Source organism: Gordonia sp. Swx-4 (assembly GCF_030316175.1).
Lineage (GTDB): Bacteria > Actinomycetota > Actinomycetes > Mycobacteriales > Mycobacteriaceae > Gordonia > Gordonia alkanivorans.
In genome coordinates this window covers 459,409-515,583 of the sequence record NZ_CP128197.1, presented here as the reverse complement: position 1 = coordinate 515,583, position 56,175 = coordinate 459,409, and the positions used below count along the sequence as shown (strand labels likewise).

Genomic DNA, 56,175 nt, shown 5'->3' with positions numbered 1-56,175 from the left:
CCAGCAGTGCACCTACGGATTCCCCTCCCTCCTGCCACACCAGGATTCCGAGAACGATGCCACCCATGCCGATCACCGAGAGCAGGGCGCCGACGAGGTCGACGCCGCGCGGTCCGGTGAACTCGACATCGCGGACGAGTCCGATGCCGCACAACACGATCGCGATGATGACGACCTCGCTCAGGAACGCGAGTCGCCAGGAGAGGTAGGTCGTGACGAATCCGCCGAGCAGCGGGCCGACCGCCGCCGCGATCGCCGCAGCCGCGCCGACGAGGGCGTAGACCCGCTTCTGGTCGTCCCCGGCAAAGTTCCCGTGAACAAGGGACTGCATCGCGGGCAACAGGAGAGACGCCCCGATTCCGCCGATGATGGCCCAGAAGACGATGACGGTCGTCAGTCCCTGGGCGAACACCATCGCCATCGCGCCGACGGCGTAGCCGAGCAGACCGAGGACGTACGCGCGGCGCCGGCCGATGAGATCGCCGATCTTGCCGCCGATCAGGATGAACGCCGCTGACACCAGGGCTTCGAGCGCGATCGCCGACTGCACCCCGCTGACGGTCGTCCCCAGGTCTCGGACGACGGCCGAGATCGAGACGTTCATGACCGACGTGTCGACGACCAGCACGAACATCGCCATCGCGAGCAGGAGCGCGAGGACCCGTTGCTTTCCCGACAGCGGCGCGGCGGTACCGGGAACCGTGGCATCGGTCATTCCGCACCGCCTCGCCGGCCGGCCGGCGAAGCATCGGGTGACGCATGCGACCGACCCGATACCGAGGATAGGTCCGCGGGCGGCCCCCGGGTCGGCGTTCGGTCGTCCGGTCGGCGGATCAGTCCGTGATCAGGTCGTACCCGAGCTTCCCGACCATCACCACGACGACGGCGAGCAGGACCCACCGGACGAAGGAACTGCCGCGTCCGATGGCCATGTGCGAGCCGATCTGGGCGCCGACGATGTTGGCCGCCGCGAGCCCGAGGCCCAAGAGCCACAGCACATTCCCCTGGAGTCCGAACACCGTCAGCGCGCCGAGGTTGGTGCCGGTGTTGATCACCTTGGCCATGGCCGAACTCTCCAGGAACGACGTCCCGACCAGCGCGGTGAGGCTGATGATGAGGAAGGTCCCGGTACCGGGCCCCATGACCCCGTCGTAGAACGCGATGACGACACCGGCGAGCACCAGACCGGCGAGCGTGGACAGCCGCGAACGCGGTCCCGCAGACGCGTCACCCCCGAAACCGGGGTTCAGCGCGACGAACAACCCGACGCCGACGAGCATCACCAGCACGATCGGCGTGAAGATCTCCGTCGGCAGCGAGATCGCCACCAGCGCGCCGAGAGCCGAGAACACGAGCGCGGCGACGAACACCGGCACGAGCCTGTGCAGGTCGATGCGTACATGCCGCACGTAGCGCCACGCGGCCGACGCGGTACCGAAGACGGCGGCGAGTTTGTTGGTGCCGAGAGCCGTCGCCGTCGGCAGGCCGGGTTGCGCGATCAGCATCGCGGGGATCAACACAAGTCCCCCGCCGCCGACCACGGCGTCGACCCAGCCGGCAGCGGCGGCCGCGACGATCAGTAGCGCGACGTCCAAGGAGACGTCAGGCCACTTCGACGATCAGTTCCACCTCGACGGGTGCACCCAGCGGCAACTCGGCGACCCCGACGGCCGAACGGGCGTGCACGCCCGCGTCCCCGAAGATCTCGCCCAGCACGTCCGACGCACCGTTGATGACCTTCGGCTGCCCGGTGAAGCCCGGGGCGGACGCCACGAAGCCGACCACCTTGACGATGCGCACGACCGAGTCGATGCCGACCAGCGCGTGCACCGCGGCGAGCGCGTTCAGTGCGCAGACCCGTGCCGCGTCGGTGGCCTCATCCGGCCGGACGACGCCCTCGGCACCTTCGTGCACCTTGCCGTGTACCGAGAGTTCGCCGTCGACGATCGGGAGCTGGCCCGACGTGTAGACGAGGTTTCCGGTCCGCACGGCCGGCGTGTAGCTGGCCACCGGCGGCACCACGTCGGGCAGCGCGATGCCGAGTTCGGCGAGTCGATCTGTCCAGGTCGCAGCCATGCTCAGCCCTTCGGTCGCTTCAGGTAGGCGACGTGCTGCTCCCCGGTCGGGCCGGGCAGCACCGACACCAGTTCCCAGCCGTCGGCACCCCACTGATCGAGGATCTGTTTGGTTGCGTGCGTCAGCAGCGGCACCGTCACGTATTCCCACGCAGTCACTTCACTCATGGACTCACCCTAACTGCCGACGATCAATGGATAAGGTGTTGCGGTGGCCAATGAACAGGGCGCACGTTCCGGGGCGGGGGAAGGTCTCGATTCCGGCGTGACAGACAAGTCTTCAGTCACTGTCGACAACGAGTGGCCGGACGCGGCATCGCGCGCCCGGTTGCACTTCGTGTCGGGCAAGGGCGGAACAGGTAAGACGACGATCGCGGCGGCGCTGGCACTCGCGCTGGCCGCCGACGGCAAAAAGGTCCTCCTCGTGGAGACCGAGGGTCGGCAGGGCATCGCGCAGCTCTTCGACATCCCGCCGCTGCCGCCGACCGACACCAAGATCGCGACCGCCGAGGGCGGCGGCGAGGTGTCGGCGCTCGCCATCGACATCGAACATGCACTGCTCGAATACCTCGACATGTTCTACAACCTCGGCTTCGCGGGCCGGGCGATGAAGCGCATCGGCGCCATCGACTTCGTGACCACGGTGGCACCGGGTCTGCGCGATGTGCTGCTCACCGGCAAGATCAAAGAGCGCATCATCCACACCGACAAGCAGGGTGACCGCGTGTACGACGCGGTGGTCGTCGACGCACCGCCGACCGGCCGGATCGGCAACTTCCTCGACGTCACCCAGGCGATGGCCGACCTCGCCAAGACCGGTCCGATCCGCAATCAGAGCGAGGGCGTCGTCCGCCTGCTGCATTCGGAGGAGACCGTCGTCCATCTGGTGACGCTGCTCGAGGCGATGCCGATCCAGGAGACCATCGAGGCGATCGACGAGCTGCGCGGCAAGAACCTCAACCTCGGCAGCCTCATCATCAACCGGGTCAGTGCCCCGCACCTGCCCGCCGACGCGATCGACGAGATCGCCGAGGGCCAGATCGATGCCGGGCGCATCGAGGAGAACCTGAAGGCCGCCGGTGTGAAGCTCGCCGACGGCGATCTGTCCGGCCTGCTCACCGAGACGATCGAACACGCGACCCGCCTGCAGGCGCAGCAGATCGCGAAGGCGCAGCTCGACGAGGTTGAACTGCCGACGCTCGAAATGCCGTCCCTCGGCGACGGCGTCGATCTCGGTTCCATCTACGAGCTGGCCAACCTTCTCCAGAAAGCGGGTGCGTGATGCCACTCGATCTAAAGATGGGGGCGGTGCTGACCGACCCCGCGACCCGCGTCGTCATCTGCTGTGGCGCCGGCGGCGTCGGCAAGACCACGACCGCGGCCGCCATGGCGATGTACGCAGCCGAGCAGGGGCGCACGGTCGCGGTCCTCACCATCGACCCGGCCAAGCGGCTCGCCCAGTCGCTCGGGATGTCCGAGCTCACCAACGAGCCGCAGCCCGTGCCGATCGAGGGCAAGGGCACGCTCGACGCGATGATGCTGGACATGCGCCGCACCTTCGACGAGATGGTGCTCGAGTACTCCACTCCGGAACGCGCCGAGGCGATCATGGAGAACGCCTTCTATCAGACGGTCGCGTCGTCGTTCTCCGGCACGCAGGAGTACATGGCGATGGAGAAACTCGGCAAGTTGCTCGAGCGGGACCACTGGGACCTCATCGTCGTCGACACCCCGCCGTCCCGGAACGCACTGGACTTCCTCGACGCCCCGCAGCGCCTCGGCTCGTTCCTGTCGGGCCGTCTGATGAAGGTGCTGGTCGGCGGCGGACGCGGCGTGGGCCGCATGGTCACCGGCGCGATGAGCCTGGCGATGCGCGGCGTCTCCACCATCATCGGCGGCGACATGCTGCGCGACGTCGCGATGTTCGTGCAGTCCCTCGACTCGATGTTCGGCGGCTTCCAGGATCGGGCGCTGAAGACCTACGAACTGCTGAAGCAGCCGGGCACCCAGTTCGCTGTGGTGGCGGCGGCCGAGGCCGACGCCCTGCGTGAGGCCGCGTTCTTCGTCGACCGGCTGTCGGAGGAGACGATGCCGCTCGCGGGTCTGATCCTCAACCGGACCCACCCGAATCTCACCTCTATCCACGAGGAGGCCGCACTGGTGGCGCTCGAGTCGGTCACCGACGACCTGACTCGCGGGGTGTTGCAGATCCACGCCGATCGCGCCGCCACCGGAAAGCGCGAACTCCATCTGCTGCAGCGGTTCACGGCTGCGCATCCGCGGGTGCCGATCGTCGGGGTCCCGGCACTGCCGTTCGAGGTCGCGGATGTGACCGCCCTCCGCGCCGTGGCGGAGCAGATCACCGGACGGGGCTGAATTCCCTCATCATCGACCAACGACAATTCGGCTCGGCCGGCATCTGCCGGTCGAGCCGAATTGCCTTGGCTGAAGAGGTCTCGGTGATCAGACCGCGTCGGCGCGCTGGCGACGTCGCTGGGCTTCGAAGAACGCCGACCACGAGGTCACCTCGGGGTGCTGGCGCAGGAGAGCGCGACGCTGACGCTCGGTCAGGCCACCCCACACACCGAATTCGACGCGGTTGTCGAGGGCGTCTGCACCGCATTCGAGCTGTACCGGGCAGTGCCGACAGATGGTCGCGGCCTTGCGCTGAGCTGCTCCTCTCACGAACAGATCGTCCGGGTCTCCGCCTCGGCATCGTGCCTTGGCCACCCAGGCCAAGCGATCTTCTCCGGTAGAAACTGCCGCTGTCGCCATCCGCCACCCCTACTTGTCGTGTTCCGCATAGCCCCGAGCTCGGGACTCAACTCGCTGCTCAGACCACATTTACAACTCACTGTTAAGTGAGTCACATTCTGCACTCAATCTAGGGATCTGTGCTTGTGTGCGCAACCCCTGGAGCGCAACAAAGTGGGACCACCGTGCAAACTCATCCGATCGGAGGGTTGCGCTGACGCGCGGTCGGGGTAGCGCCGACGCGCGGTCGGGGTCGCGCCGACCCGGTGTCGGATCGTGTCCAGGCACAACGGTCCCCCACGGATCCCGAGGGCGAGGCTGGGCGATGTTCCGGCCGATCGCACGTATCCTGTCGGGGTGATGTCGAAGAAGCTGTGGTCACTGGCCTGGGCGAGCCTGCTGGCCGGCATTCTCGTCGCGGGCCTTCTCTACCCGGTGGCCAGTGGGGTCGGCGTCGTCTCCAACCGGGCGGCAGCGGCAGTCGAGAACGTCTCCTCCGAACTCCTGAACGGCACGTTGCCGGAGGTCACCACCATGACCGACGTCAACGGGAAGCCGATCGCGGTGCTGTTCGACCAGTACCGCTACCAGGTCGGATACAACGACATCTCGCCCGACATGATCCGCGCGATCATCTCCGTCGAGGACCGGCGCTTCCTTGAGCACGACGGCGTCGACTGGAAGGGCACGATCCGCGCCGCGCTGAAGAACTCGTCGTCGGGCGAGGTCCAGCAGGGCGCGTCGACGCTCGACCAGCAGTACATCAAGAACTATCAACTGCTCGTCCTGGCCCGCACCGAGGCCGATCGCCAGGCCGCGGTCGAGACGACCCCCGCACGCAAGCTGCGCGAGGTGCGCATGGCGCTCACGCTCGAGCAGACCCTCATCGACCAGGCCAAGCGCGACAAGGGCCTCGACGACGCCGCCGCCAAGCAGGAGGCGAAGAAGCAGATCGTCACCCGCTACCTGAACGTCGTCCCCTTCGGCAACAACGCCTACGGCATCGAAGCCGCCGCGCAGACCTACTTCGGCATCCCGGCAAAGGATCTCCAGGTCGAGCAGGCCGCCATGCTGGCGGGCATGGTCCAGTCCAGTTCGGCGCTCAACCCCTACAGCAACGCCGAGGGCACGCTGACCCGCCGGAACCTCGTGCTGGACACGATGATCGACAACTTCCCGGAACGACGCGCCGAGCTGGTCGCGGCCAAGGAGAAGCCGCTGGGCGTGCTGCCGCGTCCGCGAACGCCGACGCAGGGCTGCATCGCCGCCGACAGCGAAGGCTTCTTCTGCGACTACGCGTTGCAGTTCCTCGCCGAGAACGGGATGTCGCGCAACTCCGTGCTGCGGGGCGGCTACGTCATCCAGACCACCCTCGATCCCGAGGTACAACGCTCGACGGATCGCGCGGCCAAGGCCCAGGCCAGCCCCACCGCCGACGGCGTCGCCGACGTGATGAGCACGATCCGGCCCGGGGACAAGTCCCATGACGTGCTGTCGATGGCGTCGAGCCGCCGCTACGGTCTGAACCTCGCCGCCGGCGAGACGATGCAGCCGCAGCCGTTCTCCATGGTCGGCGACGGCGCGGGCTCGGTGTTCAAGATCTTCACCGTGGCCGCAGCGCTGGAGAAGGGCCTCGGCGCCGGGTCGACGATCCCGGTGCCCGGGTTCGTCGCAGTGGAGGGCATGGGAAACAGCGCGGGCGCCAACGGGTGTCCGGAGAACTCCTACTGCGTCAAGAACGCCGGGCGCTACCCGGCGGCGATGTCGGTGACCGATGCGCTCGCGCAGTCGCCGAACACCGCCTTCGTCAAGCTGCTGCAGCAGGTAGGCGTGAAGCCGGCCGTCGACATGGCCGTCCGCCTCGGCCTGCGTTCCTACACCGTGCCCGGCTCGTCGGGTTACGGCGACAAGAGCATGGCCCAGTACGTCAAGGACGGGAACTTCGGCTCGTTCACCCTGGGGCCGCTGCCCATCAACGCGCTCGAGCTCGCCAACGTGGCCGCGACGATCGCCTCCGGCGGTGTCTGGTGCCCGCCCAACCCGATCAAGTCGATCAGCCGGGTGAAGCGCGATCAGTACGGCAACCCGGTGATCGGACCCGACGGGCGGCGTGCCCTCACCTCGGTCCCCTTCAACTCGCCGGGCTGTGAACAGGTCGTCGACAAGGGACTCGCCGACACCCTCGCAATCACCATGAGCAAGGACGACGTGGGCGCGGGTACCGCTGCGGGTGCTGCGGGTTCGGCCGGCTGGACGCTGCCGATGTCGGGCAAGACCGGCACCACCGAGGCCTACCGGTCGTCGGCGTTCGTCGGGTTCACCAACCAGATCGCGGGTGCCGCCTACGTCTACAGCGACGGCCCCAACCCGCAGGGTGTGTGCACCAGCCCGCTGCGGTCCTGTTACGACGGCAACGTGTTCGGCGGTATGGAACCCGCACGCACGTGGTTCCAGGCGGTCAAGCCGGTGGCCACGAAGTTCGGTCCGGTCCGGCTGCCCCCGGTCGACCGCGAATACTGGCGCGGCAGCGATCGCGGCCGAATTCCGCAGGTCAGCGGCCTGACCGCCAGTGAGGCCACCTCGCGGCTCCAGCGAGACGGTTTCAAGGTCAACGAGCTCGAGGTCGACAGCGGCCGCCCGAAGGGCACGGTCGTCTTCACCGCGCCGTCGGATTCCGCGATGCCCGGCAGCACCGTGACGATCTACGTGAGCAACGGTCGACGGGCAGGCGGCGACAGCGGCAACGGTCCCACCGAGACCACCGTGGTGGTTCCGGGCGTCGGGCCTGTCGTCATCCAGCTGCCCGGCTGAGCGCCTCCATCTCTGAGGTGGGTCGCCCGTGCGGCCCACCGAAGGGGGTGGGCATGCGCTCGGAGGTGCGTATTCTGAACAGATGCAGCACTCCGAACTCGACTTCCGCTCACGCCTCGGTTCGGCCGGTTCCGGGGTCGGTTCGCGCGCACTCGTCGGCGCCGCGGGGCTGGCCGCCGCCGGCCTCGTCTACTCGACCGTCATCGAGCGCAACGCCTTCGCCCTGCGGCACACGACGCTGTCGGTCCTCGAGCCCGGCGCCTCTCCCCTGCGGGTCCTGCACATCAGCGACCTGCACATGATGCCGGGCCAGAGACTCAAGCAGGCGTGGATCTCCGAGCTCGAGGCGCTGGAACCCGACCTGGTGGTCAACACCGGGGACAACCTCGCGCACCCGCAGGCGGTGCCCGCGGTGATCCAGTCGCTCGGCGGTCTCCTGTCACGGCCGGGTCTGTTCGTCTTCGGCTCCAACGACTACTTCGGCCCCAAGCCGAAGAACCCGTTCAAGTACTTCCGGAAAGACCACCAGCGCACGCACGGCGAACCCCTCCCCTGGCAGGACCTGCGGGCGGCGTTCACCGAGCGCGGCTGGCTCGATGCCACGCACACCGTGCGGGAGCTCGAGGTCAGCGGCGTGCGCGTGGTCGCGGCCGGTGTCGACGATCCGCACATCGAACGGGATCGCTACGAGACCGTCGCCGGACGCCCCAACCCGCTCGCACACCTGCGCCTGGGCCTCACGCATTCACCCGAGCCCCGGGTTCTCGACCGCTTCGCCGCCGACGGCTACGACCTCGTGATGGCCGGCCACACCCACGGCGGGCAGCTGTGCCTACCGTTCTTCGGCGCGCTCGTCACGAATTGCCACATCGACCGTTCCCGGGTGAAGGGGCCGTCGAACTGGGGGTCGTCGATGAAGCTGCACGTCAGTGCCGGTCTGGGTACCTCCCCGTATGCGCCCGCACGTTTCTGCTGCCGTCCGGAGGCCAGCCTGCTGACCCTCACCCCGGTCTCGCACGGCGACGCCGACTACGACGCCGACCAGTCGCTGCCGCAGCTGGCCCGCGAAACCCTGTGACGGGCAAGCGAACACGCCGGGAGCGCGCCGACTCGTGAACTCCCTCGGGGTGAAGGTCCTTGCGTTCGACACCTTCGGGACGGTCACCGACTGGTTCACCGGGATCTCCGGTGCCGTCGCACACACCGTGCCTGACGTCGCCGCCGCCGACTTCGCCCGCGAGTGGCGTCGTCGCTACTCACCTATCCTCGCGCGCGTCGAGGCCGGAGAGCTCCCCTGGCGCCGTCTGGACGATCTACAGACCGACACCCTCCACGAGGTCGCGGCGGCCTTCGACGTGACGCTGGACGCCGATCAGAGCCGCGCGCTCGTACGTGCGTGGCGGGTCATCCCGGGTTGGCCCGACGCCGCCGAGGGGATTCGTCGACTCAAGCGGGACTTCATCGTGTGCGCGCTGAGCAACGGCACCGTGGCGTTGCTGACCGACATGGCCCGGCACGACGACTTCGCGTGGGACGTCATCGGCGGTTCCGACCTCTGGCGGCATTACAAACCCGCGCGCGAGACCTACTGCGGCCTGGCCGAACTCCTCGAGGTCGAACCGAACGAGGTGATGATGGTCGCGACGCACCAAGCCGACCTCGACGCCGCACGATCCTTCGGCCTGCGCACCGCGTTCATCGAGCGTCCGGACGAGTGGGGCGGCGAACCCAAGGACGATTCCGGGTCACCCGACAACGATTTCCACGCGTCGGATCTGCTGGACCTCGCCCGACAGCTGGGTTGCTGAGCGGCACCGACATGACCCTCGACGATCTGCGGCGCTGGGAGGACTCCGGGGCCGGCTGGCGGGTCGTCCACCGCGGCCCGGAGGGCATCACGGTGAGTCTGCTGCGCTGCGACGGCGGTGAAGAGGTCGACCGGTTCGTCAGCGACGACCCGACGATCGTCGCGCACGTCGGCGGTCGCACCTCCTCCGAGCAGGACGCCTGAGGACCCGGAAAACGAGGAAACCCCGGCCGCATCTCTGCGGACCGGGGTCTCACTGCTTGTGTCTCAACCAACACATCTTGGTGACCGACCGTGGTCGATCTCTGTCGGGGTGGCGGGATTCGAACCCACGACCTCTTCGTCCCGAACGAAGCGCGCTACCAAGCTGCGCCACACCCCGTGTGTAGCCTGCGATAGCTTATACCGGCCCCCCGCCGAGTACTAAATCGCCTGGTCAAAGATGTGCCCGAAGTGAGCAAAACGCTGTGGTATCCGGGTCGGACGTCCCATTCTTGGTTAAGGTCCACCCGCAACAACCCCCCGCGCCGTCGCTCAGGATCACTGGGCGCCGGCGTTCACCCCACACGAAAGGACGCCATCATGAGCGCCTCCCCCGATCAGCAGGCGAACTCGTCCGCCAAGCAGGGCTTCGCCCTCGGGATCTCGATCGTCGCCGCGGCCCTGCTGTTCGTCGCCGGCCTGGTCTCGGTCTTCCAGGGCATCTCGGCGATCGCCAACGACGAGCTCTTCGTCGTCGGCCGCAACTACGTCTTCGAGTTCGACCTCACCGCGTGGGGCTGGATCCACCTGATCCTCGGCATAATCGGCATCCTCATCGCCGGTGGTCTCGCGGTCGGCGCTGACTGGGCGCGCATCGCGGCCATCGTGATCGCCTCGCTGTCGATCATCGCCCAGTTCCTGTGGCTGCCCTACTACCCGGCGTGGGCGATCCTGATCATCGTCCTCGACCTCATCGTCATCTGGGCGGTCTCCACCTGGAACCCGAACAACGCCTACAACCTGTAATCTCCCGCTCAACCAGCGACGACGCCGGCCGACGAGGCCTGCAGGATGCCCACGACCCATCCGTGACCCGCTGTGGTCCGAACCCCTGGTCAACAGCCCGTTGGGGCTCGACGGAGATGATCGGGCCACGAAAGGAAACAGCATGCGCGTCACACGCACCCTCGCAGCCCTCGTGGCCGGCATCGTCGTCGGTCTCGGGTTCGTCATCGGAACCGGTTCGGCACAGGCCGCACCCCTCGCCCCGGTGGAGAAGGTCGACATCGACCGCTACCTCGGCAAGTGGTGGCAGCTCGCCACAGTTCCCTCGTTCTGGGGAGTCACCTGCGCCAAGGACACCAACGCCTTCTACACCCGGATCGACGAGAAGACCATCGGCGTCGACAACCAGTGCACCGGACCGACGGGCATGAAGGGCGGAGTGCTCGGCCGCGCCACCGTCGTCGACACGAAGTCGAACGCCCAGCTGAGTGTTCGGTTCCCGCAGACGCCGGCGAGCATCAACCCCAACGGGGCGCCGAACTACATCATCGCCCACATCGAGGACGGCGAGAACCCGAACGGCCCCTACAAGTACTCGATCGTCGGCGATCCCAGTCGCGCCTCGGGATTCCTGCTCTCCCGCGACAAGGTCGTCACCGACGCCGAACTGCGTCGCCTGACGAAGGAGATCGAGAAGGTCGGATTCAACCCGTGCACGTTCCTCGTCTCACCGACCACCGGCGGCCGCAGCGACTACTCCCCGCTCTGCACGATCTGAGGATCTGTCCCATAGGCCGTCGGCGGGCCCCTCACCGTGCTGGTGGTGTGTCCGCCGGGGTGTTGTAGATGTGCTGTAGCAGTCTCGCCATCACGGTGAACGCATTGTCGACGTCCTGTGTGACTGAGAGATTGGTCCAGACGACCATGCTGACGTCGTTCGCCTCGTCATGGACCGCCATCGTGTTGAAACCGGGGAGCTGGCCCTCGTGATAGGTGAGGCGGTTCTCCCCGAACCGGACCTCGGTGATCCCGTAGCCGTAGAACACCCGGGGATCCTCGTCGTGCTGGATCCGAATGCTGTCCCACCACAGCTGCTGGTTGGCGTCGTCGAGAAGATCTCCGCCGACGAACGCCTTGATCCAGGTCATCAGGTCGTCGGCGGTCGAGACGACGCCACCGGCCGCCCAGGCCCACGAGGGGCTCATCACCGTCACATCGTTGGGTAGCAGGGACCCGGCTCTCGCCGCCGCGGTCTCCTCGGGCGTCATCGGCTTGTCCGAGACCTGCAGCGGGCCATACTGATATCCGTGCGAGAACGGCGCCGAGAGGGTCGTGTCGGTCGCGGCGGGAAGCGAGGTACGGGTCAGGCCGAGAGGCCCGAAGAACCGGTCGGCGAACACCTGCGCGAGGGACTTGTCCTCCGCCTTCTCCACGACCAGGCCCAGCAGGACGGTGTTGGTGTTGGAGTAGTCGAACTGCGTGCCCGGCGCGAAGCCCGAGGGCTGGGAAAAGCCGAGGGCCAGGAGCTCGGACGGGGCCCACACCTTCGTCGGATCCGATCCGAAGGCAGCACGGAATCCGTCTGTGTCGAGGTAGTTGTGCAATCCACTGCGCATGCTCATCAACTGCGCGATGGTGATCTCGGAACCCTCGGGAACGCCGAGGACGGATTTGTCGATCGGGTCGTTGACGCCGATCTTCTCTTCCTGGATCAGCTGTAGAACTGCGGCGACGGTCATCGTCTTGGTGACCGATCCGATCCGGAACTGGTCGGCGGCCGCGGGCGCGATGTCATCGCCCATTGTCGTGGTGCCGGCCGAGACGGTGTAGGTGCCTGCCGGGGTCTGGATCAGCGCGAGGGCACCGGGTACCAGGAGTTCCTCGATCGTGTCGTCGAGGGTTGCGCTCATCGCTGCGACATCGACCTGTTTGAGTTCGGGATTCGATTCCGTTGCCGAGCCATCGAAGGAGCACCCGGACAGGACCAGGCCACACGTGACGATGGAGACGAGCGGTGCACGGCCGCGCGTCCGTCCCGGCGGCCGACATCGGAAGCTCTTCACGCTGTACGCCTTCCATCGGCCCGTTCCATGACGGACGTGCGATGTAGTCGTATCACGCGAGAGACGTCACCGTGCCCAATCCCGACAATTCCGGCACCAGGTAGCCGGGATGCATTGACTCACGATGGGCCCCGAATGCCGCTACGCAATTTCGGCGCAAGCACCAAAGTGCTTGCGCCGAAATCAATTAACTGGCTTCTGCGTCGGCTGCCAGTGCGGTGCGCCGGAATTCGTCGGGCGTGAGACCGAACTTGGCGCGGAAGCGGTTGCGCATCGTCGCCGTCGAGGCGAAGCCCGAAGCATGCGCCACCGCTTCGAGTTTCAGGTTCCCCGGACCCGTCAGCAGGCGACGCGCCCACTCCAGACGACGGTCGGCGATCATCTCGGCCAGCGACGTCGGGCTGCCGGCGAGGACCCGGTAGAGGTGCCGTCGACTCACGTGAAGGTGCCGTGCGACCACCTCGACACTGAAATCGGGGTCGCGGAAATTACGCTCGATGAGGTCGGTGACTGCGGCGCGTAGATACCGCTCACTGGTACGCAAGTCAGACACTCCGACACGAGAAACCTGCTCGCTAGGCGAAACACGTTCCGGCGCAATGTCCATCACTTGCCCGTCACCACCATTGGGACCTGGGCCCACCTGATTCCTTTCACGAAAGTCTCCTCCAACCCACATCAGAGGTTACCGACGGGCCGATCCCCGGTCTTGGGCCTTTGGTCCCAAATCGACAGGTCCTTGTCACGGGATTGTGCTGCGGGACGCGGACTTTCCCTATCCACTTCGCTCAGGGAGTGGGTCAGACGTCCACTTCTCCTGCGACGTAATGTGGACGCCGTGAGCAACCAGGACCCGGTTATGCGCCGGAGCACCCTGCGAGCAGCGGCGCTTCGCGTCGCCGACGACGTCCTGTTCCCGGCCGCCGCCGAGGTCGACCGGACCGGCGTCGTACCCCCATCCCATTGGCGGGCGCTCGCCGACGCCGGCCTCTACGGAATCGCCGCCCCGGTCGAGGCCGGCGGACCCGGGCTCGAGTTTGGTGAGGTCACGGAGATCCTGGAGGTACTGGTCAGCGGTTGCCTGTCAACCGCGTTCACCTGGCTCCAGCACCACGGTGTCGTCATCTCGCTGTCGCGAACCGCGAACCCGTCGCTACGTGACGAACTGCTCGAGCCGACCGTCTCCGGCCGACTGCGGGCGGGGGTCGCCTACGCCGGCGTCGTGCCGACTCCGCCCCGGATGACCGCCACCCGCACCGACGACGGCTGGATCTTCAGCGGGCATGCCCCGTTCGTCAGCGGCTGGGGTGTCGTCGACCTCCTGCAGATCTCCGCCCGCGACACGGCGACCGACGACGTCATCGCCGCGATCCTGCCCACCGCAGACCTTTCGACCGACGTCCGGGCATCCCCGGTCGAGCTGACGGCCGCGGCGGCGACGGCGACTGTGTCACTGCAGGTCGGCGGCCTCGCGGTTCCCGACGCCCGGGTAGTCAGCCGGGTCACGCTCGACGAGTTCTTCGCCAATCAGAACGTCGGCGTACGCCTCAACGGCACGCTGCCGTTCGGACTCGTCCGACGCTGCACGGCACTCCTCGACGTCGCGGGACAGGCGCCGGCCGCACGACGACTCCGCGAGCGCGCTGACGAGGCACGGGTGACCCTCGACTCGGCGATGAACGACGCCGCGGCGTTGCTGGCGGCCCGCGCCGACGCCGCCCGACTCGCCCTGGACGCGGTCGCCGCCCTGGTCGCGGCGCGCGGCGGCGAGGCACTGCGCCGCAGCAACGACGCGGAGCGCCTGTTCCGTGAGGCCTCGTTCATCCTCGTCGCGGCGAGCCGGCCCGAGCTGAAGGACCTCCTCGTCCGACGGTTCGCCGACGCACCCGACCCCCGCTAGACCTCGCCGGTAGTGGCGTCCGACTTCTGCGCCTGCGCCGTGCGCGTCGCGTAATCACGCAGGAAGAGAGCCTCGGCGAGCGCGATCCGCTCGATCTCGGTCGGGTCGACGCTCTCGTTCGGCGCGTGGATGAGGCACTGCGGCTCCTCGACGCCGAACAGCATGATCTCGGCGTCCGGGAAGGTGCTCTGCAGGACGTTGCACAGGGGGATCGAGCCGCCCTGCCCCTGGATCAGCACCTCGCTGCCGTAGGCGGTCGCCAGCGCGTCGGTGAGCGCCTCGTAGGCCGGGCCGGAGGTCGAGCCGACGAACGGCGAACCCACCGCCTCGCGTTCGAAGGACACCCGCGCATTCCACGGGGTGACCGCCTTGAGGTGTTCGATGAGCGCGTCCTGGGCGTAGGTCGGGTCCATTCCCGGGGGCACGCGGAGGTTGATGCGCGCCCGTGCCCGCGGCTGGACGGCCGCGGAGGACCCGACCACCGGTGGGCAGTCGATACCGAGCACCGTCGCCGCCGGCCGCGCCCACACCATGTCCGACACCGACCCGGACCCCACGAGTTCGACGCCGTCGAGAACCGTTGCATCCGAACGGAACTGCTCGGGTGGATAGGACACGCCGGGCCACTCGGCGTCGGCTTCGAGGCCGGTGATCGTGGTGTTGCCGTGCTCGTCGCGCAGGGTGGCGAGCATCGAGATGAGGGCGGCGAGCGCATCGGGTGCGGCTCCGCCGAACATCCCGGAATGCATTGCCGATTCCAGGGTTTCGACCGACACGTCGATGTTGGCGATGCCGCGCAGCGTCGTGGTGAGGCTCGGTCTGCCGACGGCGAAGTTGCCGGAGTCGGCGATCAGGATGGCGTCGGCGCGCAACAGGTCGGGGTTCTCGACCGCGAAGTGCTCGAGTCCGCCGGTCCCCTGTTCCTCGGACCCCTCGCCGATGATCTTCACGGTGACGCCGAGGTCGCCGGCGAGCGCACGCAACGCGGTGAGGTGTACGGCGATGTTGCCCTTGCAGTCGGCGGCTCCGCGTCCGAACCAGCGACCGTCGCGCTCGGTCAGCTCCCAAACCGGGGAATCCCATTCGTCGTCACCCAGCGGAGGTTGCACGTCGTGGTGGAAGTACAGCAGGACCGTCGGCGCGCCTTCGGGGCCCGGGATCTGTCCGGTGACCGCCTTGGAACCATCACTGGTCACATGCGCGGCGACATCGTCGACGCCCAGCTCACGGAAGGCCGTCAGCAGCCAGTCGACCATCCCGTCGCATTCCTCCGGCGGGAACTGCTGCGGGTCGTGGACCGACCGGAACCGCACCATCTCCGCCAGATCCGACTTCGCGCGAGCCATCAACTCCCGCACCCGATCCCGCAATGTCGCGTCGTCCATGCACACGTCTCCCTGTCGGCTCTCACTGTCGGTTCGCCCTGCGGTCTGTGTACCACAGCCGGGCACGCGTCAGCTCTTTCCCTCCGCGGCGAGGTCGTGCACACTCAGCTCGCCACGGTTGATCGCCGCCGTCATCTGGACGTGGTCGGCGTCGTTGAGATCAGCGTAGGAGATCGAGAACTCCGCCATCGCGTCGGCGAAACCCGCTGTCTCGGACAGATACCGCGCGATGTCGAACCGCGTCGACGTGCGGGCGTGCGCCTGACCGAGTGCCATCCCGCACAGGCGCGCATAGAGTTTCATCGCATCGGGTCCGAGCGCTTCGACGACGACCGACCCCTTGCCGTCGCGGAGCTGGCGCACGTAGAAGTCACGGCGATCGCCGTTCTCGTCGAGTCCCGTCGACCAGCCGAGGAAGAGATCGCTGGCTGCCTGCAGGAGCCGCTGGCCCTCGACGACGCGCTGTCCCTGGTTGTCGAAACCCGATGACGGCACATGATCGGCAAGGACCGACCGCTGTGCCTCCTTGACCTGCAGGAAGAGCGGGTCCTCCAAATTTCTGCCCATCATCAGCACGATCCACGCGCGGGTTCCGACACTGCCCACACCGACGACCTTGAACGCAATGTCGACGAGCGAGAACTGGGCAAGCAGGGTCTGCACATGCAACGGCAGTGTCGCCCGGTAACTGTCGACGCGCTCACGGACCCGTTCCTCGACCACGGCGGCGTCCTCGTCGGTGAAGCGTTCCGTCAGGGGGACCAACAAGGGCGGTTCACTGCGGATGTGCGCGTTGCCATCCGGGTCGATCTCGCAGAGTTTGGCCAGGGCCTGCGCGCTGTTGCGGTGCCGGGCCTTGCGTAATGCCTTCTGCGTCCGCTCGGTCATCGAGGTGTCCAGGCGATCGCCCAGATCCGCGAACATGGACTCGACATCGATTCCGGCGTACCAGCACTCGAGGGTCGTCATCGAGACGCTCCGTCTGATGGTCCGGCGGTACGCCTTCGCCACCGTCTTGGCGATCTTGCGGTTGGTCGTGTCGTCGAACCCGTTGTCACGTCCCGCGATCGCGAAACTCGCGGCCAGTCGTTTCACGTCCCATTCGAAGGGACCGATGTGGGTCTCGTCGAAGTCGTTGAGGTCGAACACCATTCGACGCTCCGGACTGAAGAACAGGCCGAGGTTGCTGAGGTGGGCATCCCCGCACAGCTGGGTGATGATGCCGGTGTCGGGGGTCCGGGACAGGTCGTCGGCCATGACCGCGGCGGCGCCGCGATAGAAGGTGAACGGTGTCGCCGCCATCCGCGCGTGCCGGACGGGGATGAGTTCGGGCACGCGGTTGCGCGCCTGTGCGGCGAGGATCGTCAGCGGGTCGGCACGTTCGCCGCGCGTCGGACAGGCGGCCAGGTCGGCGGGGGTGGTGGTCACCGGGGCTCCTCCCTGTGGAGCGTGTCCCGGGCACCGGTCGGAGCCCGGAGGTGGGCCTCCCGGCGCTACTGGTACGAGACGAACCAGGGTGTCGGCGCGACCGCCATGGTCGTCGCCGGCGAGAACGTCGGCTTGTCCTCCGTGTAGAAATTCTTCCAGCCCATCCACACTCCCGCGGGGAGATCGTGTAGCAATCTGCGCCAGGTCTCCATCTTCACCGGCGGCGTCCCGTGCCCGTCGGCGTGCAGGACCACCTGCAGTTCGGGTCGATCGGTGACGATGTTCTTCCGCTGGGCGAGCATGCCGGCGTCGAACTGGTGGAGCACGAACAGCTTCTGCGGCAGTCCCCGATCGCGTACCAGCCCCGCGAGCCAATCCGACGTGCGGTTGACCTCGTCGGCCTCGACGGACCCGATCTGCGTGAGGTGCACCTGATCCGGCTTGAGACGCCACTCCGGGTCGAGCGCCAACCCGACGTGCGGCAGCGCCAGGAGGTCCGCATACCGCTGGGCTTGCGCCAGGAAGTCCATGCGTCCGGGCTGGAGGTCGAGGGTCACATAGACCCCGGCGCGGCCGGCGGCCTCGACCCAGGGCCGCAGCACTTCCGGGTCGATCATGTTCGTATACCGGGACCCCTCGCCCGGCTCCGACGACGCGACGGTCGCGATGATCTCGAACGCCGGGACCACCGGTTCGGCGCTGACCTGCTGATAGTCGGCGGCCAGTCGCCGGACGCGGTCGATCGACGCCTCGATGCCCTGCCGGCCGAGCGGACCCAACGCCGGCGCATCGGGCGAACCGTACAGCGCGACCATTCGACGGCCCGGGAACACGATCTGCCCACCGCCGGGGAGCTCCGGCGTCCGACGCGCCTGATCGACACGGGCCGCGAACGTCTCGTCGTCGCCGAAGCCGGGACCGACCGCGCGGATCGGGGTCGCCGACGACGCGCCGCTCACCGCAGCGACGGCGTCGGCACCTGCCCTGGGGTCGGGGACGGGCACCTCGACGACGCGCCCCGCAGAACGGGCGGTCAGCATCGCGTCCATCGGGATACCGCGGGCGACCATCACGATCGGCTCGTCCGCGCTCGGGCGCAGGTTGCCGCGCAGGTCCTCGAGGTCGATCGACCTGCGGTTGTCGAGCCCGTCGATCTCGCCGACGCGGACCGCCCGCTGGACACCGAGCCGCCGCAACTCCTCATCGACGCTGTGCGCGGTCTCCGGGCGCACGGTGAGCACCGGGACGTGCTTTTCACCGGCGGCCGTTGCGACGCGCTGCCGGGTTTCGGGATCGTCGAGGGCACCCGGCCCGAGGAGGATCGCCTCGTCGGATCGGGAGTAGAACTCGCGGCTGACGAGGACCGAATCCGGTTCCGCGCCGGTCAGAACGGCGGCACCCGGCCGTGGGTCGGCGAACGCCAGGACCCGGTCGGTTTCGGCCTGCCCCGCCGATGCGCTGATGAAGAGCCCAACCATCACGCAGACGATCGACGCCCCGATCATCCGAATCGTCACCAGTGCATTCCTCCCGTCCTCGGCTCCGCTCGACCAGGGGTCGGATGGGTCTCGACCAGCGTTGGCGCAGACGGTCGCCCAACGTATCAGCGGCAGCACGTCCCTACGACCTCCGGCAAGCACCCGTCCTCGGCCCACACCGTCGTGACCGGCACCGACCGGCGGGCATGTGACCTGGTTCACGAGCGGTGTCGGACCGCGTTGTAGCGTGTGTGCCGTGGACTATTGGGGTGTGATGGTCGGGTTGGGTCTTCTCGCGTCGGCGTTCGGTGCGGCTGCATTCGTGCGCTACCGCGAACGGGAGTCCACAACCCTGCAACGACAAACAGCACTGGCGCGCGAGCTGCGCGAGCTCGCAGGCGATGACGAGGTCCGACTGGCAGCGGTGGACGAGTTCTCGCTCACCATCTATCAGCGTCTCTTCTACGCATCGGTGGTGGCGCCGTGGATTCGCTCGGCGGCCTGGGCCCTGCTGGGTGCAGTCCTCGCCGCCGCGGGAGCAGTCGCGGTCGGGCCGCTGGACGGCGTGTACGCCACCGTGGTCCACATCGTCACGATCGCGGCCTCGGCGATCTTCATCCTGGCCGCACTCGTCTTCACCGGCATCGCGCTGTACCACTCGGCGTCGACCCCGCGTGTCTCCTTCCGCGATTCCTACGCCGACGACGACGCGGGCGTGTCCACGCCCGCTGCCGAGGTGGCCGACAAGAAGACCGGCGAGCCGGCGGGCGACTGACGCCTTCGTCGAAGAGCCACCGAGACAGTCGAATACAACGGACCCCGCCGGTGGCGGGGTCCGTTGCTGTGAGAGGCCCCGATTGAGGGCTCATCCGGTTGATCAGGCGGACTGCGCCTGCCACATCCAGTGCAGCTGTTCGAGTTTCGACGCGAACGAGATGAGCAGATCCTGCGTCACCGGGTCGGCTTCCTCGGTCACCTCGATGCGCTCGCGGAGACCGGCGATGACCGCCTTCAGGTTCGCCACGACGGCGTCGACGACCTCGGTGTCCTTGGTCCAGCCTTCGCCGAAGCCCTTGGTGTTGGCGGTCTTGGCCACGGTCTCGGCACGGCCGTCCGGACTGACGCCGATGGCGGTCGCGCGCTCGGCGGCGGCGTCGGTGAACTCACGGGCCACGGTGACGAGCTCGTCGAGGTCGAGATGCACCGACCGGAACTGCTTGCCGACGACGTTCCAGTGGGCCTGCTTGGCGATCAGGGTGAGGTCGATGAGGTCGACCAGGGTGTCCTGCAGGGCCTTACCGGCCACGGACTGCTGCTCGTCGGTGAGGGTGCTGGTGATGGGGGTGGTCATGATCAAGAGCGTCCTTTCTTGTCATATCTGGGGTGCTACCGCAGGGCTGTGTCGGACAGAGTTCTACGCCCCGTCGGATGGAAGAAACGACTGGTTCTGGTGGGCGACGCGTCAGACGGTGACGGTGACCTTCTGCTCGATGTTGCCGCGGGTGGCCTTGGAGTACGGGCAGAACTCATGCGCCTTGTTCGCAAGCTCCTGTGCCTTCGCCTCGTCGACGCCGGGGATCGAGACATCGATCGCCACGGTCAGTCCGAAGCCACCGTCGGCGGGGTCTTTGCCGATGCCGACAGTCACGTTGACGGTGGAGTCGTCGGGCACCGGGCTTCCTGCCGCCTTCGACGTCGCTCGGAGTGCTCCGAGGAAGCACGCCGCGTAGCCGGCCGAGAAGAGCTCCTCCGGGTTGGAACCGTCGCCGCTGCCACCCATCTCCTTCGGCGGTTGGAGGTCGAGGTCGATCTGGCCCGAGGCCGAGACCACCTCACCGTCGCGTCCTCCGCCGGATGCCTTGGACGAAATGGTGTACACGGGTTCGATTGCCATCGGAGATCCTCCTGGGTTCAGGTGGGTGGATGTTCAGCTGCGTAGAACCAACGTTCTTTCCAACCGGCCTGTACCCGTATTCATTCCGACCAAACCGCCTGGTGGCGGGCGTTACAAACCGGCCGTGGAGTGTCGGCAGCGATACGACACTCCACGGTGTCAGCGACCGCGCAGCATGCGGGTCGGCTTCATCCGGGTCGACTCCGGCAGCCAGATGTTGACCGACCGGCGCGCGGTGAGCAGGGCGGCGATCACCAGCAGTACGAACTGCACCCAGCTGATGACGACCATCGTCGACGAGATGTCGGGATAGCGGAAGAGGAGGTCGACGCCCACCGGGATGCAGAGGAGGTGGACCACCACGGCAGCGAGGAAGAAGTTGCGGCAGTGGCGGCTGTGGTGGGTCACCGCGGCCACGAGGAGGAGGTACTCGATCACCAGCACCACAACGATCATGACCAGCATGAACGGCGGGAAGAATCCGGCGAGCGTCTCGACCTGGTCCTCCGGTGCGGAGTTGGCCGGGTCGGTCACGACCCCCTCGAGGAGGCGCTGCCGCAGGTCGTCGGTGATGGTGCTCAGGTTGAAGAAGCCGTATACCGCCAGGACCAGTCCGATGACCGCCGCACCCCACCAGACGACGCGGGCGTGGAGTGCCAGGGCCGCGGGCGGGCTGCCCGGGTCGGCCGGCCGCGGCGGGTAGAGCGCCGCCTGGTCGCGGTCGCGCGACGATCGTTCCAACTCGGCGAGATCTTCGGCGTCGAGTTCTGCCTGAGTCGGGATGCGTTCGGGGTCCCGATCGTGGGGGTCCCCCGGCCCGTGCGGATCGGTCATCCTTCGATCCTGCCATCCGGGCCACCGGTACGAACAGGGCCCGCCGGAGCGATGCCGGCGGACCCTGTCTGCGGTTCGGGTGGTCCTGCGTCGAGTGGATCCGCGTCGAGTGGTTCTGCGCTTCGACTACTTCCGGAACTCGCCGAGGACGAACTCCATGCCGGGCAGGAAGGTGCCGAGCATCGGGACCACGTGGTTGACGATCGACTTGGTCAGGATCGGCGGCGTCGGGTTCGTGACGAACCGGACGTCGGCGCCCTGGGCCCGCCAGTCCGCGGCGAGCTGCGCAACCTGGCCATACGGGATCACGTCGTCGTGGAGGCCACCTTCGAGGAAGACGGGAGCGTTCGGCTTCAGCCGACCGATGCGCTGTTCGCCGACGACCTTCTGCACCACCGGCGACCGTGCGATCACCGAGGAGAGCGTCTCGCCGGTGCGGGTCCAGTTCTTCGTCTGCTGGAAACCGAAGGCGGGGATGATGTCGCCGATGCAGCTGGTCGAGATGTGCTTCAGCGCAGCCTTTCCGGAGGAGTTGGTCTCCCGCTGCACGACGTCGGCGACCAGCGGGTACCGCTGGGTGAGGCCGTTGATGGCGAAGCCGATGGCCCCGGCAATGGTGCTCCCGTCGATGGCCGGGATGACCTTCGCCAGGTCGGCTGGCGGCGCACCGGCGTAACTGGCACGGACGTTCAGTTCCGGTGCGTAGGTCGCGGCGAGTTCGGCCGCCGAAGCGGCCGCGCCACCGCCCTGCGAGTAGCCGGCGAATCCCACCGGCGCGTCGGCCGGGGCTCCCGACGCGCGCAACGCCGCCCGGGCGCCGTCGAGCATGGCGTGGCCGGTCTCCGAGCGGTTGACGTAGGTGTGGATTCCCGGGGTGCCCATGCCGATGTAGTCGGTGACGAACACCCGAACACCGTTGAGCAGCATGTAGAACATCTCCGGCGCGGTGTAGTTGACGCCGATGCTGGGCTTGGTGATGTCGATCGACATCGGCAGGCTCATCAGCTTCGACGCCGCGCACTGGTCACCCTGACCGATGGTGCCCGGGCCGACGACGACGGTCGGGCGCGGACCCTTCCCGGCCCACGGCGCGGTCGGCTCGACGACGGTGCCGGTGACCGCCGCGGGCTTTCCGTCCTGGTAGGTCGAGGTGTACATGACCTTGCGGGCCGTACCCGGCCACTGTCCGGGAGCACCTGGGATCTGCAGGAGCAGCGGGATCTGCTGACTCCGGATCACCGAGCCGGGCTCGGTGGCGAAGGATGCCGGCGGTGTGTAGAAATCGGCCGCAGTCGCGTCCGGCGCCGGACTCATCACGGCAGCCGCACAAGCAGCTGCCACCGCACCCGCAATCGTGGTCTTTCGCAGGCGTGACCTGCGGCGCCACCCCACGCTCATTCCCGACTTCAGCTTCATGGGCGAGTAACCTACCCCACAGTAAGTTGAGTCAGGTGACTGGGTCGGCAGCGGCCGGTGCCTTGTGATCAGGGATGGGTGCAGCCAGGCCGCGCGGTGGCACCTCATCGCCCGGGCCGGGTGCGACGATCGGCGAAACAAGAACTAACAACGCCTTTTTGTCATCCATTAGGGAATAACGTTACAAATCCGTTATAGAGGGATTTGAGTGTGACGTGATAGTGCGAAATTTAGCGTCGTTTACCTTCTCTGACGCACCGTTGACCAATACCATTGGCTGCAGATTCAGCCCGCATTGCGGTGATTCCGACAATCGAGCACAGGTTGCCTCTCGGAATCGATGAACCAATCGACCAGAGGTGTGACATGAACAAGAAAGCTCGTAACGGGATAATTGCCGCCGTCGCGGCCGTCCTGCTCTTACTCGGCGGCCTCGGAACTTTTGCGCTCTGGAGCGACACTGAGACCACCGACTCCGGTGACGTCCAGACCGGCACACTGGATCTGGAAGCAGTGAATGCCGGTCAGTGGCAGGATATCTCGAATCCCACCACTCCGGTCACCATTGATCCGGTCACGTTCCGGATGGTGCCGGGCGATGTTCTCCAGTACACCGCCAGCTACCTCGTGTCCGCCGACGGAGACAATCTGGCGGCGCGGATCACGACGACCAATCAGGGTCAGAATGTGATACCTGCGGCCCTGATTCCGCACGTCACAATCACGAACATCGCCACCTTCGACGGCGAGGCCATCCCCTCCAATCTGATCACCGAAGAAGACAACGGCAAGACCGTCGACGTCACGGTCACCGTCAACTTCAGCCGGGACACACCGGGTCAGGTCGGCATCAACGAGACCATCAACCTCTCTCAACTGCAGGTGACACTGCAGCAGGAACGCGCCTAGGCCTCGATTCGCCGACCTCACGCCCGAAATGAGGCGTCACCTTCTCGGTCCCGTTGCCGGGTCAGCCGTTCTCGTCGCAGTGGTGATTCTCATCGCCGCATCGGTGCGGTCGACCGGCGCCTACTGGACCGACACGGCATCCGCGGCCCCCGGTCAAGTCACCACCGGCCGACTGTCGTTGTCGACGGGGTCGGGTTCCGGTAGCACGTACACGTTCCCCGAACTCACCGGCGCGCGACTGATCCCAGGCCAGTTCAAACAGGCGCCACTCGTCATAGTGAACACCGGGACGACCCGCCTGCAGTATCGGCTCACCTCTGCCGGGCCCCAACCGTCGACGGCGTCGACGGTTGGGGTGACACTCGCCGGGGCGGTCGGCGGAACCTGCACCGCCACATCAGCGCTCGGGTCGGTCAGTGCATTCGCCACGCTGTCCGCGATCACCGGACCGACCGCGGTGACGTCGACGTTCCGAACGCTGAACCCCGGCGCTCAGGAGACCTGGTGCATCCGGAGCACGTTGAACACGGTGACCGGCACCCAGCCGGCGACCTACACCCACACCTTCGTCTTCCGAGCGGAACAGTTATGAGCGCCAACCCAACCCGTATGAGGGACACCCACACGGCCGGCCGGTCCACCGACGAATCCGAGCGCACCGGCCCCTGGTGGTGGGTCTCGACGATCGTGACGTGGATGCTCCTGATCATCACCACGGCCTTCGTCCTCGCGCTCATCGTCGTACCGTTCCTCGGTAGTGCGCAGCCGTATACCGTGCTGACCGAATCCATGCGCCCGACCTACCCGCCCGGAACCCTGGTGGTCGCCCGCGACGGGGATATGAACCGGCTGGCCACCGGAGAGGTCGTCACTTACCAACTCCGGTCGGGCGAACCGGAGGTCGTGACGCATCGGATCATCGCGTCGGGAATGAACAGCGACGGTACGCGCACCTATATCACCAAGGGGGACAACAATCCTCGGGCCGACGCCGCACCGGTCAAACCCGAACAGATCCGCGGCACCGTGTGGTATTCGATCCCCTATCTCGGATACGTCAACAACTGGCTGACCGGTGACACCCGGGTTCTGGTCGTGTCCGTTCTCGCCGGCGCCCTCGGGGTGTACGCCTTGTTCCAACTCATCGGCGCGGTGGTCGAGGTCAGGCGTGCACGTGCGAGGCCTAATCCATGACCGACGTGGTGCGCCGGGTCTCCACCGTCCTGCGGTCGACGCGGGTTCGAGCGGTGCTCGCCTGCGGCATCGTCTTCGGGCTCGGAACCGTCGGCACGATGGCCGCGTGGTCGGCCACCAACACCACCACATCGGGCACGTTCACCACGGGTTCGGTCGATCTGTGGCTCAACAACGTCAATGCGACGACAACTGCACCGCTGGCGCTGAATCTCGGAACAGGCGTTCTCCCCGGGCAATCGCGAGCGGTGATGATCAATGTCCAGAACCGCGGGCCGTCGGCGGCGATGTACACGACGACGATCCGGGGGGCCACCGAGGGCGCACGGGCAATGACCCTGTCGGTGGCCGTCGGGGGTTCGGTGAGCGGTAACACCTGCACGGCGTCACCGGTCCTGACCGGACAGGCCATCACCGCCTCGGCCACACCGATCCTCGGGAACCGCGGGGAACTGGCCGCCACCACCGGCACCGACCCCCTGTGCATGCAGCTCACGCTGCCGACCGCAGCCGCCAATACCCTGCAGAGCGCACCGGTCACCGTGGTCGTGACGTTCACCGGAACGGCGGTGGCAGGTGTCTGACCATGAGACGCCACGGAGCCGGGCGACGCGGATCGCCGACGTCGCGCTCAGTGTGTCCGCCGTGGCCGGAGTCGTCTGCATCCTGGTCGCCCTGGCGGCGTTGATCTTCGGCGTCACACCGCTCGTGTTCCGCTCCGGTTCGATGGCCCCGGCGATACCGACCGGTTCCCTGGCGGTGGCCCGCACGGTACCGGCGACGGAGATCGTGCCCGGCGACGTCGTGAGTGTGTTCGCGGACAACGGGAATCGGATCACACATCGCGTGGAATCGGTCGGTGAACCCACCGGCAACTCCGTGCCGCTCGTTCTGAAGGGCGACGCCAACGACGTCGCCGACGCGGCCCCTTACGTGGTCACCGACGTCGAACGTGTACTCCTCGACGCACCCTACCTCGGCTATCTCATCGCGTGGTCGTCGACGCCCACTGCTCTGGCAGCCGGGATCATCTTGGCTGCAACGCTTCTCGTGGTGACATTCCGGCCGCGGCGCCGCGTGCCGCGAGGCGACACGCCCGATGGTCCCGACCCGGCGAACACTCCGATCGGCCCCGCCCGACCCGACGGGCCACGGCACGCGCTCGGTGAATGGCGGACGGGCGCACCGGTTGTCGCCCTCACACTCGCGGCCGTCCTCACTTTCGCGGAACCGTCACCCGCGCGCGCCGCGTTCACCGACACGACCGCAGGTCAGGTCACCCTGACGATGGGCACGGCCCCGAGGATCGCGTCGCTCACATGCACCACTGAGGGCAACATCTTCGAGATCAATACCGCGATTCTCACGTGGCCCGTCGTGGGAGCGGACTATCGCTACCGCCTCGCCTATCGCGGGTTGACAGGAATCAACCTCGGAACATACGAGGTCCCCGCTCAGGCTTCCGGAACTCTCACGCTTCGCCTCACTCCTGCTGTGCTCACCGGGCTGCCGCCGATCCTCATCTTCAACGTCGTCGTGTACACCCTCGTCGGCACCAACTGGATCTCGGTGGATGGCTTGACCCGGCGTATCGACAAGACCGCAGCTCAGTCACGCTGCGACACCTCCGGAACCGTGACCACCGCGGGGACGGCCGCCACGGCGCGGGGCGCTCAATCGACTAGTCCGACTCCTTCGTTCGCCGGCCCCTCCGTATCCGACTCGACCACACCGGACGACCCATCCAGCTCGACTCGTGAATCCCCCCAAGTCGGGCCATCGACAAGTACGACGCCCGGTAGACCGGAAGTCACCGAATCGCCCAGCGAGCACGAACAACCATCCACGACAACCGAACCCACGACCGCGGCCCCGGCCGCCGCCGAGCCCGAACCCGATGCATCGGCGTCCAGCTCGACGTCTGCCTCCCCTCGCGGTTATGACGTGCCGGAGAGCTGACCGTCACCGACCGCCCGGAGCGATCTTGAGCATCCGCCCGACGGTCGCCTGCCACAGGGTCCCATCCGCGGTGATGGTGCCGGTGAGTTCGAGAGGTTCGTCGATCGGCGCGTGCCCGAGATGGCGGGTCTCGACGCGGCGTCCGGTCGTGAAATCCGTTGCGATGTAGTCCACGGGCCCCAACTGCTGCGGTAGCCCCGCCATCAGCGGGCCGTATCCGAGGGCATGGATCAGGCCGTCCGCGCGCGAGAGCTTGGGCAGCGTCGCGATCCGGTCGGAGTTCTCCCAGACCCGCTCGCACCCGCCGTCGTCGACGTCGATGCGGGTCATGCCGCCGACGAACGGGGCGTCCGCGGGCACCGCGGGGCCGTTGACCGCCATCGGCGGATACTGGTAACCGTACGTGCTGGGGATGACGAGCGAATTCCCCCAGGCCATCGGCGAGTTCTCCGTACCCGGCCCCGATCGGCCGAAGGCGCGGATGCGGCACACCTCGGACCCGTCGTCACTGCGGAAGACCCGAAGGTCCGGCCGGTCGGCGTTGTCGACGATCCCGACCCACCCATCCCCACCGGGTCCGAAATACGTTGGCGTGGTGCCCGATCCCCAGGTTAGCTGACCGGGTTTGCGCCCCGGACCACGGTCATATCCGCGGCGCCAGACGACCTTCGGCGCGGCTCCGGGTTCGGCGCGCATCTCGTAGAGCGCATGGGTCGTGAGGATCGACGCGCCCGATCGTCTGATGGAGAGGCCGTTGCCGAGCGCCTCCCCTGTCGGCAGTCGCGTCGATCGGACCCGCTTGTCCCCGTCCACCGTCCCCACCACCCCGCGCGTCGTTGCGAACCAGATCCGGCCGTCGAAATCCGGAGCGAGACCGGTGATCGCATCACCGGCCGGGATGTGGTCCGAGACATCGACGCGGTCATCGACGTAGACCCGCCAGCCCGATGCCGTCTTCCGGTGCGCCACACGGAGAACCGAACCGGATCCGTCGGCGACGACAACACGGTCGCGGTCGTCGAGGTAGCCGTACACGCCGCCGAGCAGGCCACCCTTCGTCAGCTGCGTCGACGCCAGCGGTTGCGCCGTGCGGGGATCGAACAGGACCACCGTCGGCGCCGCGAACGCCGGCGGCGCCACCGCGACGAACTGTGTGCACAGCGCGACCGGCATCCCGTCGCGGCCGACGAAGGTCGCCGCGCAGGCACCGCCGGGGATCGACGACGCGGCGAGTCGCGCACCGCGTCCCGGCCCTCGATGCCCGGTTGTGTCGGTGGACGCCAGGTCTCCGTGCATCAGCGAGGTGTCCGACGGGCCGAGGCCGGTTGGCGGCGAGTCAGGCTGGGCTGCTGCGGGATACGCAACGGCCACGGACGCGACCAGCGCGAGGGCGACCATCCACAGCCGGGTTCGCTTCATGGGTGGTCAAGCTACCGGGACGAACCGAAGTGCGGAAGGGTTGCGCGCGCACTGTAACCCTCGATGCCCGAGGTGCGAGGAGCGCCGGCGACGTGCACCGAAGTCCTGGTGGAGTCAGATCACCAGACCGAGCGCCAGCACGACGACCAGGCCGCTCACCGAGAGCAGGGTCTCCATCATCGACCAGGTCTTGAAGGTCTGGCCGACGGTCATGCCGAAGTACTCCTTGACCAACCAGAAGCCGGCATCGTTGACGTGCGACAGGAAGACCGAGCCGGCACCGATCGCGAGAACGACCAGCGAGACCTCACCCGAGCTCAATCCGTCGACGAGTCCGAGCATCAGCGACGACGCGGTGATCGTCGCGACGGTCGCGGAGCCGGTGGCCAGGCGGATCAGCGCGGCGAGCACCCAGGCGAGGACGAGGATCGGGACGTTCGCGCCGGTGGCCCAGTCGGCCAGGAGCGTGCCGATTCCCGTGTCGACGAGGACTTGCTTGAAACCGCCGCCGGCGGAGACGATCAGCAGGATGCCGGCGATGGCGGGCAACGCCGCACCGGTGCACTTCGAGATCGTCTCGCGGTCCATCCCCGAGCCGCGGCCGAGGGTGAACATCGCGACGACGACGGCGATGAGCAGGGCGATCAGCGGCGTACCGAGGATGTCGAGAACGCGACGCAGGAGCTGGTCCTCGTCGGAGATGAAGATCTCGGCGAGCGCCTTGCCCAGCATCAGGACGACCGGCAGCAGGACGCTGAACATGGTGACGGCGAAGGAGGGCCTCTTGGTGGTCGGACCGTCGTCGGGGTCGACGTCGAAGGTGTGTGGCGCCTCGACCGTCACCCACTTTCCGGCGACGGTGGCGAACAGCGGGCCCGAGACGATGATCGTCGGGATCGCCACGCCCACACCGAGTGCGAGGGTGAGGCCGAGGTCGGCGCCGAGGGCGTCGATCGCCACGAGCGGGCCCGGGTGCGGTGGCACGAAGCCGTGCATGGCCGAGAGGCCTGCCAGCGCGGGGATGCCGATCGGGATCAGCCCCAGGCCCGAGCGTCTGGCCACCAGATAGATCACCGGCATCAGGAGGACGAGGCCGATCTCGAAGAACATCGGCAGACCGATGATCGCGCCGACGAGCGCCATCGCCCACGGCAGCATCCGTGGGGAGGCATGGCCGACGATCGTGTCCACGATCTCGTCGGCGCCCCCGGAATCGGCGAGGAGTTTCGCGAACATCGCACCGAGAGCGATCAGGATGCCGACACCGGCTGCGGTCGAACCGAATCCGGTGGTGAACGAATCCAGCACCGTCGGGATCGACTCCCCCGCGACGATGCCGACCGTGGCACCGCCGCCGACCAGCGCGAGGAACGGGTGGACCTTGGCGACGGTGATCGCGATGACGATGACCGCGATACCGGTCAGCGCCGCGACGACGAGCTGCCAGCCCGGCGCGACCGGCTCGGGCAGATCCGCACTCGCGGCGAGGATCGTGGTGGTCGACGACATGTTCAGTTCTCCTCGCCGTCGGGGAGCGACGCGACGAGCTCGTCGACGATGGCGTCCACACTCTGGTCCACGTCGACGGTCAGGCCGCGCTCATCGGGGGTCAGGGGTTCGAGGGTCTCGAACTGGGATTTCAGCAGCGCCGTCGGCATGAAGTGCCCCGGCCGCGATGCCTGCCGGCGGGCGATGACCTCGACCGAGCCGACGAGGTGCGCGAACAGCACCGATGACTCGTGCCCGCGCAGACGGTCACGGTACTCGTGCTTGAGAGCGGAGCAGCTCATCACCCCGCCGTCACCGTGCTCGGCGAGCCAGGCGCCGATGGACTCCAGCCACGGGCGGCGGTCGTCATCGTCGAGCGGCCGACCCGCCGACATCTTGGCAATGTTCTCCTCCGAGTGGAAGTCGTCGGCGTCGGCGAACGGAACGCGAAGACGCTGCGCCAACGCGGCTCCCACTGTCGACTTCCCCGACCCGGAAACACCCATCACGACCACCGGTGATCGCATGCCAACTCCTCCACATCGCTGTGCTGCTGATCACGGAGACTGCCTCAATAGTCATACTTATGCAAGTCTCTTGAGCAATACGTACGCACATTCGCTCCTTGCGCCGCTAATGAGAAGATGAAAGCGTGAGTCAGAGCACAGGCGGGACCACGGAGCGCCACGACGAGACCCTTGCCGCCATCGGTAGGCGCATCGTCTCGGGGGCACAGCCGGCGGGCAGCGTGCTGACGCTCGACGCCATCTGCACCGAGCACGGGGTGTCGCGGACCGTGGCACGCGAGGTGATCAAGGTCCTCGAATCGATGGGACTCGTCGAGTCGCGGCGCCGGGTCGGCATCACCATCCAGCCGCGCACCAGGTGGAGCGTGTTCGACCCGCGACTGATCCGGTGGCGTCTCGACGGCGCGGACCGTGCGGAGTTTCTCGCGACCCTGTCGGAGCTACGACGCGGATTCGAGCCCGTGGCGGCCGCGCTGGCGGCGGAACGAGCGAACGAGCACCACTGCCGCATCCTCGCGGCCGCGGTGTCGGACATGTCCGTCCACGGACGGACCGGCGACCTCGAGTCGTACCTGCTGGCCGACAAGGTCTTTCACCGCACCCTGCTCGAGGCGAGCGGCAACGAGATGTTCCGGTCGCTGGCCGACGTCGTCGGCGAGGTGCTCGCCGGTCGAACCCATCACGGGATGATGCCGCCGACCCCGAACCCGGCCGCGATCGCACTGCACGACGACGTGGCGAGAGCGATACGCCTCCGCGACCCGAAGGCCGCGGAGGCGTCGATGCGAGAGATCATCACCGAGGCGGCGGCAGCCGTCTCCCCCTCGCTGCCTGGGGTGCGAGCCTCGAAGGCCGACTAGACCAGCAGCTCGGCGATCTGAATGGTGTTGAGAGCAGCGCCCTTTCGGAGGTTGTCACCCGAGACGAACAGCGCGAGGCCGCGACCGTCCGGGACACCCGGATCCTGGCGGATACGACCCACGAGCGAGTTGTCCTTGCCGGCCGCGGCGAGCGGCGTCGGCACGTCGGTGAGCTCGACTCCGGCTGCGGCACCGAGGATCTCCTGGGCACGAGCAACCGACAGCGGCTCGGCGAATTCCGCGTTGATCGACAGCGAGTGTCCGGTGAACACGGGCACACGCACGCAGGTTCCGCTGACGAGAAGCTCGGGGAGACCGAGGATCCTGCGCGACTCGTTGCGCAGCTTCTGATCCTCGTCGGTCTCGCCGGTGCCGTCGTCGACGAGCGAACCGGCAAGTGCCACAACGTTGAACGCAATGGGTGCGACGTACTTGTTCGGGGCCGGGAAGTCGACGGCCGAGCCGTCGTGGACCAGCTTCTCGGCGTCGCCGACGACGGCGCGCACCTGTCCGGCGAGTTCCTCGACGCCGGCCAGACCGCTACCGGAGACCGCCTGGTAGCTCGAGATGATCAGACGCTGCAGTCCGGCTTCGTCGTGCAGCGGCTTGAGCACCGGCATGGCTGCCATGGTGGTGCAGTTGGGGTTGGCGATGATGCCCTTGGGCGGGTTCTTCGCCAGCTCCCCGTTGACCTCCGAGACCACCAGCGGCACATCGGGATCCTTGCGCCACGCCGACGAGTTGTCGATCACGGTGACACCGGCGGCGGCGAACCGCGGCGCCTGCTCGCGGGACATCGTGGCGCCCGCGGAGAACAGGGCGATGTCGAGACCGGCGGGATCGGCGGTGGCCGCATCCTCCACCACGATCTCCCCGTCACCCCACGGCAGCTTCTTGCCCGCCGACCGCGGCGATGCGAAGAAGCGCACCTCGTCGGCCGGGAAGTTGCGCTCTTCCAGGAGGGTTCGCATGACGGCACCGACCTGACCGGTCGCGCCGACGACTCCGATACGTACACCCATGATCAGCGACCCGTTCCTGCGTAGACGACGGCTTCTTCTTCGCCACCGAGATCGAAGGCGGCGTGCAGTGCGCGCACGGCGTCGTCGAGTTCGGTGTCGCGGCACAGCACCGAGATGCGGATCTCCGAGGTGGAGATCAGCTCGATGTTCACGCCGGCCTCGCTCAAGGCCTCACAGAAGGTGGCGGTGACGCCCGGGTGCGACTTCATGCCGGCGCCGACGAGGGAGACCTTGCCGATGTGGTCGTCGTACAGCAGTTCGGTGAAGCCGATCTCCTCGCGCAGCTTGGTGAGCTTCTCGACACCAAGCGGGCCGAGCTCGCGCGGCAGGGTGAAGGTGATGTCGGTCTTGCCGGTGTCGACTTTCGAGATGTTCTGCAACACCATGTCGATGTTGATCTCGGCGTCGGCGACGGCACGGAACACCTTGGCGGCGTAGCCCGGCTTGTCGTCGAGACCCACGACGGTGATCTTGGCTTCGCTGCGATCGTGTGCGACGCCGGTGAGAATGGCTTCTTCCACGGGAATGTCCTCCATCGATCCGGTCACCACGGTGCCGGGTTTGGTCGAGTACGACGAGCGCACGTGAACGGGAACGTTGTACCGGCGGGCGTATTCCACGCACCGCAGCATCAGGACCTTCGCGCCGCAGGCCGCGAGCTCGAGCATCTCCTCGAAGGAGACCTTGTCGAGGCGGCGGGCGTCGGGGACGATGCGCGGGTCGGCGGAGTACACGCCGTCGACGTCGGTGTAGATCTCGCAGACGTCGGCCTCGAGGGCCGCTGCCAGCGCGACGGCGGTGGTGTCGGAGCCTCCGCGGCCGAGGGTGGTGATGTCCTTGGTGTCCTGCGAGACACCCTGGAACCCGGCGACCAGCACGATCTTGCCCTCGTCGAGTGCGCTGCGAACGCGTCCCGGCGTGACGTCGATGATCTTGGCCTTGCCATGTGAGCTCGTCGTGATGACGCCGGCCTGTGAGCCGGTGAACGACTGAGCATGTGCACCAAGCGAACTGATGGCCATCGCCACCAGCGCGTTGGAGATGCGCTCACCCGAGGTCAGGAGCATGTCCATCTCGCGCGCCGGGGGCGCCGGGTTGACCTGCTGGGCGAGGTCGAGCAGTTCGTCCGTTGTGTCGCCCATCGCCGAGACGACGACGACAACGTCGTTGCCCTGTTTCTTCGTCTCGACGATGCGCTCGGCAACGCGACGGATGCGTTCGGCCGTTGCGACCGAGGATCCGCCGTACTTCTGCACCACGAGGGCCACGTCGAGTTACCTCCCGCCGGCTCGTGCGCCGGTTCGATAGACGTCAGCTTGCTTCGGACAACCTTACCGGGCAGCAGGTTGCAGCTCTGACCTGGTCACCGACGTTCTGTGATCCGTCGCACACGGCACGTCGCCGGTGGTCGTCCGCGACGACCTAGGATTCCACGGGTGGCCACCCCTACCGACGTCGACGATCCGGGCCGTCGTCCCGACCCCGACCCGGGCACGGGTGGAGTCGACGGCCGGCCGATCTCTCCGGGCGGCTCGACGCCGGCCCGACGCCCCGCCGACCCGGGACCCCCGTTCGCCGACTGGGTCCGCCGGTACCGCTGGTGCCTCGACGCCCTCGTCGTCTATCTGGTCATCCGCGCGATCGGAATCCTCACGCTCGCACGGTTCGCGGACCTGCGCGACATCACGCTCAGCAAGGCGCTCACCGTGTGGGACGGGCAGTGGATGCTGGCGATCGCCACCCACGGATACGACGGGGTGCCGGCGAGCCTGACCGATGCGCGCGGAATCCACACCGCCGACACCGCATATGCCTTCTTCCCCGGGTACCCGTACCTGGTCGGGTTCCTGGCGAAGCTGCCCGGTGTGACGCCGTTCGGTGCGGCGCTGACCCTCAATCTCGTTCTCGGATGCATCGCCGCGGTCGGCGCGGCCCGGCTCGGCATGGTGTGCGCGCGGCTGATGTCCCGTCGCTCCCCCATCGGCCCCGCCCCCGAGCGCGCCACCGGACTGTTCCTGGTGGTGCTCTTCGCGGCGACCCCGATGTCGATCGTGCTCAACATGGCCTACACCGAGGCGATGTTCTGTGCCCTCGCCACGTGGGCACTCATCGGAATCCTCGAGAAACGCTGGCTGCTGGCCGGGGTGATGGCGGGCCTCTGCGGGTTCTGCCGGCCGACCGCCGCGGTCGTCATCGGCGTGGTGGTCCTCGCCGCGCTGGTGTCCCTGTGGACCGGCCGCAGCTCCACCGAGGTCACCGGCGCGGACCGTGCGCGTGCCGCCGCTGCGATCGTCCTCAGTCCGCTGGGATACCTCACCTATCTGGGCGTCGTCTGGGCCCACACCGGTTCGCCGACGGGATGGTTCCGCATCCAGACCGAGGGCTGGGACACCGAGTTCGACTGGGGTGTGGCCGCATTCAACTTCGTCAACGAGCAGCTGGTCAATTCCGCCGAGGTGGCCCCGACCGCGACGTCGTGGATCGTACTGAGCACCCTGGTGATGCTCGGTGTGGCGGTCTGGGCGCGGCTGCCCTGGCCGGTGTTGCTGTTCGGTTCGCTGCTCGTTGCCCAGATCGTGCTGTCGAGCGGCCTGATGATGAGCAGACCGCGACTCCTGTTGCCCGCCTTCGTCCTTCTCATCCCGCTCGCGATGGCTCTCGCCCGGGCGCGGCCGGTGATCGCCGGCCTCGTCGTCGTTCCGATCGTCGTCGGCAGTTCGTGGTTCGGCGCGCACATGCTGACGGTGTTCCCGCACGCGATGTGACCGCGGTTCCGGCGGCTCAGTGCGCGGAGGCCTCGAAACCCGCACAGAGATAACCGATCCCGGCGTCGAGCCGGGCGCGCGGGTCCAACAGGTGTGCGGCGTCGGGGCGTCCGGCGAGACGGGCGAGGTGTTCGGGCACCGCGGCGTCGGACCGTCCGGCGATCACGTCGGAGAGCCGGACCGACGACGCCTCGGAGTCGCCTTGGACCTGATCGTCGATCAGCTTGTCGCCGACGGCCATCAGCGCGACGCCGTGGACGAAGCTCCACACCGTCAGCGCCATGTCGGTGGCACGTTCGATGCCGACACCGAGTTCCAGGAAACCCGCGGACAGCCAGTCGAGACATTCCAGCGAGGCCTCGCCGTAACTGAGCCGAGGTGACGAATAGGCCAGCACCACCCAGGGGTGACGCCGGTACAGCTCCCAGTCGACGTCGACGGCGATCCGGACCCGCTCCTGCCACGACGGCGCGTCCTCGTAGGGGTAGGGATAGCGCTGCGTGACCTCTTCTGACATCGCCAGCAGGAGGGCCTCCTTATCGGCGACGTGCCGGTAGAGCGACATCGCCCCGACCCCGAGCTCGTCGGCGACCCGCCGCATCGAGAGACCGTTCAGCCCCCGGGCGTCGGCGATCCCGATCGCGGCGTCGACGATGACCGCCGGCGACAACTTGGTCGTGCCAGATGTCACCTGCTCGCCCCTCCTGGTCCTCCGCGGGAATAAACGGATTGCGTACAGCGTACTCACCTGGCGTACGCTTGCCCGCGTACACCGTACGCGCCCTCGCTGGACGAGCAGATGAGGACCGCTGCGACGAACCTTGTCGAAACCCCATCTGCGAAACCATCGAGGAGCACATCGTGTCCACCCGCCTCGGCCCGTCGGATCGGCAACTTCCGGGTACCGCCGACCGACGAACCTGGCTGGGACTCGCGGTGCTCACGCTGCCCGTGTTCCTGGTGTCGATGGACGTCTCCGTCCTCTATCTCGCGATCCCCTCGATCACCGACGCGCTCGCGCCGTCGGCGGCCCAGCAACTGTGGATCCTGGACATCTACGGCTTCCTGATCGCCGGCCTGCTGATCACGATGGGCAATCTCGGCGACCGCATCGGACGGCGTCGCATCCTGCTCGCCGGAGCCGCGGTGTTCGGCGCGGCGTCGATCCTCGCCGCCTTCGCACCCACGGCCGGAATCCTCATCGCCGCTCGCGCCCTGATGGGTGTCGGCGGGGCGACGCTGATGCCGTCGAGCCTGTCGCTGATCGCCAACATGTTCTCCGACGACCGGGAGCGCGGCCGCGCCATCGGCGTCTGGACGGCAGCCTTCGCCGGTGGCGCCGCGGTCGGCCCGGTCATCGGCGGCGTGCTGCTGCACCACTTCTGGTGGGGCTCGGCCTTCCTCATCAACGTGCCGGTGCTGGCCGCCCTCCTCATCCTCGGCCCCCGACTCATCCCCGAGTACAAGGCACCCTCGACCGCACGGTTCGACGTGCTCGGCGTCGTGCTGTCGATGGCCGGCATCCTGCCCGTCGTCTACGCGGTGAAGACCATCGCGAGCGACGGCGCCGACGCGGGCGTCATCGTCATCGGGCTCGCCGGCCTGGCACTGCTCGCCGGCTTCGTGGTCCAGCAACGCAACTCCGCGGCACCACTTCTCGACCTCAAGCTGTTCCGGAACGCCCACTACGTCGGCGCGATCTCGGTGGCGCTCGTCGGCATGATGGCCCTCGGCGGGATGTCCTATCTGACCGGTGTCTACCTGCAGTCGGTGATGGGGCATGACGTCCTTGCCGCGGCGGTGGCCGGACTCCCGATGGCGGTCGCGGTGGCGGTGTTCTCGATCGGCGCCTCCCGGATCGCTACGGTGGTCGGCACCCGCGCGGCGTTCCTCGGGTCGATCGTGCTGGCGGCGGCCGGCAACTTCGGTTTGCTCGCGCTGACCACGTCGTCGCCGATCTGGGTGTACCTCGTCTTCACGTTCATCGCCGGTATCGGTTACGGCATCCAGTTCAGCCTGGTGTCGGTCGTCGTCGTGGGCGCGGTCCCACCGGAGCGGTCGGGCTCGGCGTCGGGGATCTCGGAAACAAGCTTCGAACTCGGCAACGCGCTCGGACTCGCCCTGTTCGGTTCGCTTGCCACGCTGGTGTTCCGCGGACATCGCGACGGCTGGTCGTTCGGCGACACACTCGGTGAGACGCTCCATCGCGCCCTCGAGATGGGTACGCCGGGCGACGGACTCGCGACCGCGGCCCGCCAGGCCTACGTCGACGGCATGCACGCGGCGTCGCTCGCGATCGGGATCTCGATGACCGTTCTCGGCATCGGGGTGTTCTTCGCGATGCGCAAGCCGCTGACGCCCTGGACTGCCGATGCCCGGACCGTGACCGACGAACCGCAGGAGGGTTCGCCGCTACCCTCGACCAAGTGCATGAACTGATCGAAGGACGATGGAGCGCGCGGGGTTACGACCCCGCCGCCACCATCTCCGTCGCGAACCTCACGACCATCGTCGACGCCGGGCGGTGGGCACCCACCTGGGGGCGCATGCAGCCGGTCCGGTTTGTCGTCGGCCGACGCGGAGACGCCACCTTCGACGCCCTCACCGGCGTCCTGACCCGGGGGAACTCGGGCTGGGCACCGCGGGCGGCCGCGTTGGTGCTGGTGTGCACCACGGATCGTCCCGACGACCCGAAGGAACACACATACGCGGCGGTCGACGTTGGTCTCGCCGTATCGCAGATGATCCTGCAGGCCGAGGCACTCGGCTTCAACGGCCACCCGATGGCCGGCTTCGACGCCGCCGCCGCGACCGCGGCCTTCGACATCCCCGCCGACAAGCGGCCTCTCGTACTCCTGGGGATCGGCGCACTCGTCGAGGACACCGCGTCGTTGCCCGAGGACATCCGCGACCGCGACGAGCGCCCGCGGACCCGCCTGACGCTCGACGAGGTCGCGTTCGCCGGACGGTGGGGACGGCCCGCGTTCACCGCGCCCGACGCGTGAAACGTCCCCGCCGCGATCGATGATCGCGACGGGGACGTCCTTGTTCTCATGCGGCCGTATACCGATTCGGCCTCAGGGACTTCAGCCGACGAGCTCGGGTTCCTGTTCGGTCCGCTCGGCCTCGGCGCGCATGGCCTTGTCCTTGGTCTCCACGATCAGGATCGTGCAGACCACACTGATCGCGGACAGGCCGGCGAGCAGGACACCCACCCAGATCGCACCGGGTCCGGCGATCAGCGGGGCGGCGATCAGCGGCGGGATGGCTCCGCCGAAGATCCCGGCGAGGTTGTAGCCCATGCCGGCACCGGTGTAGCGGTAGCGCGCCTCGAACAGTTCGGGGAGCAGCGCACCCGCCGGGCCGTAGGCGATGCCGAAGATCAGCAGGGTTCCGATCAGGCCGACGACGAAGGCGAAGCCGCCGCCGATCTCGAGGATCGGGAACAGGACCAGCGCCCACGGGATGGCGATGATGCACGAGGTCAGGATGACCCGACGTCGACCGACCCGGTCGGACCACATCGCCGACGCCGCGGTCGACAGGCCGAAGACGATCGCGGCGATCATGCCCGCGCTCAGCACGAACGTGCGGGACAGGTCGAGGCTCTTGGTGCCGTAGTTCGTGAGGAAGGCCGTGCCCATGTAGAAGAGGGAGAACAGGCTCGCCAGCGCACCGCCGGCGATGAGGATCTCTTTCCACTGGTATCGGAAGGCATCCATGAAGGGCAGGGCGGGCCCGTCCGCGGCCTCGGACTCAAGTGCCTTGCGGCGCTGGGCTTCCTGGAAGACCGGGGTCTCCGCGACGGCGAGCCGCACCCAGAGGCCGACGGCGACGAGAGCGAACGACAGGATGAAGGGGATGCGCCAGCCGTAGTCGAGGAAGGCCGAGCTCGTCTCGCCGAGGGTCAGCGTGGCGATGAGGAAGGTCAGACTCGACAGGAAGAATGCGAACGCCGGTCCGAGCTGCGGGAACATCGCGTACAGACCACGTTTTCCGGGAGGTGCGTATTCGGCCGTGAGCAGCGTCGCGCCGGCCCATTCACCGCCCACCGCGAAGCCCTGCAGGAATCGCAGTACGACGAGGGCGATGGGAGCCGCGATCCCGATGCCCGATTCGGCGATGCCGAAGACTCCGGTCTCGTACCCCGGGAGGAGTCCGATCGCCACGGTCGCGACGCCCATGATCAGCAGCGTCCACACAAGCGTCCGCTTGCGGCCGATCCGGTCACCGAAGTGCCCGAACAGCATGGCGCCGACCGGGCGTGCGAAGAACGCCACGGCGAAGGTCGCAAAGGATGCGATCGTGCCGGTCACCTCGTCGGCTGCCGGGAAGAACACCGTCGGGAACACCAGCGCGGCCGCGGTGCCGTAGATGAAGAAGTCGTAGAACTCGATGGTCGTGCCGATCGAGCTGGCGGCCGCGACGCGTCGGAGGCTGGTGGGCTTCGCGTCGGGCGGCGTCTGGGGGTCGGGCGGTAAGTCAGCGCGAGGCGGATCGGCGGGGATCGTGGTCACTGGCGTCGTCCTTCTGTGCAGGCGGCCGCGTCGCGGTTGAGCGGCTCTGTCGAAGACCGGGCGCGAAGCCCGTACACCCCTCCGGGCGTGGGAATGAGTTCGGTCACTCGCGGCTCCTGGTGAGATGCATGTCATAGCTTCACCGGGACCGCCCCTGCACGGCACCCCCCGAAGAGGGGGCGCGGAGGGGTCAGTTCACGATGGCGGTCGCCTCGATCTCGACCAGCACCTCCGGTTCGTACAGCGCCTGCACGCCGATCAGCGTGGCCGGCGGCATCGGCGTGGGCAGTCCCACCTCGTCGGCCACGGCTTCGATCCCGGCCATGAAGTCCCCGATCTTCGCCGGTTCCCAGTCGGTCACGTACACCGTCAGACGCACGACGTCGCCGAAATCCGCGCCTGCGCCGCGCAAGCCGCGGGCGACGTTCCGCAGCGTCTGGGCGACCTGCCCAGCGAGGTCGGCCGGGATCGGCGATCCGTCACCGGTGTGAGCCACCTGTCCGGCGAGGTACACGTGTCGGGTGCCGGTTCCCACCGCAACGTGGTGGTACGGGGCGTTCGGCAGCATGCCTTCGGGGCTGGAGAGCGTGACGGACATGAGTTCCTCCTGGTCTTTGTAGGTATCGCTTGTATACTTGGTTCCGTTCGGTTACTTCAACGAAACCAGGTCTCATGCCCGATACCCCTGCAGCCGCACCGCCCTCGCCGAGAGGCGAACACGAACTGAGGATCGACGCCGCGTCCCGGGAGTTGCTGGGTCAGGTCCTGGACAAATGGTCCCTGAGCGTGTTGAACGAACTGTGTGAGGCGCCGTCTCGGTTCAACGAACTGCGCCGCGCCATCCCGGCGGTGTCGCAGAAGTCGCTCACCAGCACGCTGCGCCGCCTCGAGCGAAACGGCATCATCGAACGCCGCATGCTCAGCACACGACCGGTCTCCGTCGAGTACCGGATCACGCCGCTGGGCAAGACCGTTCGCGAACCGATCGACGGACTCCTGGAGTGGGCGTCGACGCATCTGCCGGCCATCGACGCCGCGCGCGAGAGGTTCGACGACGAGGTCCTCGGCCCCGACGAGGACCGCTGATGCGGGCCCCGCCTGCCACCGACCGACGGACCAGGAATAGGCTTCCACCTGCACCTTTGGTCTCGATAGCACTGAGGAGTACAGTCGAGCGCATGCAGCGCGCACTCCTTCTCGGTTGCCGCGGCGGGGTCTGACACGACCGGCCCTCCGTCGCGGGGCCCAATCACGCGCCGGTCACTTTCCTTCCAGACACGGAGAATGACCACTCATGGCACCAGCAGACACCTTCACCTCCGGCGCCAGCCGAATCGTCGAGCCGAACGGCCCGATTCCCGCCGACCAGCCCGTATGGAATCCGCAGCGCAACTCCGCGATGCCGGTTCACCGCTACCGTCAGTTCGCCGACGAGGTCGAGACGATCTCGCTGCCCGACCGCACCTGGCCCGACAAGGTCATCACCAAGGCCCCGCTGTGGTGTGCGGTCGACCTGCGTGACGGCAACCAGGCACTGATCGATCCGATGAGCCCGGCGCGCAAGCGTCGCATGTTCGACCTGCTGGTCCGCATGGGCTACAAGGAGATCGAGGTCGGCTTCCCGTCGGCGAGCCAGACCGACTACGACTTCGTCCGCGAGATCATCGAGGACAACGCGATCCCCGACGACGTCACCATCCAGGTCCTGACGCAGTGTCGCGAGGAACTGATCGAGCGCACCTTCGAGGCCTGCCGCGGTGCCGCGAACGTCATCGTGCACTTCTACAACTCCACCTCGGTGCTGCAGCGCCGGGTGGTCTTCCGTGCCGACAAGCCGGCCATCGTCAAGATCGCCACCGACGCCGCCCACAAGGTGCTCGAGGTGGAGAAGAACTACCCCGACACCAACTGGCGCTACGAGTACTCGCCGGAGTCCTACACGGGCACCGAGCTGAGCTTCGCCAAGGAGGTCGTCGACGCGGTCACCGAGATCATCGCTCCCACCCCCGAGAAGCCGATGATCGTCAACCTGCCCGCGACCGTCGAGATGGCCACGCCGAACGTCTATGCGGACTCGATCGAGTGGATGCACCGCAACCTGGCCCGCCGCGACTCGATCATCCTGAGCCTGCACCCGCACAACGACCGCGGAACCGGTGTCGCCGCAGCCGAACTGGGCTTCCAGGCCGGCGCCGACCGCATCGAGGGCTGCCTTTTCGGCAACGGTGAGCGCACCGGCAACGTCTGCCTGGTGACCCTGGGCATGAATATGTTCAGCCGCGGCGTCGACCCGCAGATCAGCTTCTCCGACATCGACGAGATCCGTCGCACCGTCGAGTACTGCAACCAGCTGAACGTCCCCGAGCGTCACCCGTACGGCGGCGACCTGGTCTTCACCGCTTTCTCCGGCAGCCATCAGGACGCCATCAACAAGGGCCTGGACCAGATGAAGTACGACGCCGACGACGCCGACTCCGACGTCGACGACATCGTCTGGGCCGTACCGTATCTGCCGATCGACCCGAAGGACGTCGGCCGCAGCTACGAGGCCGTCATCCGCGTGAACAGCCAGTCCGGCAAGGGCGGCGTCGCCTACATCATGAAGGCCGACCACGGCATGAACCTGCCGCGTCGTCTGCAGATCGAGTTCAGCCGCGAGATCCAGAAGATCACCGACGGCGAGGGCGGCGAGGTCAATCCCAAGGAGATGTGGGATGTGTTCGCCCAGAACTACCTGCACCCGGTCTGGCCGCTGGAGCGCATCCGCCAGAAGGTCGACGCGGCCGAGGTCGACGGCGGCGAGGACCACATCACCGCCGTGGTGAAGATCGAGGGCAACGAGCGGGAGATCACCGGCTCGGGCAACGGTCCGCTGGCCGCCTTCGTCGACGCCCTGGGCACCGTCGGCTACGACGTCCGCGTCCTGGACTACAGCGAGCATGCCCTGACCGCGGGCGGCGACGCCAGCGCGGCGGCGTACGTGGAGACCGAGGTCAACGGCGAGACCGTTTGGGGTGTCGGCGTGGCGTCGTCGATCACCACCGCGAGCCTGCGTGCCGTGGTCTCTGCGGTCAACCGCGCCTACCGCGTCACCTCGACCCCCGCTGCCGAGGACGAAGCCGCACCGCGCACCTGGGCTCCGTAGAGACCCTCGCGTAGCCGAGAACCGAGTACATCTCTGGCCGCTGGGCCGGGACCACGTCGACGGGTGATCCTCGTCCGGGGTCCCGGCCCGTTGCGCACCTCCGTGCCGACGGACCGTCGAAGACGGCACAACGCCGATATCCCTCGCTTCAGGATTTTGTATACGGTTGCGACATGGTAGCCACGACAACCCGCGAGTTGTATCTGGAGACCGGCCTCGCCGTACTCGCCGATTCCGGATACAGCGCGTTGAAGCTGTCCGAGGTGTGCAATCGACTCGGGGTCACCAGCGGCTCGTTTTATCACTTCTTCAAGAACTGGTCGGACTACACCACCCAGCTGATCGACCACTGGCTCGACTCGCGCACCCAGGTGGAGGTCGCGGCCGTCCAGGCCGAACCCGATCCGTTGCGCCGGATGATCGAGCTCATCGAGTTCGCGGTGTCCCTCCCCCACGAGGCGGAGGCCGCGATCCGCACGTGGGCGGCGATGAACCCGGACGTCCGCGAGGTCCAGCAGGCCGCCGACCGGTCGCGCTACGACGTGGTCTTCGACATCGCGATGGAGCTGCTCGACGACCGGGTCGCCGCCCATCGGTATTCGAGCTGGGCCAACTTCGTCCTCACCGGATACGAACAGACCACTCTCCCCGAGGACCGTGAGGCCCTGAGGTGGGCGGCCGAGCAGTTCATCGAGTCCCTGGCGGGTGCGGCCCGGCAACGGCGTGACGGCCAGATCGTGACGACCGATGGGCGCCCCCAGGCACCGGTGGTTGCCCGCGACTGACCTGCCGGTACCGGCGCCCGATGCCCCTCGTGCTCGAACTCACTCCCGCCGACCTCGCACCATTCGCCACCATCCCCGAGGCGAAAGCGGCGCAGATGATCACCGATGCACTCGCAATCGCGCGCACCATCGCGCCGTGCATCGCTGACGACGAGTTCGAGCACGCCGACGCGGCGAAGGCGATCATTCGCGGGGCCATCCTGCGATGGGATGCCACCGGTGCCGCGGCGTTGACGACGCAGTCGACGGCAGGTCCGATCAGCGAGACCGTCACCGTCGGCGCCCGGCGGTCGATGTTCTTCCCGAGCGAGATCACCGGCCTACAGAAACTCTGCGGCCAGCAACGCCGAGGCCGCGCCTACACCATCGACACCACGCCACCGCCGACGACCTCGGTGCCCGTCCGCGTGCTCAACCTCCCCGGCCAGTAGCCGAGCCGCTAGCCCGACAGCCGCATCGCAACCCCCGGGGGATGACCCCCTCCCCCGGCCCCAAGCCGCCGCCCAGGGCATAGGCGAGGTCTCTCTCTGGCGTTTTTCCACCGAACAGACTCATCGTCGCACCGGGTTCGCGACTCGCTCTGCCGCAAGGGTCTGCGACCGATAAGGTGCCACTACTTTTGGTGCTACGTGTGGGCAAGCGGTTAGACAGGAACTTAAGCTTTGGCTAAAGTCGGTGTGGACCGAGTACTAGTCGTCAGTGGGAGCGCGTATGAAGTGCGGTGCGCCGTGCGCAGCGACGGTTCGTCGCCAGCGCATACCTTCCTCGAACTCTTGAAGAGCGGTCGCTGGGAGGAAGACCCTGACTCGGAGCAGATACCAGACGATGAGCAAGTCAAGGACCATCATTGGTTCATTGAGGCGATCCGATGCTTCGCAGACGAGGGTGAGCCGCCATACAGGCATGCAATCAACGACCTGCAAGATGGAGTTTGGGAATTCAAGAAGGGCCGCAAGCGACTCTCGTTCTTCGACACGGATGGGGAAGGCGGCTACACCCCCAAGCTGAGAATTCGTGATTACCACGACGCGGACGTGCCGGACAGCGAGCACTGGGATGTTCCCAACTTCGACGAGAACCTCCGCTTGGGACACGCGTTTCCGAAGCTCGGGCAGAAGACGCGATCGGAAGACTTAACTGGCTCTTCCTGATTCAGAGTGCGTCGAGGTGTTGTGCGAGGCCGCCGGAGTGGATGAGTGACCGCAAGATGTAGTGGTTGAGGTTGCGGAAGCCCAACGCGATCCCGCGGAGGTGTTCCAGGCGGCCGTTGATCGCTTCGACGGGTCCGTTGGAGGCGCCGGTGTCGAAGTAGGCCAAGATCTCGGCACGCCGCGCCCATAATGATCGGCCGAGTTGGGCCAACTCTGCCAGCCCGGACGGAACGCCGGTATGAATCCGTTTGAGCAGCTTGTACATCGCGATCTTGCCGTCACGCTTGTTCTCCTGGCCGTAGGCGTTGATCAGCTCTTGGTAGATCGCGTAGGTGACCGAGACGGCCACGTGCTCCTCGTGAGCCTCCAACCCGCTACGTAGCCGGGCCTTCTGCTTGTCTGTCAGCAACGCGATCCGGGTCAGCAGTGGTCGGCGGATACCGTAGAGCGGATCACCCGTGCGGCCGCGGTGCCCACACGTATCGTGTTGCACGCGTTGACGACACACTGTGAGCTTCTCGGCGGCCAGATGGACCACGTGGAACGGGTCCATCACCGCCCGCGCCTTATCCAATGCCTCGGCGGTCGCGGTGCGATACCCGGTGAATCCGTCCATGGTGACCACCCGGATCCGGTCCCGAAAGGAGTCATCGCGGGCATCGAGCCAGTCCTTCAACGCCGCTTTGGACCGGCCGCCCACCATATCCAGCAAGCGCGCCGACCCGGTCCCATCCACAATCGGTGTGAGGTCGACCAGCACGGTCACGAAACTCGAATCACCATTGCCGCGAACATGTTTCCACTTGTGCTCATCAACACCGAGAACCCTGACACCGTCGAGTCGGCCAGGCGCCGAAGCCACCGTACGCGCCGCCTGCAACGCGAGGGCATTCACGGTGTTCCAGCCCAACCCGACCGACGCGGCGACCGCAGAGACGCTCATCTTGTCCAGAATCATCCGCCGAAGAATCCACGCGATCGTGCGGCGCGTCACCGCCGCGCGCGGCGCGACGATCGCCGAGATGTCGGCGCGAAAGATGCCCTGACCACACGCGCCGTTCTCGCAGGCGTAGCGCGGCACCCTCAGATGCAACCGGGTCGGATGGCCCACGATCGGTAGATCTGCCACCTCACGATCGACATGATCACGCAACCGACCCGCCCGCTCGCACCTCGGGCAGCTACTCTTCGGGGCCAAGACCTCGCAGAACAGGTGTGTGCGATCCTCGCCGTCGAGAGCGGCATCGGTGATCGTCACCCCGAGTTCGATCGTGCGGCAAATCGTGTCGGCAATGGCGCTACGCTGCAACGAGGGTCCTGTCGGTGTGAGTGATGAGGTGTAGGGGCTTTCATCTTCACACCACAGGACCCGCCCGCATCCCCGGCTCGCCGCCGCCGAACCCGACCTACATCTTGTGCCCGGTAGAACCCGTTCTACGCACCGTCAATCAGGAAGAGCCACTTAACTGCTTGCGCAGACATTCGAGAGGAGGACTTGAGCCATGACAGGTAGGCCGAAGAGGGCCCCTAGGTCAGTCGTTGATGAGGTTGTGTCCACACCTGAAGGGGCTCAAGGACTCGCCGCTGCCAGGTTGAGCAATGAGGTGATGAAGGTCTTGCTTCAAGCCGTCAAGGCCTCGGGGCTCAGCCAGCGCGAGTTGGCGGCCAGGGTCGGCGTGTCCGAGGCTCGTGTATCCCAGATCCTGAACGGTGACGGAAACATTCGGGTAGCTGCGGTGGCTCGGTACTTGAATGCATTGGGCTATACGGCTCAGATCTCCGCGGAGGCACATACAGACAAGAGTCTCCCTAGCCTCCCGATCCCTCCCCGCAAACGGGTGAAGCGCCGAAGGACAGCCAGGAGTCCGGAGCCATTTGACCCAGCCGTTCTCTTTAGCTCGCTGTATGAATCGAGCCAAGTCAAGAAGCAGAGTTCGATTGAGTGGCGAACCCCCAGAGAACGTCGAGGTGCAGACTTGGAACGGAGTTTCGCACTCTGGGACGTTAAGGATTCCGTGTACTCAGAGTCTGCTTCCCGATCGGTTCACAAAGAAAAGATTGGTGCGTGATGTCGGACGATGTGAGCGTCGACGATAAGTCCGACGGCGACCGTCGTCCGATTGATTCACTCGACGAGTTGGCAGAGATGGTCGAATCAACCCCATACCTGCTGTTCAACCTCACCGTTCTACGAACCGAACAAACTCAGCCGGAAGACACAGGCGACGACAATTCGGAGGACGACTCCGGAGATCCCCTAGATTGCGCCGTTCAGACAAGCGCGAGCCCGAACTACAGTCAGGTCAGGGCCAAAGTCGTATCGCGTACATCAGATGGCGAGGTGCGGCTTGACTTCGGGGTGCAGTTCCATTGGGAGGAACCGGTCGAAATATCCTCAGAACTGGCGCGCGATTTCGCTGAGGCCTACGCGATTCCGCACACGGTAGCGCGGGCCGCATTCCTCCTAGATGAAGTGCGCCGAACGCATGACATCCTGGTGGAGGAGGTTCCGTTCCAGTGGACTCTGCCGTATTCATTTTCGAACTTGCGACGCGAGGGAGAAGGCCAGACTGAAAGGCCTTGAGCGTAGGCCCCAATCGCTTGCTCTTCTGCAAGGGCGGGGATGGATTCCCGACTCAAGGCCCTGCTGGCGATGATCGTCTCAGGGCCTCCATCATTAACGGAGCCGAACCGGATTGCAGAGCCGTCTAAGGTTTGTGTACCCACGAATCCGTGTTCCACAGATTGACCTTCGCCCCTGTACGAGTGTCTATCCAGAAGCGGACACCCTTCGGGTGGCAGAAGGTTCTACCCCATCCCGGTCGACCCACGACACCATTGCCCGTTATCGCGTCACGGCCAGCACTCGTGGCCCCCTGCCCATCGGGCAAGCGGCTGGGTCTGGCACCGATGAGCGGTTGATCAGGCCACCCCTCGGTGGCCTCGGAGCACGGCCGAGGACTCTGCTACGTGCCGTCAGTCGGTTTACGTCGGACTGTGCAAGAGCGACGAGCGCACGGATGCGCTTCGTGCCCGGGCGCGGAGTCGAACTGAGGGGGACCCATTCGATGGTCCAGTCGCTATGCGGCTTGAGGTTGGTGGGTCGTGGTCCACTGTAGGGCGAACTCGGCGGGGGTGAGTCCGTGGTGGGCCGAATGGGGTCGGTTGGCGTTGTAGTCGATCCTCCAGTCTTCGATGATGACCCGGGCTTCGCGCAGGGAGTCAAAGCGCCAGGAGTTGAGCAGCTCGTCGCGCAGGCGGCCGTTGAACGATTCGATCCAGGCGTTCTGCCACGGGGAGCCGGGGTCGATGAATAGTGATCCGGTGCCGTTGAATCGGCACCAGTCGTTGACGGCGTGAGCGACGAATTCCGGTCCGTTGTCGAACCGCACGTAGCACGGTGGACCATGTATCAGGGCCAGGCGGTCGAGAACGTCAACCACGCCATCGGCGTTGATGACGCGGTCGACGTGGATCACCAGGGCTTCGCGGGTGAACTCGTCGATCACGTTGAGCATTTTGATGGTTCGGCCGTCGGCGGTGGTGTCGAATTGGAAGTCCATCGCCCAGATCACGTTCGGCCGGATTGGGCACATCGCCCCAACCGCGGTCCCGATTCCGGTGAGCCGTTTCTTCCTGCGGCGCTGGGGAACTCGCAGCCCCTCCTCACGCCACAGGCGGCGGATGCGTTTGTTGTTGACCGTGAAGCCCGCTTTGCGCGCGGCGATCGCGGCGCGTCGCCAGCCCCAGCGGGGCCGGTCGGTGGAAAACCCACGTAGCCAGGACCGCAGCTCGGCTTCCTCCGCGGTGATCGGCGCTGGGTGCAGTCGCATCGTGGAGCGGTGGATGCCCACCACAGCACATGCTCGCCGCTCAGATACCCCGAACCGCTCACGCAGCATCGTCACGGCGCTGCGCTTGCGGTTCGGGGTCAGAAGTTTCCCGACGAAATCTCCTTGAGCATGTCGATATCGAGGGCCTGGTTGGCGACCAACTTCTTGAGCCGAGCGTTCTCAGCTTCGAGTTCTTTGAGGCGTTTGACGTCATTGGCCTTCATGCCCCCGTACTGGGCCACCCAGCGATGCCAGGTCGACTCTGTGACCTCCAGATGCCGGCACACCTCAGCCAACTCCTGCCCGGTCCCGAGGAGCTTGTTGCCCTCGGCCAGCTTGCGGATGATCTGATCCGGCGTATGCCGCCGGCGCTTGCTACCTGCCATGTCGTCGTCGATTCTTCCTGCCCAAACACTCGGGCAACAGAGTCGCACAACAACTGGACCACTACGAAGGGCCCACCTCAGAACCGCGCTGATGGAACCGTCCCGGGCTATCCCAGGAGCGTCTTAGTCGTGCCGGCCGACCGCGGCACAGCACGCCGCGGCAGCGAGAGGGATGAGGTAGAGCGCGCTGAGCGCGGATGCGGCTGTCAGAGCCACCGATACGATTGATGCGCGGCGCATCGGAATGAGCCTCCGGTGTGTCCGAGGCCCTGGAAGGTGTTGCAGCACCCGCCAGGGCCGACTTATGTCATCGACACGGGTTGGAGAACCCGCTGTACATGGCCGAGGACGCGGGTGCCGCCGACCTCATCGCCGGCGGGCGTCTGCAACTCGGCATCAGCCGTGGATCGCCCGAGCAGGTCCTCGAGGGTTACAAGTACTTCGGCTACGTCCCGCCGGAGGGTTCCACCGACGCCGACATGGCCCGCCAGCACACCGAGGTGTTCCTCCGCGTCATCGAGGGCGGCGGCTTCGCCCGCCCCAACCCGCGGCCCATGTTCCCGAACCCGCCCGGACTGCTGCCGATCGAGCCGCAGTCACCCGGCCTCCGCGACCGCATCTGGTGGGGTGCCGGCACCCGTGCCACCGCCGAATGGACTGCGCAACAGGGCATGAACCTGATGTCGTCGACGCTGCTGACCGAGGACACCGGCGTCCCGTTCCATCAGTTGCAGGCCGAGCAGATCCACCGTTTCCGCAAGGCATGGGCCGACGCCGGCCACCCGCACGAACCGCGGGTCTCGGTGAGCCGCAGCATCTTCGCACTCGTCGACGACCGTGACCGGGCCTACTTCGGACGCGGCGGCGACGAATCCGACCAGGTGGGCGTCATCGACAACAGCGTCGCGCGGTTCGGTCGCAGTTATGCCGACGAGCCGGACAAGCTCATCGAGCAGCTCCGCGAGGACGAGGCGATCGCCGCGGCGGACACCCTGCTGCTGACCGTGCCCAACCAGCTCGGCGTCGAGTACAACGCTCATGTCATCGAGTCGATCCTCACCCACGTCGCGCCCGCGCTCGGCTGGCGCTGACCGAGAACACCCAAATCGCCACGCGACCGGCCGCACTGCCATAACGTCACGGACGATCCCCATCCCCGTTCCGAGGAGTACTCACCCATGTCCGAAGTGATCGTCGTCGCCACCATCTCGCCGAAGCCGGGCGAGGAGCAGGCCGTCCGCGACGCGGTGCTGGCCGCCATCCCCGAGGTGCACAGCGAGCCCGGCTGCGGCAAGTACGCACTGCACGAAGCCACTGGCGACTCCACCGATCTGGTCATGATCGAGCGCTGGGAATCCTTCGAGGCGCTGGCCACCCACGGCGGCGCACCGGCGCTGACCGAGCTCGGCAAGAAAATCGGGCCGCTGCTGGCCGGCCCGCTCGACGTGAAGACGTTCTCCGCCGTTCCCGCAGGTGACGCCGACAAGGGCGCGATCTGACCCGCTGAACCGACGACGCCCTCGCCCCCGATCCCGACCGGGCGAGGGCGTTCGCATCTTCGCGCCTGTTGATTCAGCGGACAGGTGCGTGCTAGACCTGTATAACGATCGTTAGATAAAGTGATGGGCGCCATGCCGGGTCCGCACTGGTTCGCGACACCACACGGGGAGGAAACCTCTATGCCCGAAGCCGTCATCGTCGACGTCGTCCGCCTTGCATCCGGGAGGGGCAAGCCGGGCGGCGCCCTGTCGGAGACCAAGCCGGTCGAGCTGCTCGCCCACGTGCTGCGTTCACTCGTCGAGCGCAACGACATCGACCCCGCGATCGTCGACGACGTGATCGGCGGCTGCGTCGGCCAGGCCGGCGAGCAGGCTCTCAACATCTCGCGTTCGGCCCTGCTGTCGGCCGGTTTCCCCGAGTCCGTCCCCGCGACGACCGTCGACCGCCAGTGCGGTTCGAGCCAGCAGGCGGCACACTTCGCCGCGCAGGGCATCATCGCCGGCGCGTACGACGTCGTCATCGCCGCCGGTGTCGAGTCGATGAGTCGCGTGCCGATGGGCTTCTCCACCGCAGGCCGCAGCCCGTACGGTCCCAGCATCGCGGCCCGTTACCCCGAAGGGCTTGTCAACCAGGGCATCTCGGCCGAACTGGTCGCCGCCAAGTGGAAATTCGACCGTGCGGAACTCGACGCCTTCGCCGCCCGGTCGCATCAGCGCGCCGCGGCCGCCGCCGCCGACGGCTTCTTCGACCGTGAGGTCCTGCCGATCGATGTGGTCGACGCCGAGGGCAAGACGTTCACCCACAAGGTCGACGAGACCGTGCGCGCCTCCACCACCGCCGACGGCCTCTCCGGCCTGAAGCCGTCGTTCTACAACGAGGCGCTGGCCGAGCGGTTCCCCGAGATCAACTGGCACATCACGCCGGGCAACTCCTCGCCGCTCACCGACGGCGCGTCGGGCGCCCTGATCATGAGCGACACGATGGCGTCGAAGTTGGGACTGACCCCACGCGCCCGCTTCCACTCGTTCTCGGTTGCCGGCGACGACCCGATCTTCATGCTGACCGCGCCGATTCCCGCGACCCACAAGATCCTCGAACGTTCAGGCCTGTCCATCGACGACATCGACGCCTACGAGGTCAACGAGGCGTTCGCGTCGGTGCCGATGGCCTGGGCCCAGGAGTTCGGCGCCGATCCGGCCAAGCTGAACCCGCGCGGTGGCGCCATCTCGCTGGGTCACGCACTCGGCTCCTCCGGCACCCGCCTGCTGAGCACCCTGGTCAACCATCTCGAGGTCACCGGCGGCCGCTACGGTCTCCAGACCATGTGCGAGGGCGCGGGAATGGCCAACGCCACCATCATCGAACGTGTCTGACGCAGCGAAAGCCGCTGCCGGGAAACGGTTCACGGTCGACACCGAGGGACTGGACTGGCGACGGCGCGACAACGTGCCACTGCCGACCACCCTGGACGCGGCGAAGCGCGCCTTCTACGAGCGCGGGTTCCACGGCACCTCGATCCGCGACATCGCGTCGCGCGCCGGGGTTTCACTACCGACGCTCTACTACCACCACGACAACAAACTCGGCATCCTCGTGGAGTTGCTCGAAGCGGCGATGACGTCGGTCCTCGCCTGGGTCGGAGCAGCGATCGAGGAAGGACGTACGCCGAGCGAGAAGCTGTCGAACGCGATCGAGTCCATCGTCCTGCACATGACCAGCGATCTCGAGTTGGCCAGTGTCGCAAGCGAGTTCCGTCATCTCGATCCGGAGGACCCGCGGCGCGAGCCCTACATCGCGATGCGGACCGAGACCGAGAACATGCTCGCCGACGTCATCCAGGCAGGCCTGGACTCGGGCGAGTTCCGATTCGACCAGGACGTCAAGGACCTCCTGCGCTACCTGTTCGGCGCCTGCCAGGCAGTCACCACCTGGTACCGCCCGTCCGGTGCTCGCACACCCGCAGAGGTCGCGGCATCCTACGCCCTGATCGCACTGCGGGTCGTGGGTGCGCAGAGTACGAAGAACGACGACTGACACCACTGTTTCCGGTCCACGAAAGGGAGAAAGTCCATGAAACGCAAGATCTTCGAAGACGAGCACGAGGCCCTGCGGGTAACCGCGCGCAACTTCTTGATCCGCGAGTGCGGTCCGTACAACGAGGAATGGACCAAGGCCGGTCAGGTCGACCGTGAGATCTTCAAGAAGGCCGGCGACGCGGGCCTCCTGGGCTTCAACATCCCGGAGGAGTACGGCGGCGGCGGCGCGATGGACGACTTCCGCTTCAACGCGGTCGTCGTCGAGGAGTTCGCCAAGTTCGACGGTGCTGCACCCGGCCTGAGCCTCCAGAACGACGTCGTCGCACCGTACTTCGTGCACCTTGCCAACGACGAGCAGAAGAAGCGTTGGATGCCGGGTATCGCCACCGGTGAGACGATCCTCGCCGTAGCGATGACCGAACCCGGTGCCGGTTCGGACCTCGCCGGCATCAAGACCTCGGCGAAGCTGGAGGGTGATCACTACGTCCTCAACGGCAACAAGACCTTCATCTCGTCGGGTATCAACTCCGACCTCGTGGTGGTCGTGTGCCGCACCAACCCGGACCCCGCGGCCGGCCACAAGGCGTTCTCGCTGCTGGTCGTCGAGCGCGGCATGGAGGGCTTCGAGCGCGGTCGCAAGCTCGACAAGATGGGCCTCAAGGCGCAGGACACCGCCGAGCTGCACTTCAACAACGTGCGCGTCCCGGTCGAGAACCTGCTCGGCCAGGAGGGCATGGGCTTCTACCACCTCATGCAGAACCTCCCGTCCGAGCGTCTGTCGATCGGCATCGGCGCGATCGCCGGCGCACGCGCGATCTTCGAGGAGACCCTGCAGTACACCAAGGACCGCAAGGCATTCGGTCGTCCCATCGGCACCTTCCAGGCGAACCGCTTCACGCTCGCCGAGATGGCCACCGAGCTGGACATCGCCGAGGTCTACATCGACCGCTGCCTCCAGGGTGTGCTCGACGGTGAACTCGACGCCATCGACGCCTCCAAGAACAAGTGGTGGTGCACCGAGCTCGCCAAGCGTGTCATCGACAGCTGCCTGCAGCTGCACGGCGGCTACGGCTACATGAACGAGTACCGCGTGGCCCGCGCCTACACCGATGCCCGCATCCAGACGATCTTCGGTGGCACCACCGAGATCATGAAGGACATCGTCGGCAAGAGCCTGGGCGTCTGATCCTCAGGACACGAACCAGGCCGGTGGCTCACGCGAAATGCGTGGGCCACCGGTCTTTTTCGATCACTGACCGTGGTCGGCGCCCGTGGCCATCAGAAGCTCGACGACCTGCGCAACCGCCGTCCGGGAGCGGGGCCGCGAGAGGGCCTCGTACACGCGTGCCGCGCGAACGCCCTTGAGTTCCAGCCGCTTCACACCCGGGTGACGGACCGCGAACCGCGGCATCAACGCGATCCCGTGGCCGCCGGCGACGAGGGCCTCGATGGTGGTGAAGTCCAGCATGCGCTGGGTGACACGCGGCGCCACCCCCGTTACCGCCGAAATGGATTGCAGCACATCGTCGACCGGGAACCCACCCTCGACGCTGATCCAATCGTGCTCGGCGAGCTCGGACACCGCCACCTCGTCGGCGTCGGCGAGCGGACTGTCGGCGGGGACGATCACGTCGACCGGCTCGCGCATCAGCTCGGCAACCCACACGCGCGACTGGTTGACCGCAGGTGTCCGCTCGTCCCGGTGTGTCACGACGACGTCGAAGTCGGCGAGAGCAGGTGCCGCATCCGGATATCCGACGTCGAGGTGGAAGGCATGCACCTCGATCCCGGATTCGGCGGCGCGATCGAGGACGGTCGGCAGCAACAGTGTCGAACCCGACGGGAACATCGCGAGCCGGACGCGGGCCCGGCCCGACCGATACGACGCCATCTCCTCCTGGGCCCGTTCGACGGCGGCGATCACCTCGTCGGCGCGCAAGACCAGCGCGCGGCCCGCCTCGGTCAGCCGGATGCGCCGACCGTCGGGTTCGAACAGCGGGACGCCGGCCTCGTCGGCGAGGACCTTCAGTTGCTGTGACACCGCCGACGGCGTCATGTGCATCGCGTCGGCGACCGCACCGATCGACTCACGATCGGCGAACTCACGCAGCAATCGCAGTCGGCGGACCTCCATGGGCCAAAGGTACCGACAAACCGGTCGGGTCCTGCTCAGGTGCGAGGTGAGCCGAGCCGCCGACAAGGAATGTCTCCGCCCCCGAATCGGTTGTGCCGATCATGGCAACACAAGACGTGACCCTGGAAACCTTTCAACCCACCATCGAGGCCGACGGCATCGTGCTTCTCGACTTCTGGGCGAGCTGGTGCGGCCCGTGCCGCATGTTCGGCCCCGTGTTCGAGAAGGCCTCCGAGTCCCACACCGACATCTTCTTCGGCAAGATCGACACCGAGGCCGAGCAGCAGCTCGCCGGTAGCCTCGGCATCCAGTCGATTCCGACGCTGATGGCCTTCCGTGACGGCATCCTCGTGTTCAACCAGCCCGGAGCGCTCCCCGCCGCACAGCTCGAGGAGCTCATCGGCGCGGTCGAGGCTCTCGACATGGACGACGTCCGGGCGAAGGTCGCCGCAGCACAGCAGTGACCCACGATGCACGTGGGACGGATTGTTCAGATGATCTGAACAATCCTTCCGCTTAAATTCGATTGTCCTTCATCGCGCCGCCTCGGACGATGGTGGTCATGTCCACTCGTGACCGGTTGCTCGCCCTCTGCGTCGTGTTCTTGTGGGGACTGAACTTCGTCGCGATCCACTTCAGTCTCGAACACTTCCCGCCGTTCTTTCTGGCAGCGCTGCGCTTCGCCGTCATGGCGATCCCGGTCATCCTGTTCGTGCGTTTTCCCAAGGTCCGCCTCAAGTGGTTCCTCGTCTACGTGGCGGGGTTCGGGACCGTGCAGTTCATGTTCCTGTTCCTGGCGATGAGCCTGGGGATGCCGGCCGGACTGGCCTCGCTGGTGTTGCAGACGTCGGCGCCCTTCACCGTGGTTCTCGGCGTGCTGTTCCTGCGTGAACGGATGACGGTCGCACAGGTGGTGGGCCTGATCGTCGCAGTCGGCGGCATGGGCCTGATCGCCGTCGACCGCGCGACCGGCAGCGACATCGGCGTGGCCGCGCTCCTCCCGATCGGCCTCACCATCCTCGGTGGCCTCAGCTGGGCGATCGGCAACATCGGTGGCCGTCTCGCCCAGCCCGACGACTCCTTCCGCATGACCATGTGGATGGCCGTCGTCGCGACTCCGCCGCTCTACCTGGCGAGCCTGATCATCGAGGGACCGTCCGCCGGCTTCGACGCGCTGATGACGATCGGCACGGAGACCGGCCTGCGCGCCCTCGGCGGACTCGTGTACCTGGCCGCCCTGGGAACCCTCGTCGGCGCGGGCCTGTGGACTGTGCTCCTGAGCCGCAACGACGCGAGCCGGGTGTCGCCGATGTCGCTGCTGGTGCCCGTCGTGGGGATCAGCGCGTCGTTCGCCTTCCTCGGCGAGGTCCCGACCGTCGGTGAGATCGTCGGTGCGGTGATCGTCGTCGGCGGCTGCGCGGTCGGCGTGATGGCCCGGCCGCGGTCGCGCAGACGTCAGCGGGTTGCGGCCGAGGCCGCATCCACGAAGCCGCCGACCACGACTACAGCCACCACGAGCACGGCGACCACGAACACGGACTCGGCGGCCGACGTCGACCTGGCGTGCGCGGCGACTGCAGCCCGCGACCGCTAGCCGGCAATCGACCCCTGGTCAGCGCGGGGCGACTCGTCGAGGGCTCGCCGGACCTCGGCGCACATCCGGTCCACCGCCGCGCGGGCGCCGGAGCTGATCAGGGTCATGTTGATGAAGCC

At 67.0% G+C, this 56,175-nt stretch carries 58 protein-coding genes, 1 tRNA gene and 1 pseudogene (2 of these 60 cut by a window edge); 33 read left to right on the top strand and 27 right to left on the bottom strand.

The features are described from left to right. The 4 genes from PWF70_RS02310 to sp36 all read right to left on the bottom strand — a co-directional run. Nucleotides 1–715: the beginning of an MFS transporter gene (locus PWF70_RS02310; protein WP_006359024.1), read on the bottom strand. Its footprint begins 845 nt before the window's first position; the window shows 715 of its 1,560 coding nt (coding positions 1–715); the start codon lies at nt 713–715; its stop codon lies off the left edge, out of view. Between the two features lie 118 nt (nt 716–833). After that, nucleotides 834–1,595 (bottom strand): TSUP family transporter, encoded by a 762-nt coding sequence (locus PWF70_RS02305; RefSeq protein ID WP_035754720.1) that lies wholly within the window; start codon nt 1,593–1,595, stop codon nt 834–836. Nucleotides 1,596–1,602: 7 nt separating this feature from the next. Continuing rightward, nucleotides 1,603–2,076, bottom strand: coding sequence for a RidA family protein (locus PWF70_RS02300; protein WP_006359022.1), 474 nt, complete (start codon nt 2,074–2,076; stop codon nt 1,603–1,605). A gap of 2 nt (nt 2,077–2,078) precedes the next feature. Beyond that, nucleotides 2,079–2,243, bottom strand: a complete 165-nt coding sequence (gene sp36 / locus PWF70_RS02295) for a Sp36 family protein (RefSeq protein WP_004022081.1) — start codon at nt 2,241–2,243, stop codon at nt 2,079–2,081. A 43-nt stretch (nt 2,244–2,286) separates the two neighbouring features. Between sp36 and bagA the strand changes: the two genes are divergently transcribed. Both bagA and bagB read left to right on the top strand, forming a co-directional pair. Then, the gene (bagA, locus tag PWF70_RS02290) at nt 2,287–3,357 is read left to right on the top strand and encodes an ATPase BagA (protein ID WP_006359021.1); all 1,071 of its coding nucleotides are present in this window, start codon (nt 2,287–2,289) and stop codon (nt 3,355–3,357) included. Then, complete coding sequence (bagB, locus tag PWF70_RS02285; RefSeq protein ID WP_006359020.1) at nt 3,357–4,451, top strand: ArsA family ATPase; 1,095 nt, start codon at nt 3,357–3,359, stop codon at nt 4,449–4,451. Before bagA ends, bagB begins: the two co-directional genes overlap by 1 nt. Before the next feature lie 87 nt (nt 4,452–4,538). Here the strand turns inward: bagB and PWF70_RS02280 are convergent, their stop codons facing one another. Next, a complete protein-coding gene (locus PWF70_RS02280; protein WP_035754718.1) occupies nt 4,539–4,850 on the bottom strand; it encodes a WhiB family transcriptional regulator in 312 nt (103 codons plus the stop codon). A 339-nt stretch (nt 4,851–5,189) separates the two neighbouring features. On the opposite strand from PWF70_RS02280, the gene PWF70_RS02275 reads away from it, so the two are divergent. The 4 genes from PWF70_RS02275 (at nt 5,190) to PWF70_RS02260 (ending at nt 9,651) form a co-directional block, all read left to right on the top strand. Beyond that, entirely contained in the window at nt 5,190–7,640 is a 2,451-nt protein-coding gene (locus PWF70_RS02275) for a penicillin-binding protein (protein ID WP_006359017.1), read from the top strand. 82 nt (nt 7,641–7,722) lie between these two features. Then, the gene (locus PWF70_RS02270) at nt 7,723–8,718 is read left to right on the top strand and encodes a metallophosphoesterase (RefSeq protein WP_006359016.1); all 996 of its coding nucleotides are present in this window, start codon (nt 7,723–7,725) and stop codon (nt 8,716–8,718) included. 34 nt (nt 8,719–8,752) lie between these two features. Continuing rightward, nucleotides 8,753–9,448 (top strand): haloacid dehalogenase type II, encoded by a 696-nt coding sequence (locus PWF70_RS02265; RefSeq protein WP_035754716.1) that lies wholly within the window; start codon nt 8,753–8,755, stop codon nt 9,446–9,448. An 11-nt stretch (nt 9,449–9,459) separates the two neighbouring features. After that, nucleotides 9,460–9,651: a hypothetical protein gene (locus tag PWF70_RS02260; RefSeq protein WP_035754773.1), complete on the top strand. Its 192-nt coding sequence runs from the start codon at nt 9,460–9,462 to the stop codon at nt 9,649–9,651. 104 nt (nt 9,652–9,755) lie between these two features. Here the strand turns inward: PWF70_RS02260 and PWF70_RS02255 are convergent. Then, nucleotides 9,756–9,829, bottom strand: a tRNA-Pro gene (locus PWF70_RS02255). Nucleotides 9,830–10,029: 200 nt separating this feature from the next. Between PWF70_RS02255 and PWF70_RS02250 the strand changes: the two genes are divergently transcribed. Beyond that, nucleotides 10,030–10,455, top strand: a complete 426-nt coding sequence (locus PWF70_RS02250; protein ID WP_035754714.1) for a DUF7144 family membrane protein — start codon at nt 10,030–10,032, stop codon at nt 10,453–10,455. Nucleotides 10,456–10,597: 142 nt separating this feature from the next. Further along, the gene (locus tag PWF70_RS02245; RefSeq protein WP_035754712.1) at nt 10,598–11,212 is read left to right on the top strand and encodes a lipocalin family protein; all 615 of its coding nucleotides are present in this window, start codon (nt 10,598–10,600) and stop codon (nt 11,210–11,212) included. Nucleotides 11,213–11,243: 31 nt separating this feature from the next. Here PWF70_RS02245 and PWF70_RS02240 read toward each other — a convergent pair whose 3' ends face one another. Together PWF70_RS02240 and PWF70_RS02235 are read right to left on the bottom strand one after the other, a co-directional pair. Next, nucleotides 11,244–12,497, bottom strand: coding sequence for a serine hydrolase domain-containing protein (locus PWF70_RS02240; RefSeq protein WP_051405984.1), 1,254 nt, complete (start codon nt 12,495–12,497; stop codon nt 11,244–11,246). Between the two features lie 187 nt (nt 12,498–12,684). After that, nucleotides 12,685–13,140: a helix-turn-helix domain-containing protein gene (locus tag PWF70_RS02235; protein ID WP_035754710.1), complete on the bottom strand. Its 456-nt coding sequence runs from the start codon at nt 13,138–13,140 to the stop codon at nt 12,685–12,687. Nucleotides 13,141–13,335: 195 nt separating this feature from the next. On the opposite strand from PWF70_RS02235, the gene PWF70_RS02230 reads away from it, so the two are divergent. Then, nucleotides 13,336–14,397, top strand: coding sequence for an acyl-CoA dehydrogenase family protein (locus PWF70_RS02230; RefSeq protein WP_372512889.1), 1,062 nt, complete (start codon nt 13,336–13,338; stop codon nt 14,395–14,397). Here PWF70_RS02230 and PWF70_RS02225 read toward each other — a convergent pair. The 3 genes from PWF70_RS02225 to PWF70_RS02215 all read right to left on the bottom strand — a co-directional run bounded on the left by PWF70_RS02225 (nt 14,394) and on the right by PWF70_RS02215 (nt 18,727). Further along, entirely contained in the window at nt 14,394–15,782 is a 1,389-nt protein-coding gene (locus PWF70_RS02225; RefSeq protein WP_035754705.1) for a dipeptidase, read from the bottom strand. The two genes, PWF70_RS02230 and PWF70_RS02225, sit on opposite strands and share 4 nt — an antisense overlap. Nucleotides 15,783–15,851: 69 nt before the next feature. Continuing rightward, entirely contained in the window at nt 15,852–17,210 is a 1,359-nt protein-coding gene (locus tag PWF70_RS02220) for a DUF2252 domain-containing protein (RefSeq protein WP_006359007.1), read from the bottom strand. Between the two features lie 65 nt (nt 17,211–17,275). Continuing rightward, nucleotides 17,276–18,727 carry a hypothetical protein gene (locus PWF70_RS02215; RefSeq protein ID WP_035754703.1) on the bottom strand — a complete coding sequence of 484 codons (1,452 nt, stop codon included), beginning with the start codon at nt 18,725–18,727 and terminating at the stop codon, nt 17,276–17,278. 208 nt (nt 18,728–18,935) lie between these two features. On the opposite strand from PWF70_RS02215, the gene PWF70_RS02210 reads away from it, so the two are divergent. Beyond that, nucleotides 18,936–19,463, top strand: a complete 528-nt coding sequence (locus PWF70_RS02210) for a hypothetical protein (RefSeq protein WP_035754768.1) — start codon at nt 18,936–18,938, stop codon at nt 19,461–19,463. A 102-nt stretch (nt 19,464–19,565) separates the two neighbouring features. Here PWF70_RS02210 and PWF70_RS02205 read toward each other — a convergent pair whose 3' ends face one another. The 4 genes from PWF70_RS02205 to PWF70_RS02190 all read right to left on the bottom strand — a co-directional run bounded on the left by PWF70_RS02205 (nt 19,566) and on the right by PWF70_RS02190 (nt 22,832). Continuing rightward, a complete protein-coding gene (locus tag PWF70_RS02205) occupies nt 19,566–20,039 on the bottom strand; it encodes a Dps family protein (RefSeq protein WP_006359004.1) in 474 nt (157 codons plus the stop codon). A 111-nt stretch (nt 20,040–20,150) separates the two neighbouring features. After that, nucleotides 20,151–20,582, bottom strand: a complete 432-nt coding sequence (locus tag PWF70_RS02200) for an organic hydroperoxide resistance protein (RefSeq protein ID WP_035754701.1) — start codon at nt 20,580–20,582, stop codon at nt 20,151–20,153. Nucleotides 20,583–20,741: 159 nt separating this feature from the next. Further along, a complete protein-coding gene (locus PWF70_RS02195; RefSeq protein ID WP_006359002.1) occupies nt 20,742–21,416 on the bottom strand; it encodes a hypothetical protein in 675 nt (224 codons plus the stop codon). A 126-nt stretch (nt 21,417–21,542) separates the two neighbouring features. Next, entirely contained in the window at nt 21,543–22,832 is a 1,290-nt protein-coding gene (locus tag PWF70_RS02190; RefSeq protein WP_042378172.1) for a lipase family protein, read from the bottom strand. Nucleotides 22,833–23,105: 273 nt separating this feature from the next. Between PWF70_RS02190 and PWF70_RS02185 the strand changes: the two genes are divergently transcribed. The 5 genes from PWF70_RS02185 (at nt 23,106) to PWF70_RS02165 (ending at nt 26,894) form a co-directional block, all read left to right on the top strand. After that, nucleotides 23,106–23,741, top strand: a complete 636-nt coding sequence (locus PWF70_RS02185; RefSeq protein WP_286352822.1) for an alternate-type signal peptide domain-containing protein — start codon at nt 23,106–23,108, stop codon at nt 23,739–23,741. 82 nt (nt 23,742–23,823) lie between these two features. Next, nucleotides 23,824–24,333: a hypothetical protein gene (locus PWF70_RS02180; RefSeq protein ID WP_155224962.1), complete on the top strand. Its 510-nt coding sequence runs from the start codon at nt 23,824–23,826 to the stop codon at nt 24,331–24,333. Between the two features lie 17 nt (nt 24,334–24,350). Next, a complete protein-coding gene (locus PWF70_RS02175) occupies nt 24,351–24,935 on the top strand; it encodes a signal peptidase I (protein ID WP_196222024.1) in 585 nt (194 codons plus the stop codon). Continuing rightward, the gene (locus PWF70_RS02170) at nt 24,932–25,519 is read left to right on the top strand and encodes a SipW-dependent-type signal peptide-containing protein (protein WP_155224960.1); all 588 of its coding nucleotides are present in this window, start codon (nt 24,932–24,934) and stop codon (nt 25,517–25,519) included. The genes PWF70_RS02175 and PWF70_RS02170 overlap by 4 nt, the downstream gene beginning before the upstream one ends. Beyond that, on the top strand, nt 25,512–26,894 hold the full coding sequence (locus tag PWF70_RS02165; protein WP_155224959.1) for a signal peptidase I: 1,383 nt from the start codon (nt 25,512–25,514) through the stop codon (nt 26,892–26,894). The genes PWF70_RS02170 and PWF70_RS02165 overlap by 8 nt, the downstream gene beginning before the upstream one ends. A 3-nt stretch (nt 26,895–26,897) precedes the next feature. On the opposite strand, the gene PWF70_RS02160 is transcribed toward PWF70_RS02165, so the two are convergent. The 3 genes from PWF70_RS02160 to PWF70_RS02150 all read right to left on the bottom strand — a co-directional run bounded on the left by PWF70_RS02160 (nt 26,898) and on the right by PWF70_RS02150 (nt 30,328). Next, complete coding sequence (locus PWF70_RS02160) at nt 26,898–28,313, bottom strand: hypothetical protein (RefSeq protein WP_230461886.1); 1,416 nt, start codon at nt 28,311–28,313, stop codon at nt 26,898–26,900. Between the two features lie 114 nt (nt 28,314–28,427). Further along, entirely contained in the window at nt 28,428–29,822 is a 1,395-nt protein-coding gene (locus PWF70_RS02155; protein ID WP_035754699.1) for a GntP family permease, read from the bottom strand. A gap of 2 nt (nt 29,823–29,824) precedes the next feature. Further along, nucleotides 29,825–30,328 carry a gluconokinase gene (locus PWF70_RS02150; protein WP_035754697.1) on the bottom strand — a complete coding sequence of 168 codons (504 nt, stop codon included), beginning with the start codon at nt 30,326–30,328 and terminating at the stop codon, nt 29,825–29,827. A gap of 125 nt (nt 30,329–30,453) precedes the next feature. On the opposite strand from PWF70_RS02150, the gene PWF70_RS02145 reads away from it, so the two are divergent. Further along, nucleotides 30,454–31,188, top strand: coding sequence for a FadR/GntR family transcriptional regulator (locus tag PWF70_RS02145; RefSeq protein ID WP_035754695.1), 735 nt, complete (start codon nt 30,454–30,456; stop codon nt 31,186–31,188). Here the strand turns inward: PWF70_RS02145 and PWF70_RS02140 are convergent. Continuing rightward, a complete protein-coding gene (locus tag PWF70_RS02140) occupies nt 31,185–32,210 on the bottom strand; it encodes an aspartate-semialdehyde dehydrogenase (protein ID WP_006358996.1) in 1,026 nt (341 codons plus the stop codon). The genes PWF70_RS02145 and PWF70_RS02140 overlap by 4 nt on opposite strands. Nucleotides 32,211–32,212: 2 nt before the next feature. Continuing rightward, nucleotides 32,213–33,478 (bottom strand): aspartate kinase, encoded by a 1,266-nt coding sequence (locus PWF70_RS02135; protein ID WP_006358995.1) that lies wholly within the window; start codon nt 33,476–33,478, stop codon nt 32,213–32,215. 168 nt (nt 33,479–33,646) lie between these two features. Here PWF70_RS02135 and PWF70_RS02130 point away from each other — a divergent pair, with 168 nt between their 5' ends. Continuing rightward, the gene (locus tag PWF70_RS02130; protein ID WP_006358994.1) at nt 33,647–34,975 is read left to right on the top strand and encodes a putative hexosyltransferase; all 1,329 of its coding nucleotides are present in this window, start codon (nt 33,647–33,649) and stop codon (nt 34,973–34,975) included. A gap of 16 nt (nt 34,976–34,991) precedes the next feature. On the opposite strand, the gene PWF70_RS02125 is transcribed toward PWF70_RS02130, so the two are convergent. After that, nucleotides 34,992–35,666 carry a TetR/AcrR family transcriptional regulator gene (locus PWF70_RS02125; protein ID WP_006358993.1) on the bottom strand — a complete coding sequence of 225 codons (675 nt, stop codon included), beginning with the start codon at nt 35,664–35,666 and terminating at the stop codon, nt 34,992–34,994. Nucleotides 35,667–35,836: 170 nt separating this feature from the next. On the opposite strand from PWF70_RS02125, the gene PWF70_RS02120 reads away from it, so the two are divergent. After that, entirely contained in the window at nt 35,837–37,414 is a 1,578-nt protein-coding gene (locus PWF70_RS02120; RefSeq protein WP_006358992.1) for an MFS transporter, read from the top strand. After that, nucleotides 37,402–37,980 (top strand): nitroreductase family protein, encoded by a 579-nt coding sequence (locus PWF70_RS02115; protein WP_006358991.1) that lies wholly within the window; start codon nt 37,402–37,404, stop codon nt 37,978–37,980. The genes PWF70_RS02120 and PWF70_RS02115 overlap by 13 nt, the downstream gene beginning before the upstream one ends. A gap of 81 nt (nt 37,981–38,061) precedes the next feature. Here PWF70_RS02115 and PWF70_RS02110 read toward each other — a convergent pair whose 3' ends face one another. Next, nucleotides 38,062–39,492: an MFS transporter gene (locus PWF70_RS02110; RefSeq protein ID WP_075863574.1), complete on the bottom strand. Its 1,431-nt coding sequence runs from the start codon at nt 39,490–39,492 to the stop codon at nt 38,062–38,064. Nucleotides 39,493–39,682: 190 nt separating this feature from the next. Continuing rightward, a complete protein-coding gene (locus PWF70_RS02105; RefSeq protein ID WP_279957243.1) occupies nt 39,683–40,090 on the bottom strand; it encodes a RidA family protein in 408 nt (135 codons plus the stop codon). Between the two features lie 74 nt (nt 40,091–40,164). On the opposite strand from PWF70_RS02105, the gene PWF70_RS02100 reads away from it, so the two are divergent. The 5 genes from PWF70_RS02100 (at nt 40,165) to PWF70_RS02080 (ending at nt 44,573) form a co-directional block, all read left to right on the top strand. Next, nucleotides 40,165–40,578, top strand: a complete 414-nt coding sequence (locus PWF70_RS02100; RefSeq protein WP_006358988.1) for a winged helix-turn-helix transcriptional regulator — start codon at nt 40,165–40,167, stop codon at nt 40,576–40,578. A 208-nt stretch (nt 40,579–40,786) separates the two neighbouring features. Continuing rightward, the gene (leuA, locus tag PWF70_RS02095; RefSeq protein WP_035754692.1) at nt 40,787–42,637 is read left to right on the top strand and encodes a 2-isopropylmalate synthase; all 1,851 of its coding nucleotides are present in this window, start codon (nt 40,787–40,789) and stop codon (nt 42,635–42,637) included. A gap of 173 nt (nt 42,638–42,810) precedes the next feature. Continuing rightward, nucleotides 42,811–43,422: a TetR/AcrR family transcriptional regulator gene (locus tag PWF70_RS02090; protein WP_035754691.1), complete on the top strand. Its 612-nt coding sequence runs from the start codon at nt 42,811–42,813 to the stop codon at nt 43,420–43,422. 20 nt (nt 43,423–43,442) lie between these two features. Then, on the top strand, nt 43,443–43,853 hold the full coding sequence (locus PWF70_RS02085) for a hypothetical protein (RefSeq protein ID WP_051405983.1): 411 nt from the start codon (nt 43,443–43,445) through the stop codon (nt 43,851–43,853). Between the two features lie 297 nt (nt 43,854–44,150). Continuing rightward, nucleotides 44,151–44,573: a hypothetical protein gene (locus PWF70_RS02080; RefSeq protein ID WP_279957245.1), complete on the top strand. Its 423-nt coding sequence runs from the start codon at nt 44,151–44,153 to the stop codon at nt 44,571–44,573. 1 nt (nt 44,574) lies between these two features. Here the strand turns inward: PWF70_RS02080 and PWF70_RS02075 are convergent, their stop codons facing one another. After that, nucleotides 44,575–45,882: an ISL3 family transposase gene (locus tag PWF70_RS02075; protein ID WP_006358292.1), complete on the bottom strand. Its 1,308-nt coding sequence runs from the start codon at nt 45,880–45,882 to the stop codon at nt 44,575–44,577. A gap of 193 nt (nt 45,883–46,075) precedes the next feature. On the opposite strand from PWF70_RS02075, the gene PWF70_RS24085 reads away from it, so the two are divergent. After that, the gene (locus PWF70_RS24085) at nt 46,076–46,642 is read left to right on the top strand and encodes a helix-turn-helix domain-containing protein (RefSeq protein ID WP_081790164.1); all 567 of its coding nucleotides are present in this window, start codon (nt 46,076–46,078) and stop codon (nt 46,640–46,642) included. Continuing rightward, a complete protein-coding gene (locus PWF70_RS02070; protein WP_155832246.1) occupies nt 46,639–47,157 on the top strand; it encodes a hypothetical protein in 519 nt (172 codons plus the stop codon). The genes PWF70_RS24085 and PWF70_RS02070 overlap by 4 nt, the downstream gene beginning before the upstream one ends. A 496-nt stretch (nt 47,158–47,653) precedes the next feature. Here the strand turns inward: PWF70_RS02070 and PWF70_RS02065 are convergent. Beyond that, a protein-coding gene (locus tag PWF70_RS02065) for an IS3 family transposase (protein WP_085950464.1) occupies nt 47,654–48,792 on the bottom strand; the annotation gives its coding sequence in 2 pieces (ribosomal slippage) (nt 47,654–48,522 and nt 48,522–48,792; 1,140 coding nt in all). A 323-nt stretch (nt 48,793–49,115) separates the two neighbouring features. Here PWF70_RS02065 and PWF70_RS02060 point away from each other — a divergent pair. From PWF70_RS02060 to PWF70_RS02040, 5 genes and pseudogenes are all read left to right on the top strand, one after another. Next, nucleotides 49,116–49,883 (top strand): annotated as a pseudogene (locus PWF70_RS02060) (LLM class flavin-dependent oxidoreductase); the annotation flags it as partial. 87 nt (nt 49,884–49,970) lie between these two features. Continuing rightward, complete coding sequence (locus PWF70_RS02055) at nt 49,971–50,291, top strand: putative quinol monooxygenase (RefSeq protein WP_035754434.1); 321 nt, start codon at nt 49,971–49,973, stop codon at nt 50,289–50,291. 180 nt (nt 50,292–50,471) lie between these two features. Beyond that, nucleotides 50,472–51,665 (top strand): thiolase family protein, encoded by a 1,194-nt coding sequence (locus tag PWF70_RS02050; protein ID WP_035754433.1) that lies wholly within the window; start codon nt 50,472–50,474, stop codon nt 51,663–51,665. Next, the gene (locus PWF70_RS02045) at nt 51,658–52,326 is read left to right on the top strand and encodes a TetR/AcrR family transcriptional regulator (protein WP_286352821.1); all 669 of its coding nucleotides are present in this window, start codon (nt 51,658–51,660) and stop codon (nt 52,324–52,326) included. The genes PWF70_RS02050 and PWF70_RS02045 overlap by 8 nt, the downstream gene beginning before the upstream one ends. Before the next feature lie 36 nt (nt 52,327–52,362). Beyond that, nucleotides 52,363–53,514 carry an acyl-CoA dehydrogenase family protein gene (locus PWF70_RS02040; RefSeq protein WP_035754429.1) on the top strand — a complete coding sequence of 384 codons (1,152 nt, stop codon included), beginning with the start codon at nt 52,363–52,365 and terminating at the stop codon, nt 53,512–53,514. Nucleotides 53,515–53,577: 63 nt separating this feature from the next. On the opposite strand, the gene PWF70_RS02035 is transcribed toward PWF70_RS02040, so the two are convergent. Then, the gene (locus tag PWF70_RS02035) at nt 53,578–54,462 is read right to left on the bottom strand and encodes a LysR family transcriptional regulator (RefSeq protein WP_006358974.1); all 885 of its coding nucleotides are present in this window, start codon (nt 54,460–54,462) and stop codon (nt 53,578–53,580) included. A gap of 101 nt (nt 54,463–54,563) precedes the next feature. On the opposite strand from PWF70_RS02035, the gene trxA reads away from it, so the two are divergent. Both trxA and PWF70_RS02025 read left to right on the top strand, forming a co-directional pair. Next, on the top strand, nt 54,564–54,926 hold the full coding sequence (gene trxA, locus PWF70_RS02030) for a thioredoxin (RefSeq protein ID WP_006358973.1): 363 nt from the start codon (nt 54,564–54,566) through the stop codon (nt 54,924–54,926). Nucleotides 54,927–55,024: 98 nt separating this feature from the next. Beyond that, a complete protein-coding gene (locus tag PWF70_RS02025; RefSeq protein ID WP_035754491.1) occupies nt 55,025–56,056 on the top strand; it encodes an EamA family transporter in 1,032 nt (343 codons plus the stop codon). On the opposite strand, the gene PWF70_RS02020 is transcribed toward PWF70_RS02025, so the two are convergent. Then, on the bottom strand, nt 56,053–56,175 hold the final stretch of the coding sequence (locus PWF70_RS02020) for an alpha/beta hydrolase (RefSeq protein WP_006358971.1). It continues 972 nt past the right edge of the window; 123 of the gene's 1,095 nt are visible here — the last part of the coding sequence; the start codon falls outside the window, past its right edge — the gene reads right to left on this strand; the stop codon is at nt 56,053–56,055. The two genes, PWF70_RS02025 and PWF70_RS02020, sit on opposite strands and share 4 nt — an antisense overlap.

What these genes read in the sequence shown, in the direction of transcription:
- PWF70_RS02040 (WP_035754429.1), top strand. Translation starts at nt 52,363, where the DNA reads ATGAAACGCAAGATCTTCGAAGACGAGCACGAGGCCCTGCGGGTAACC.
- PWF70_RS02035 (WP_006358974.1), bottom strand. Translation starts at nt 54,462, where the DNA reads ATGGAGGTCCGCCGACTGCGATTGCTGCGTGAGTTCGCCGATCGTGAG.
- PWF70_RS02155 (WP_035754699.1), bottom strand. Translation starts at nt 29,822, where the DNA reads ATGTCGTCGACCACCACGATCCTCGCCGCGAGTGCGGATCTGCCCGAG.
- PWF70_RS02150 (WP_035754697.1), bottom strand. Translation starts at nt 30,328, where the DNA reads ATGCGATCACCGGTGGTCGTGATGGGTGTTTCCGGGTCGGGGAAGTCG.
- PWF70_RS02200 (WP_035754701.1), bottom strand. Translation starts at nt 20,582, where the DNA reads ATGGCAATCGAACCCGTGTACACCATTTCGTCCAAGGCATCCGGCGGA.
- PWF70_RS02170 (WP_155224960.1), top strand. Translation starts at nt 24,932, where the DNA reads ATGACCGACGTGGTGCGCCGGGTCTCCACCGTCCTGCGGTCGACGCGG.
- PWF70_RS02275 (WP_006359017.1), top strand. Translation starts at nt 5,190, where the DNA reads ATGTCGAAGAAGCTGTGGTCACTGGCCTGGGCGAGCCTGCTGGCCGGC.
- PWF70_RS02100 (WP_006358988.1), top strand. Translation starts at nt 40,165, where the DNA reads ATGCCCGATACCCCTGCAGCCGCACCGCCCTCGCCGAGAGGCGAACAC.
- PWF70_RS02025 (WP_035754491.1), top strand. Translation starts at nt 55,025, where the DNA reads ATGTCCACTCGTGACCGGTTGCTCGCCCTCTGCGTCGTGTTCTTGTGG.
- PWF70_RS02090 (WP_035754691.1), top strand. Translation starts at nt 42,811, where the DNA reads ATGGTAGCCACGACAACCCGCGAGTTGTATCTGGAGACCGGCCTCGCC.
- PWF70_RS02280 (WP_035754718.1), bottom strand. Translation starts at nt 4,850, where the DNA reads ATGGCGACAGCGGCAGTTTCTACCGGAGAAGATCGCTTGGCCTGGGTG.
- sp36 (WP_004022081.1), bottom strand. Translation starts at nt 2,243, where the DNA reads ATGAGTGAAGTGACTGCGTGGGAATACGTGACGGTGCCGCTGCTGACG.
- leuA (WP_035754692.1), top strand. Translation starts at nt 40,787, where the DNA reads ATGGCACCAGCAGACACCTTCACCTCCGGCGCCAGCCGAATCGTCGAG.
- PWF70_RS02140 (WP_006358996.1), bottom strand. Translation starts at nt 32,210, where the DNA reads ATGGGTGTACGTATCGGAGTCGTCGGCGCGACCGGTCAGGTCGGTGCC.
- trxA (WP_006358973.1), top strand. Translation starts at nt 54,564, where the DNA reads ATGGCAACACAAGACGTGACCCTGGAAACCTTTCAACCCACCATCGAG.
- PWF70_RS02190 (WP_042378172.1), bottom strand. Translation starts at nt 22,832, where the DNA reads ATGAAGCTGAAGTCGGGAATGAGCGTGGGGTGGCGCCGCAGGTCACGC.
- PWF70_RS24085 (WP_081790164.1), top strand. Translation starts at nt 46,076, where the DNA reads ATGACAGGTAGGCCGAAGAGGGCCCCTAGGTCAGTCGTTGATGAGGTT.
- PWF70_RS02085 (WP_051405983.1), top strand. Translation starts at nt 43,443, where the DNA reads ATGCCCCTCGTGCTCGAACTCACTCCCGCCGACCTCGCACCATTCGCC.
- PWF70_RS02270 (WP_006359016.1), top strand. Translation starts at nt 7,723, where the DNA reads ATGCAGCACTCCGAACTCGACTTCCGCTCACGCCTCGGTTCGGCCGGT.
- bagB (WP_006359020.1), top strand. Translation starts at nt 3,357, where the DNA reads ATGCCACTCGATCTAAAGATGGGGGCGGTGCTGACCGACCCCGCGACC.
- PWF70_RS02245 (WP_035754712.1), top strand. Translation starts at nt 10,598, where the DNA reads ATGCGCGTCACACGCACCCTCGCAGCCCTCGTGGCCGGCATCGTCGTC.
- PWF70_RS02250 (WP_035754714.1), top strand. Translation starts at nt 10,030, where the DNA reads ATGAGCGCCTCCCCCGATCAGCAGGCGAACTCGTCCGCCAAGCAGGGC.
- PWF70_RS02160 (WP_230461886.1), bottom strand. Translation starts at nt 28,313, where the DNA reads ATGAAGCGAACCCGGCTGTGGATGGTCGCCCTCGCGCTGGTCGCGTCC.
- PWF70_RS02175 (WP_196222024.1), top strand. Translation starts at nt 24,351, where the DNA reads ATGAGGGACACCCACACGGCCGGCCGGTCCACCGACGAATCCGAGCGC.
- PWF70_RS02105 (WP_279957243.1), bottom strand. Translation starts at nt 40,090, where the DNA reads ATGTCCGTCACGCTCTCCAGCCCCGAAGGCATGCTGCCGAACGCCCCG.
- PWF70_RS02050 (WP_035754433.1), top strand. Translation starts at nt 50,472, where the DNA reads ATGCCCGAAGCCGTCATCGTCGACGTCGTCCGCCTTGCATCCGGGAGG.
- PWF70_RS02195 (WP_006359002.1), bottom strand. Translation starts at nt 21,416, where the DNA reads ATGACCGATCCGCACGGGCCGGGGGACCCCCACGATCGGGACCCCGAA.
- PWF70_RS02225 (WP_035754705.1), bottom strand. Translation starts at nt 15,782, where the DNA reads ATGGACGACGCGACATTGCGGGATCGGGTGCGGGAGTTGATGGCTCGC.
- PWF70_RS02205 (WP_006359004.1), bottom strand. Translation starts at nt 20,039, where the DNA reads ATGACCACCCCCATCACCAGCACCCTCACCGACGAGCAGCAGTCCGTG.
- PWF70_RS02055 (WP_035754434.1), top strand. Translation starts at nt 49,971, where the DNA reads ATGTCCGAAGTGATCGTCGTCGCCACCATCTCGCCGAAGCCGGGCGAG.
- PWF70_RS02300 (WP_006359022.1), bottom strand. Translation starts at nt 2,076, where the DNA reads ATGGCTGCGACCTGGACAGATCGACTCGCCGAACTCGGCATCGCGCTG.
- PWF70_RS02260 (WP_035754773.1), top strand. Translation starts at nt 9,460, where the DNA reads ATGACCCTCGACGATCTGCGGCGCTGGGAGGACTCCGGGGCCGGCTGG.